The sequence below is a fragment of the Nonomuraea sp. NPDC004354 genome, from assembly GCF_053602555.1.
Genome location: NZ_JBSGDV010000020.1, coordinates 114,966 through 164,578 on the forward strand (window position 1 = coordinate 114,966; position 49,613 = coordinate 164,578).

General features: G+C 72.7%; 48 protein-coding genes, 1 pseudogene and 1 riboswitch (1 of these 50 only partly in view). Of the genes and pseudogenes, 30 read left to right on the forward strand and 19 right to left on the reverse strand.

Annotation, left to right across the window (positions count from 1 at the left end; genetic code table 11):
- The 6 genes from ACWENQ_RS37920 to ACWENQ_RS37945 form a co-directional block, all read left to right on the forward strand.
- On the forward strand, window positions 1–829 hold the 3' portion of the coding sequence (locus ACWENQ_RS37920; RefSeq protein WP_452418555.1) for a hypothetical protein. 623 nt of this gene lie to the left of the window's left edge; 829 of the gene's 1,452 nt are visible here — the last part of the coding sequence; its start codon lies beyond the left edge, outside the window; its stop codon occupies window positions 827–829.
- A gap of 22 nt (window positions 830–851) precedes the next feature.
- Window positions 852–1,841 carry a MinD/ParA family ATP-binding protein gene (locus ACWENQ_RS37925; protein ID WP_354911897.1) on the forward strand — a complete coding sequence of 330 codons (990 nt, stop codon included), beginning with the start codon at window positions 852–854 and terminating at the stop codon, window positions 1,839–1,841.
- A gap of 11 nt (window positions 1,842–1,852) precedes the next feature.
- Entirely contained in the window at window positions 1,853–2,551 is a 699-nt protein-coding gene (locus ACWENQ_RS37930; RefSeq protein WP_452418556.1) for a hypothetical protein, read from the forward strand.
- A 19-nt stretch (window positions 2,552–2,570) separates the two neighbouring features.
- The gene (locus ACWENQ_RS37935; protein WP_452418558.1) at window positions 2,571–4,046 is read left to right on the forward strand and encodes a hypothetical protein; all 1,476 of its coding nucleotides are present in this window, start codon (window positions 2,571–2,573) and stop codon (window positions 4,044–4,046) included.
- Entirely contained in the window at window positions 4,043–4,783 is a 741-nt protein-coding gene (locus ACWENQ_RS37940) for a glycoside hydrolase family 16 protein (RefSeq protein ID WP_449929681.1), read from the forward strand. Before ACWENQ_RS37935 ends, ACWENQ_RS37940 begins: the two co-directional genes overlap by 4 nt.
- A gap of 375 nt (window positions 4,784–5,158) precedes the next feature.
- Window positions 5,159–5,962: an SAM-dependent methyltransferase gene (locus tag ACWENQ_RS37945; RefSeq protein ID WP_449929683.1), complete on the forward strand. Its 804-nt coding sequence runs from the start codon at window positions 5,159–5,161 to the stop codon at window positions 5,960–5,962.
- 177 nt (window positions 5,963–6,139) lie between these two features.
- On the opposite strand, the gene ACWENQ_RS37950 is transcribed toward ACWENQ_RS37945, so the two are convergent.
- The gene (locus ACWENQ_RS37950; protein WP_452418560.1) at window positions 6,140–8,452 is read right to left on the reverse strand and encodes an ATP-binding cassette domain-containing protein; all 2,313 of its coding nucleotides are present in this window, start codon (window positions 8,450–8,452) and stop codon (window positions 6,140–6,142) included.
- A 230-nt stretch (window positions 8,453–8,682) separates the two neighbouring features.
- Here ACWENQ_RS37950 and ACWENQ_RS37955 point away from each other — a divergent pair, with 230 nt between their 5' ends.
- The 5 genes from ACWENQ_RS37955 to ACWENQ_RS37975 all read left to right on the forward strand — a co-directional run bounded on the left by ACWENQ_RS37955 (window position 8,683) and on the right by ACWENQ_RS37975 (window position 14,524).
- Window positions 8,683–9,447: a MerR family transcriptional regulator gene (locus ACWENQ_RS37955; protein ID WP_449929687.1), complete on the forward strand. Its 765-nt coding sequence runs from the start codon at window positions 8,683–8,685 to the stop codon at window positions 9,445–9,447.
- A 173-nt stretch (window positions 9,448–9,620) separates the two neighbouring features.
- Window positions 9,621–11,240 carry a hypothetical protein gene (locus tag ACWENQ_RS37960; protein WP_452418562.1) on the forward strand — a complete coding sequence of 540 codons (1,620 nt, stop codon included), beginning with the start codon at window positions 9,621–9,623 and terminating at the stop codon, window positions 11,238–11,240.
- Window positions 11,241–11,825: 585 nt separating this feature from the next.
- Window positions 11,826–13,100, forward strand: a complete 1,275-nt coding sequence (locus tag ACWENQ_RS37965) for an outer membrane protein assembly factor BamB family protein (RefSeq protein WP_452418563.1) — start codon at window positions 11,826–11,828, stop codon at window positions 13,098–13,100.
- A 105-nt stretch (window positions 13,101–13,205) separates the two neighbouring features.
- Window positions 13,206–13,688, forward strand: a complete 483-nt coding sequence (locus ACWENQ_RS37970) for a metallophosphoesterase family protein (RefSeq protein ID WP_452418565.1) — start codon at window positions 13,206–13,208, stop codon at window positions 13,686–13,688.
- A gap of 77 nt (window positions 13,689–13,765) precedes the next feature.
- Window positions 13,766–14,524, forward strand: a complete 759-nt coding sequence (locus ACWENQ_RS37975; RefSeq protein ID WP_452418566.1) for an IclR family transcriptional regulator — start codon at window positions 13,766–13,768, stop codon at window positions 14,522–14,524.
- Between the two features lie 75 nt (window positions 14,525–14,599).
- Here ACWENQ_RS37975 and ACWENQ_RS37980 read toward each other — a convergent pair whose 3' ends face one another.
- Genes ACWENQ_RS37980 through melA form a run of 4 tightly spaced genes read right to left on the reverse strand, consistent with a single transcriptional unit; the run spans window position 14,600 to window position 18,925 of the window.
- Window positions 14,600–15,418, reverse strand: a complete 819-nt coding sequence (locus ACWENQ_RS37980; protein WP_452418568.1) for a carbohydrate ABC transporter permease — start codon at window positions 15,416–15,418, stop codon at window positions 14,600–14,602.
- Window positions 15,415–16,344, reverse strand: coding sequence for a carbohydrate ABC transporter permease (locus ACWENQ_RS37985; protein WP_452418569.1), 930 nt, complete (start codon window positions 16,342–16,344; stop codon window positions 15,415–15,417). Before ACWENQ_RS37985 ends, ACWENQ_RS37980 begins: the two co-directional genes overlap by 4 nt.
- Complete coding sequence (locus tag ACWENQ_RS37990) at window positions 16,341–17,639, reverse strand: ABC transporter substrate-binding protein (RefSeq protein WP_452418570.1); 1,299 nt, start codon at window positions 17,637–17,639, stop codon at window positions 16,341–16,343. Before ACWENQ_RS37990 ends, ACWENQ_RS37985 begins: the two co-directional genes overlap by 4 nt.
- A complete protein-coding gene (gene melA / locus ACWENQ_RS37995; RefSeq protein WP_452418571.1) occupies window positions 17,636–18,925 on the reverse strand; it encodes an alpha-galactosidase in 1,290 nt (429 codons plus the stop codon). The genes ACWENQ_RS37990 and melA overlap by 4 nt, the downstream gene beginning before the upstream one ends.
- Before the next feature lie 247 nt (window positions 18,926–19,172).
- On the opposite strand from melA, the gene ACWENQ_RS38000 reads away from it, so the two are divergent.
- Window positions 19,173–20,258: an endo alpha-1,4 polygalactosaminidase gene (locus ACWENQ_RS38000; protein ID WP_452418572.1), complete on the forward strand. Its 1,086-nt coding sequence runs from the start codon at window positions 19,173–19,175 to the stop codon at window positions 20,256–20,258.
- Window positions 20,259–20,296: 38 nt separating this feature from the next.
- Here ACWENQ_RS38000 and ACWENQ_RS38005 read toward each other — a convergent pair whose 3' ends face one another.
- The 3 genes from ACWENQ_RS38005 to ACWENQ_RS38015 are packed head-to-tail and all read right to left on the reverse strand — an operon-like array spanning window position 20,297 to window position 22,314.
- Complete coding sequence (locus tag ACWENQ_RS38005; RefSeq protein ID WP_452418573.1) at window positions 20,297–20,509, reverse strand: hypothetical protein; 213 nt, start codon at window positions 20,507–20,509, stop codon at window positions 20,297–20,299.
- A gap of 36 nt (window positions 20,510–20,545) precedes the next feature.
- Window positions 20,546–21,481: a zinc-dependent alcohol dehydrogenase gene (locus ACWENQ_RS38010; protein ID WP_452418574.1), complete on the reverse strand. Its 936-nt coding sequence runs from the start codon at window positions 21,479–21,481 to the stop codon at window positions 20,546–20,548.
- A complete protein-coding gene (locus tag ACWENQ_RS38015) occupies window positions 21,478–22,314 on the reverse strand; it encodes a fumarylacetoacetate hydrolase family protein (protein ID WP_452418575.1) in 837 nt (278 codons plus the stop codon). Before ACWENQ_RS38015 ends, ACWENQ_RS38010 begins: the two co-directional genes overlap by 4 nt.
- A gap of 175 nt (window positions 22,315–22,489) precedes the next feature.
- Here ACWENQ_RS38015 and ACWENQ_RS38020 point away from each other — a divergent pair.
- The 4 genes and pseudogenes from ACWENQ_RS38020 to ACWENQ_RS38035 form a co-directional block, all read left to right on the forward strand.
- A pseudogene (locus tag ACWENQ_RS38020) lies at window positions 22,490–22,699 on the forward strand (alanine racemase); the annotation flags it as partial.
- A gap of 38 nt (window positions 22,700–22,737) precedes the next feature.
- Entirely contained in the window at window positions 22,738–23,400 is a 663-nt protein-coding gene (locus tag ACWENQ_RS38025) for an alanine racemase (protein WP_452418612.1), read from the forward strand.
- 13 nt (window positions 23,401–23,413) lie between these two features.
- A complete protein-coding gene (locus ACWENQ_RS38030; RefSeq protein ID WP_452418577.1) occupies window positions 23,414–24,118 on the forward strand; it encodes an SDR family NAD(P)-dependent oxidoreductase in 705 nt (234 codons plus the stop codon).
- A gap of 67 nt (window positions 24,119–24,185) precedes the next feature.
- Window positions 24,186–25,955 (forward strand): cytochrome P450, encoded by a 1,770-nt coding sequence (locus ACWENQ_RS38035; RefSeq protein ID WP_452418578.1) that lies wholly within the window; start codon window positions 24,186–24,188, stop codon window positions 25,953–25,955.
- 129 nt (window positions 25,956–26,084) lie between these two features.
- Here ACWENQ_RS38035 and ACWENQ_RS38040 read toward each other — a convergent pair whose 3' ends face one another.
- Complete coding sequence (locus ACWENQ_RS38040; protein WP_452418580.1) at window positions 26,085–26,882, reverse strand: phytanoyl-CoA dioxygenase family protein; 798 nt, start codon at window positions 26,880–26,882, stop codon at window positions 26,085–26,087.
- Window positions 26,883–26,962: 80 nt separating this feature from the next.
- On the opposite strand from ACWENQ_RS38040, the gene ACWENQ_RS38045 reads away from it, so the two are divergent.
- The 3 genes from ACWENQ_RS38045 (at window position 26,963) to ACWENQ_RS38055 (ending at window position 29,789) form a co-directional block, all read left to right on the forward strand.
- Window positions 26,963–27,832, forward strand: a complete 870-nt coding sequence (locus ACWENQ_RS38045) for a helix-turn-helix domain-containing protein (RefSeq protein WP_452418581.1) — start codon at window positions 26,963–26,965, stop codon at window positions 27,830–27,832.
- A gap of 141 nt (window positions 27,833–27,973) precedes the next feature.
- Entirely contained in the window at window positions 27,974–28,768 is a 795-nt protein-coding gene (locus ACWENQ_RS38050; protein ID WP_452418583.1) for a maleylpyruvate isomerase family mycothiol-dependent enzyme, read from the forward strand.
- A 157-nt stretch (window positions 28,769–28,925) separates the two neighbouring features.
- Window positions 28,926–29,789, forward strand: coding sequence for an SDR family oxidoreductase (locus ACWENQ_RS38055; RefSeq protein WP_452418584.1), 864 nt, complete (start codon window positions 28,926–28,928; stop codon window positions 29,787–29,789).
- A 27-nt stretch (window positions 29,790–29,816) separates the two neighbouring features.
- Here the strand turns inward: ACWENQ_RS38055 and ACWENQ_RS38060 are convergent, their stop codons facing one another.
- Window positions 29,817–30,263: a helix-turn-helix domain-containing protein gene (locus ACWENQ_RS38060; protein ID WP_354911944.1), complete on the reverse strand. Its 447-nt coding sequence runs from the start codon at window positions 30,261–30,263 to the stop codon at window positions 29,817–29,819.
- Between the two features lie 28 nt (window positions 30,264–30,291).
- On the opposite strand from ACWENQ_RS38060, the gene ACWENQ_RS38065 reads away from it, so the two are divergent.
- From ACWENQ_RS38065 to ACWENQ_RS38100, 8 genes are all read left to right on the forward strand, one after another.
- Complete coding sequence (locus ACWENQ_RS38065) at window positions 30,292–31,233, forward strand: NAD(P)/FAD-dependent oxidoreductase (protein ID WP_452418585.1); 942 nt, start codon at window positions 30,292–30,294, stop codon at window positions 31,231–31,233.
- 5 nt (window positions 31,234–31,238) lie between these two features.
- Window positions 31,239–32,615 (forward strand): DHA2 family efflux MFS transporter permease subunit, encoded by a 1,377-nt coding sequence (locus ACWENQ_RS38070; protein ID WP_452418587.1) that lies wholly within the window; start codon window positions 31,239–31,241, stop codon window positions 32,613–32,615.
- A 62-nt stretch (window positions 32,616–32,677) separates the two neighbouring features.
- Window positions 32,678–33,043, forward strand: coding sequence for a cupin domain-containing protein (locus tag ACWENQ_RS38075; RefSeq protein WP_452418588.1), 366 nt, complete (start codon window positions 32,678–32,680; stop codon window positions 33,041–33,043).
- 155 nt (window positions 33,044–33,198) lie between these two features.
- A complete protein-coding gene (locus tag ACWENQ_RS38080; RefSeq protein WP_449929735.1) occupies window positions 33,199–33,807 on the forward strand; it encodes a hypothetical protein in 609 nt (202 codons plus the stop codon).
- A gap of 66 nt (window positions 33,808–33,873) precedes the next feature.
- A complete protein-coding gene (locus ACWENQ_RS38085) occupies window positions 33,874–34,443 on the forward strand; it encodes a mycothiol-dependent nitroreductase Rv2466c family protein (RefSeq protein WP_452418589.1) in 570 nt (189 codons plus the stop codon).
- Window positions 34,444–34,519: 76 nt separating this feature from the next.
- Window positions 34,520–35,086 (forward strand): CGNR zinc finger domain-containing protein, encoded by a 567-nt coding sequence (locus ACWENQ_RS38090; RefSeq protein WP_452418591.1) that lies wholly within the window; start codon window positions 34,520–34,522, stop codon window positions 35,084–35,086.
- An 84-nt stretch (window positions 35,087–35,170) separates the two neighbouring features.
- Window positions 35,171–35,617 (forward strand): VOC family protein, encoded by a 447-nt coding sequence (locus tag ACWENQ_RS38095; protein ID WP_452418614.1) that lies wholly within the window; start codon window positions 35,171–35,173, stop codon window positions 35,615–35,617.
- Window positions 35,618–35,620: 3 nt separating this feature from the next.
- On the forward strand, window positions 35,621–36,490 hold the full coding sequence (locus ACWENQ_RS38100; RefSeq protein WP_452418593.1) for a pyridoxamine 5'-phosphate oxidase family protein: 870 nt from the start codon (window positions 35,621–35,623) through the stop codon (window positions 36,488–36,490).
- 14 nt (window positions 36,491–36,504) lie between these two features.
- On the opposite strand, the gene ACWENQ_RS38105 is transcribed toward ACWENQ_RS38100, so the two are convergent.
- The 4 genes from ACWENQ_RS38105 to ACWENQ_RS38120 form a co-directional block, all read right to left on the reverse strand.
- Entirely contained in the window at window positions 36,505–37,209 is a 705-nt protein-coding gene (locus ACWENQ_RS38105; protein WP_452418594.1) for a copper resistance CopC family protein, read from the reverse strand.
- The gene (locus ACWENQ_RS38110) at window positions 37,206–38,414 is read right to left on the reverse strand and encodes a Dyp-type peroxidase (protein ID WP_452418596.1); all 1,209 of its coding nucleotides are present in this window, start codon (window positions 38,412–38,414) and stop codon (window positions 37,206–37,208) included. The genes ACWENQ_RS38105 and ACWENQ_RS38110 overlap by 4 nt, the downstream gene beginning before the upstream one ends.
- Entirely contained in the window at window positions 38,407–38,967 is a 561-nt protein-coding gene (locus tag ACWENQ_RS38115) for a copper chaperone PCu(A)C (protein WP_452418597.1), read from the reverse strand. The genes ACWENQ_RS38110 and ACWENQ_RS38115 overlap by 8 nt, the downstream gene beginning before the upstream one ends.
- A gap of 132 nt (window positions 38,968–39,099) precedes the next feature.
- Entirely contained in the window at window positions 39,100–39,648 is a 549-nt protein-coding gene (locus tag ACWENQ_RS38120; protein WP_452418599.1) for an MFS transporter, read from the reverse strand.
- Window positions 39,649–39,827: 179 nt separating this feature from the next.
- Between ACWENQ_RS38120 and ACWENQ_RS38125 the strand changes: the two genes are divergently transcribed.
- Both ACWENQ_RS38125 and bluB read left to right on the forward strand, forming a co-directional pair.
- Entirely contained in the window at window positions 39,828–40,349 is a 522-nt protein-coding gene (locus tag ACWENQ_RS38125) for a hypothetical protein (protein ID WP_452418600.1), read from the forward strand.
- A 169-nt stretch (window positions 40,350–40,518) separates the two neighbouring features.
- Window positions 40,519–40,713: riboswitch (cobalamin riboswitch) on the forward strand.
- Window positions 40,714–40,743: 30 nt separating this feature from the next.
- Window positions 40,744–41,376, forward strand: coding sequence for a 5,6-dimethylbenzimidazole synthase (bluB, locus tag ACWENQ_RS38130; protein ID WP_452418602.1), 633 nt, complete (start codon window positions 40,744–40,746; stop codon window positions 41,374–41,376).
- 79 nt (window positions 41,377–41,455) lie between these two features.
- On the opposite strand, the gene ACWENQ_RS38135 is transcribed toward bluB, so the two are convergent.
- From ACWENQ_RS38135 to ACWENQ_RS38150, 4 genes are all read right to left on the reverse strand, one after another.
- A complete protein-coding gene (locus ACWENQ_RS38135; RefSeq protein ID WP_452418604.1) occupies window positions 41,456–44,218 on the reverse strand; it encodes a hypothetical protein in 2,763 nt (920 codons plus the stop codon).
- On the reverse strand, window positions 44,215–45,555 hold the full coding sequence (locus ACWENQ_RS38140) for an SWIM zinc finger family protein (protein WP_452418605.1): 1,341 nt from the start codon (window positions 45,553–45,555) through the stop codon (window positions 44,215–44,217). Before ACWENQ_RS38140 ends, ACWENQ_RS38135 begins: the two co-directional genes overlap by 4 nt.
- A gap of 130 nt (window positions 45,556–45,685) precedes the next feature.
- A complete protein-coding gene (locus ACWENQ_RS38145) occupies window positions 45,686–47,170 on the reverse strand; it encodes an MFS transporter (RefSeq protein WP_449929759.1) in 1,485 nt (494 codons plus the stop codon).
- Between the two features lie 45 nt (window positions 47,171–47,215).
- Window positions 47,216–47,710, reverse strand: coding sequence for a hypothetical protein (locus tag ACWENQ_RS38150; protein ID WP_452418607.1), 495 nt, complete (start codon window positions 47,708–47,710; stop codon window positions 47,216–47,218).
- Window positions 47,711–47,840: 130 nt separating this feature from the next.
- On the opposite strand from ACWENQ_RS38150, the gene ACWENQ_RS38155 reads away from it, so the two are divergent.
- Window positions 47,841–48,482, forward strand: coding sequence for a response regulator transcription factor (locus ACWENQ_RS38155; RefSeq protein ID WP_354911991.1), 642 nt, complete (start codon window positions 47,841–47,843; stop codon window positions 48,480–48,482).
- Between the two features lie 34 nt (window positions 48,483–48,516).
- Here the strand turns inward: ACWENQ_RS38155 and ACWENQ_RS38160 are convergent.
- Window positions 48,517–49,613, reverse strand: a 1,097-nt coding sequence (locus ACWENQ_RS38160) for a sensor histidine kinase (RefSeq protein WP_452418609.1), incomplete at its 5' end; no start/stop codon positions are given.

The following is a 49,613-nucleotide window of genomic DNA, read 5'->3' on the forward strand; positions in this document are numbered from 1 at the left end:
CCCGCAGATGATCGACCAGGTGCCGGTGGCCCCGCTGAGCGCCGCGCGGCGGGAGGAGGTGCTGGGCCTGCTGCCCGCCGTGCCCGACCCCTCGCCGCCGGCCGTTCCGCGCCAGGCCACGCCCGCCGAGCCCGGGGCCGATCTCGACGTGCGGCCGCCCGCCATCCCGACCCCCGGCCAGGACACGCCGCTGTTCAACGCGCTGGCGTCGGTGGTGTGGGCGCGCGAGGTGCTCTCCCCCACCGACCAGGCGAGCGCGCCGCCCGCCCATCCGGTCCAGGACCGGCCGGGCGAGACGGCGCCGTCGCCCACCGAGTCCCCGCCATCGCCGCGTCCTTCCCTGCGGCCGTCGCTGCGGCCGCGCTCGCGGCTGCCGGAAGCGCTGGCCGCCGCCGGGGCGCGCACCCGCCGTACCGCGGTCAAGGTCGCCATCATGCTCGTCGCGGGTACGGCCGGCATGGTCACCGGCCTGCAGATCCTCGGGCCCGCCCCGGAACCGCCGCGGGAGACCACGTTCACCCCCTCGTCGGGCAGCGACGCGCTCGTGGGGCGGCTGACCCTTCCCGCTTCGGTCACGCTGGACGAGTTCGGCAGGGGCACGATCACGCTGAATCTTCCCGGCGAGCCGGTGAGCTGGCGGATCATCGCACCCGGCCTCGCCGTAACGCCGTCGAGCGGCACCTCGGGAGACGGCGACCCGGCGGTGATCCACGTGCGGGCCGTGCGCTTCCGGCACTGGTGCGGCGACCCGTCGCCGGTCGAGATCGTGCTGACCGTGCAGGGACCCGCCGACTCGCTCACCACCCGCGTTCGCTGGAACACCTGCTGACCCCTGTGAAAGGACGCTTGCCATGACGGAGACCCCTTCCAAACTGCAGAAGCCGGCCACACAGGCGGAGCAGTTCGACCAGACCATCCCGCTCACCGCCGAACGCCTGCTGACCAACCGGCGGCCCGAACCTGCCTCCGGCTGGCGGCGCCTGGTGTGGCAGCTGTCGGGTCGCCGGTACATCCCCGCCGAGTCGACGGCCGAGGTTGAGCGCCGCAAGCTGATCGCCCAGGCGCAGACCCCGGTGGCCAGCGGGCACCACAGGATCGCGGTCATGAGCCTGAAGGGGGGCGTCGGCAAGACCACCACCACGGCCGCGCTGGGCAACACGCTCGCGTCGCTGCGGGGTGACAGGGTCATCGCCATCGACGCCAACCCCGACAGGGGGACGCTGGGGCTGAAGGTGAAGTCGGAGACCGCCGCGACCATCCGCACGCTGCTGGCCGAGGCCGAGCACATCGTCAGGTACGCCGACGCGCGGGCCTTCACCTCACAGTCGCCCGCGCGCCTGGAGGTGCTCGCCTCCGACACCGATCCCGCGGTGAGCGACGCGTTCGACGCCGACGACTACCGTACGGTGGCCGGGCTGATCGAGCGCTACTACTCCATCTGCATCACCGACTGCGGCACCGGGCTGCTGCACGGCGCGATGGGCGCGACCCTGGACCTGGCCGACCAGATCGTCCTGGTCAGCCTGGTGGCCGTGGACGGCGCCAACTCGGCGGCGGCCACGCTCGACTGGCTCACCGCGCACGGGCACGCCGACCTGGTCAAGAACGCGATCGTGGTGCTGAACGCCGTCGAGGAGCGCTGCGACGTCGATGTGGACCTGCTGGAGCAGCACTTCGCGGCCCGCTGCAGGACCGTCATCCGCGTGCCGTTCGACCCGCACCTGAAGGAGGGCGCCGAGGTCGACCTGCTGCGGCTGCGGCCGACCACGGCGGGCGCCTACCTGCGTCTGGCCGCCGCCGCCGGGCAGGCCTTCAGCCTGCGTCCCGATCGGGGCCGCTAGTGCCGCCGGTGATGGAGGACCCGGCCCTGCGCTGGGATCTGGGTCCGGTACGGCGCCGCCACCGCGCACGCCGGGTGGCGATCGCGGTGGTCGCGGTCCTCGCGCTGGCCGTGGCCGCCTGGACGCTGCTGCGTCCAGGAGCGGACGACGGGCCCGTCACCCTGGCCGAGCCCGCCGGGTACCACGGCGCGGCGGGTTTCCCCATCGGTTTCCCGCACACGGAGCTGGGCGCCGCCTCGGCCGCCGCCGCGACGTTGGAGGCGGCCTGGTCGCTCGACGACGTGCAGGCGACGGCCGCCGCGCAGCTGTACGCGCCGCCGGAGCAGCAGGAGGCGGCCCGCGCGGGCGCCGTGAGCGCGACCAAGGGCTGGCGGCGCACCCTCGGCCTGCCCGAGGTGGGGTCGCTGCCCGCGGGAGCGGCGATGCGGTCGAGCACGATCGGCATCCGCTGGCAGGAGCGCGCCGAGGACCAGATCCTCGTCTCGGTCCTCGTCCAGGTGACGGCCACCAAGGGCGACTCGGGCCCGGTCTACTCCAGCCCCTACGCCATGAACCTGCTCATGACCTGGCACCCGACGCTGCGCGGCGGGGACTGGGTCAACACCCCCGACACCCGGCCCGCCGCGGCGCCGCCCGCGGCCGCGCCGGGCACCCCCCAGTTCACCGCGGCGGGCTGGCGGCCCATCGCCCGTACCCAGCCCACCTCGTGACTCCAGGAGACAGCCGCTCATGACCCCCAGCCGCCCCTCCCGGCGCCTTTCCTTAGCCTCCGGCCTGCTGCTGGCCTGCGTGTCCGTCGTGGGTGGCGGAGCGCTCGCCCAGCCGTGGACCTCGCACGCCGACGTCGACCCGTCCTCTCCTGAGGGAGGTCCCGCGGGGACGATCGCGCCCGAGCCGGCTCCCGAGCCCGCCCCTGAGCCGGCTCCCGAGCCCGCCCCTGAGCCGACGGAGGAGCCGACCTCGAAACCGACCTCGGAACCGACGTCGGAACCGACATCGGAACCCTCCGGGGAACCGACCGGACGATCGACGGCGGAGCCGAGCGAGGAGCCGACCGACACGCCCACGGCATCCGGCAGCCCCACGGCGACGAAGGCCCCCAAGGCCACGCACTCGCCCGAGAGGAAGAAGCCCGACCCTCCTGCCACCGCTAAGCCGGCGCCCAAGCAGGAGGAGCCGAAGCCGCTGCCGTCCGATCGACCCGCGCCGGTCGAGTGGCCGCCCGCCAAGATGGAGTTCCCCCTCCCGCTGCCCGGCAAGGGCAGCACGGCCAAGCCGACCGTGCCGAGCGTCCCCAAGCCCGCCGCCACGAACAGCGCCGCGCCCAAGCCGACGGCCAGCACCGCGCCGAAACCGACGGCAAGCACAGCGCCCAAACCCACGCCCGTCAAGGTCACGCCCACCGGGGCCGCGACGAGTGCCCCCAAGAGCACCGCCGAGCCCGGCGCCCGCCCGACGCCCGCCGGTCAACCGCCCGCGGTCAAACAGCCCCCCGTCAAGCAGCCCGCCGTCACGACGGGACCGGTCCGGGCGTCGACCCCGGCCCGCGAACCCGCCCGCCAGCCGCCGGTGCCGGCGGAGGCGAGCCCCCCGCCTTCCGTCCCGCCCTCGGTGCCTCCCTCGGTGCCCGCCTCGGCGCCTCCTCCGGTGGCGCTTCCCTCCGCGCCGCCCGCTTCCGTGAGCGCCCCCACCGCCCAGCCCGCCCCGAGCACCGGACAGGCCGCGCCCCGCGCGCTCGCCCTCAACCCGCTCAACGTCCTCACCGCCCGGACCGTCCTGCCGCTGCCCGCGCTCGCTCCGCCGGCCACCGCCACCGGGCAGACCTGCCTCGCCCAGGACAGCGCCGCCTGCTGGGGCCTGTCGCCGTGGCACGGCACGGCCGGCACCGGGACGGGCGTGCAGGCGCCGGCACCCGGGTGGGCCTTCGTCCCGCCCGCCGCCGCCCAGCCGTTCACCACCGGCGCCCAGCCGTTGACCACCGGTGCCCAGCCGTTCGCCGCCGGCGACCGGCCGTTCACCACGGACGGCAGGCAGCCCGGCGCCCGCGCGATCGGTGACCTGGCCGGTGCACCCGCGGCCCAGCCGCCGGCCGTGTCCGGTGACCCGGCCGGAACCGGCGCCGCCCAAGCGACCCTCGGTCCTACGATGTGCTGGGTGTTCGGGCCCGCGGCCGGCTGCGCCAGGGCGGAAGGGGGTGCGCCGTGAGGTCGACCACGCGATCCCGCCTCGCCGTCATCGGGGTGGTGGCGGCGCTGTACTGGAGCACACCGGGGTTCGTCGGCGTCGCCACGGCCGCCCCCTGCGCGCAGCTTCCCGACCAGCGCGGCTGGGGGCAGCCGGTGTGGTGCGCCGAGTTCGACGACTATCTCGACCCCAATGAGTGGGCCGTCTACGACTCCGCCGGCCACGCCGGCAACGGCCGTCGCTCGCCCGGCCAGCTGTACCTGGGCGACGGCTCACTGTTCCTGTACGGCGCGGCCGACGGCACCACCGCCGGGCTCGCGGCCAGGTACACCCAGCTGTACGGGCGGTGGGAGGCGCGCATCCGGCTGTATCCCGGCGCGGGCTCCTACCATCCGGTCGCGCTGCTGTGGCCGGCCGGCGGAGGAGGCGGCGTGGTGCCCAACGGCGGTCAGGAGATCGACTTCCTCGAGGTCATCGACGATCCGGAACGGCAGCGCCCGAACTTCTTCATGCACAGCCCCTCGGGACGGCAGGAGGCGCACGCCGACCTCGACATGACCACCTGGCACACCTACGCGGTGGAGAACTCCCCCGAGGGCGTGGTCGGCTACATCGACGGCCAGGAGTGGTTCAGGTCCTCGATCGCGGCGACCACCCCGATGTCGGCGTGCCTGCAGCTGGACTGGTTCCCCGGCGAGGGCAGTGCGGGTGATGCCTGGATGGAGGTCGACTACCTGCGCATCTACGCCCTGACGTGACGCCCCGGCCGCCCGGCCGCCGAGTCCGGAACGTCCTCGCGACCACAGGAGGAGTGAGACGTCCTCGCGGCCGTGGAAGGGGTGGCCCGCACGGGGTCGGCGAGGGCAGCGGCGGTCCCGGGCGGTCTCGCCCCGAGCAGGCGGCGGGGATCATGCGCAGGCTCGGCCAGGGCGCCCGCGTGGATGGCAGCGCCATCCCCCGGCGAGGAGAGAGGCGTGCCCGATGGGGTCAGGTCCCGATCGGGCACGTCTTTCCCGGGCCGACGGGCGGCGGGGTCTGCCAGGCGGAACGAAAGCGACAGTCTCTGCCGAATCGCGCTCTGGCCGCCGTACCGGGGCCCTATGATGATCTTCACTGCCCGTGAGGAGGAACCTGTGGCCGACCAGCAGCCCGAGTGGAACAACGCCATCGACACGACCAGGCCGAGCATCGCGAGGGCCTACGACGTCGTCCTCAACGGCAAGGACAACTTCGAGGTCGACCGAGAGTTCGTCGCCGAGATCGTGAAGGTCGTCCCCGAGATCTACGACGTGGCCACCTACAACCGGCAGGTCCTCGGCCGTGGCGTGCGGTTCATGGTCGAGCAGGGCATCACCCAGTTCGTCGACCTCGGCTCCGGGCTGCCGACGGTCGAGAACACCCATCAGGTGGCCCAGCGCGCGAACCCCGCGGCGCACGTCATCTACGTCGACAACGACCCGATGGTGCTGGCCCACGGCAGGGCGCTGCTTGCGGAGAACGAGCGCACCGCGGTCGTCACCTCCGACCTGCGCGACCCGCAGGCCATCCTCAAGGACGCGGCCGTCCAGCGGCTGATCGACTTCGACCGCCCGGTGGGCGTGATGCTGGTGGGCATCCTGCACCACCTGCACGACGACGAGGACCCTCGCGGGATCGTCGAGGCCTACATGAACGCGGTCCCGTCGGGCAGCCACCTGTTCATCACGCACTTCTGCGACTCCAGCCAGGACTCGCGCGACGCGGAGAAGAAGTTCCTCGCGCTGCTCGGGACCGGCCGCTTCCGCACCGCCGCGGAGATCACCGCGTTCTTCGACGGGTTCGAGCTGGTCGAGCCGGGCGTGGTGCCGCTGCCGCTGTGGCGCCCCGAGCAGGACGTCCCCGCCAAGCTGACGGTGGGGCAGCGGCTGATGTACGGCGGGATCGCCCGCAAGCCGTAGCGCACCCCGCCGCCCGTCGGCGGTCAGGACGCGCACGACCACGTCGGCTCGTGAATCGGCCTGCCCGTACGGCAGGCACCCCACCCCCTGCCTGACACGCGACGCCGTCGCCGGCGCGTCCCCCGGAACACCGGGCGACGGGTGGGGTGCCCCCGGCAACCGGGAGCACCCCGTCGCTCAGCCGACGTACCGGCGCAGGTGCTGGGCGGTCAGCGAGGTCCCGGTGTCGACCAGGTCGGCCGGCGGCCCGGCGAACACGACCTGCCCGCCGTCGTGGCCGGCTCCAGGCCCGAGGTCGATGATCCAGTCCGCGCGGGCCATGACCGCCTGGTGGTGCTCGATCACGATGACGGTGTTCCCGTCGTCGACGAGCCGGTCGAGCAGGTCCAGCAACTGGTCGACGTCGGCCAGGTGCAGCCCGGTGGTCGGCTCGTCCAGCACGTAGGTCGTGCCGTTCTTCGCCATGTGGATCGCCAGCTTGAGCCGCTGCCGTTCGCCTCCGGACAGCGTGGTGAGCGGCTGGCCGAGACCGAGGTAGCCGAGTCCGACCGACGTCAGCCGGTCGAGGATGGTCCTGGCCTGGCCGGTGGTGAAGAACTCGCGCGCCTCGGACACCGACATGCCGAGGACCTCGCTGATGTTCTTGCCGCGCAGCCGGTAGGTCAGCACCTCGGGGGTGAAGCGCCGGCCCTCGCATTCCTCGCACACCGTCGCCACCTCGGCCATCATCGCCAGGTCGGTGTAGATGAGGCCGATGCCCTTGCAGGCGGGGCACGCGCCTTCGGAGTTGGCGCTGAACAGGCCGGGCTTGACGCCGTTGGCCTTGGCGAAGGCCGCCCTGATCGGGTCGAGGAGCCCGGTGTAGGTGGCCGGGTTGCTGCGGCGGGAGCCGCGGATGGCCGACTGGTCGGCGACGATCACGCCGTCGCGCCCGGCGACGTAGCCGTGGATCAGCGAGCTCTTGCCCGATCCGGCGACGCCGGTGACGACGGTGAGCACGCCGAGGGGGATGTCGACGGCGACGTCCCTGAGGTTGTGCAGCGAGGCGCCCCGGATCGGCAACTGCCCGGCCGGCGTGCGGACCTTCTCGCGCAGGCTGACCCGGTGGTCGAGGTAGCGCCCGGTCAGGGTGCCGGAGGCGCGCAGGCCGTCCAGGTCTCCGGCGTAGCAGACGCGGCCGCCCGCCGTGCCGGCGCCGGGGCCGAGGTCGACCACGTGGTCGGCGATCGCGATCGTCTCCGGCTTGTGCTCGACGACCAGGACCGTGTTGCCCTTGTCGCGCAGCCTGAGCAGCAGGCCGTTCATGCGCTGGATGTCGTGCGGGTGCAGCCCCGCGGTGGGCTCGTCGAAGACGTAGGTGACGTCGGTCAGGCTCGAGGTGAGGTGGCGCACCATCCGCACGCGCTGCGCCTCGCCGCCGGACAGCGTGCCGGACTCCCGGTCGAGGCTGAGATAGCCGAGGCCGATCTCGACCAGCGCGTCGAGGGTTTCGAGCAGGGCGGCCAGCAGCGGCGCCACGGAGGCGTCGTCGATGTCGCGGACGAACGCGGCCAGGTCGTTGATCTGCATGGCCGAGCATTCGGCGATGCCGCGGCCGTTGATCAGGGCGGACCTGGCGGCGGCGTTCAGCCGGGTGCCGCCGCAGGCGGGACAGCCGGTGAGCTTGACCGCCCGGTCGGCGAACGCGCGGGCTCCCGGCTGCATGGACTCGCGGTCCTTGGCCAGGTAGAGCCGCCTGACCTTGATGACGAGTCCCTCGTAGGTGAGGTTGTTCGAGCCGATCTTGATCTTGGTGGCGGGCTTGTGGAGGAAGTCCTCCCACTGCTCGGGGGTGAAGTCCTGCAGCTTCAGGTCGGGGTCGAACAGGCCCGAGTGCGCCATGAGCTGCCAGTACCAGGTGTCGACCGCGAACCCGGGGACCTTGATCGCCCCCTCGTTCAGCGACCGCTCCCTGTCGACCAGCTCGTCGATGTCGATGTCGGTGACCTTGCCCAGCCCCTCGCACTCCGGGCACATACCCTCGGCCCTGTTGAAGCTGAAGGCGAAGGGCGGGCCGACGTGCGGGAGGCCGATCCGGCTGAACATGATCCGCAGCATCGTGTGGGCGTCGGTGGCGGTGCCCACCGTGGATCGCGCGTTGGCGCCCATCCGCTCCTGGTCGACGATGATCGCCGCGCTGAGGTTGCGCAGCGCGTCGACGTCCGGACGGTTGAGACTCGGCATGAAGTTCTGGACGAAGGCCGTGTAGGTCTCGTTGATCAGCCGCCGCGACTCGGCGGCGATCGTGTCGAAGACGAGCGAGGACTTGCCGGATCCGGAGACCCCGGTGAACACGCTGAGCCGTCGCTTCGGGATGTCGAGCGACACCCCGGTCAGGTTGTTCTCCCTGGCGCCACGCACCTGGATGAGATCGTGGCCGTCCGCGGCGGTGTGCTGCGATCCGCGGACGCTGTCATGACGAAGGTTGTCTGCCTGCTGGCTGGAAACCACGGAAACCTTTCCATACTCGTGTGATGGTCACTGCGGCCGAGAGGTCAGGCGGATGCCCGTGCGTGCCCGGAAAGAGGGAGCGAGCCGGTGATCGGGCGGCCGTCGCCGCCGCCGGCATCCGCGCTTCAAGTGTCTCATTGAAGTGTTCGTGAAGACTTTTTCCGAAGATCCGCCGCTCTCGCTGAGGCTGGGTACCGATAACCTTCAACCACGACGTAAGGGGAAAGGCGATGAGCCCACAGCGGACGGCGCTGCGTCCGATCGATCTGGCGCGCATGGCCGGCATATCCACCCAGCAGATCCGCAACTACGCCGACACCGGCATCCTGCCCCCCAGCCCCCGGACGGCCGCCGGATACCGCCGATTCGACGAGGGGCACCGCGCCGCGCTGGTGACCTACCGGACGCTCGCCAGGGGATACGGGTGGGACACCGCGCGCTCGGTCATGCAGGCCGTTCACGCGGGCGACCTGCCCGAGGCGCTCACCCTCGTGAACGCGGGGCACGCGGCGCTGCACGAGCAGCGGCTGTCCCTCCAGGCGGTGGGCGAGGCGCTGGAGGCGGTCGCCGAGCAGGCACCGGACGACTCGGCGCTGCCCCGTGCGGGCATGCGCATCGGCGAGGTGGCCGCCTACCTCGGCGTGCGCACCTCGGCGCTGCGGGTGTGGGAGTCGGCGGGCCTGCTGTCCCCCAGGCGCGAGCCCGGCACGCGGTACCGCGTCTTCGGCCCCGCCGACGTGCGCGACGCCCGGATGATCAGCATGCTCAGGCGGGGCCGCTACCTGTTCCCGCAGATCCACGTCATCCTGGACGGCCTGCGCCGCACGGGCAGCAGCGACGCGCTGCGCGCGGCCATCGCCCAGCGCCAGGCGGAGCTGGTCGAGCGGGCCACGGCCATGCTGGAGGGCTCAGGCCACCTCCACCACTACCTCACCCACCTGGGCGGCCGCCCGCCCGCCCCGCCGGACGGAACGTCAGGGAGCTGCCATGACTGAGGTCCTCCTTCGCGGCGGCCGCCCGTGGGGAGCGCGGACTGCTGACCGCTCCAGGCGCCGCAGGGCACGCCGGTGATGAAGGATGGCCTGATCCCCTGACCCTGCATGACCGTCTCTGTGACCGCTGATACGATTTTGGCCTTTCGTGACCTACGAGCTCTAACGGGGCAATTGTGACGACGGGGCCCGGTTTTCAGCAGCAGTACCCGGCGCAGTCTCCGCCGTGGCAGCAGGGGCAGCAGGCGCAGGAGCCGTATCAGGCGCAGTGGCCGCAGGCGCAGGGACAGCAGCAGTACCAGGCGCCGTGGCAGCAGGGGCAGCAAGGGCAGTGGCAGGAGGGGCAGCAGGCGCAGTGGCAGCAGCCACCGCCTCCCCCGCCCCCGCCGCCGTCACCCAGGCGCAGGACCGGGCTGTGGGTGACGCTCGGCGTCCTGTCCTTGGTCCTGGTGATCGGCGTCGGCGCGGGCGTGGGACTGGCGCTGAGGGGCGGGAGCTCGGCGAGCGCCCTCGACCCGGCCCCGACCGGAGCGGCCGAGAAGGGACAGAACGGCAAGGGGCAGGATCCCGCCGCCGTCGTGGTCACCGACCAGGAGATCGACGCGCTGCTGAAGTCGCACGGCGCCGCGCTGACCGCGGGCGACGCCAAGGCGTTCACCTCGATCTTCGATCCGGGGAACGCGGCTTTGGTCCGTGGCCAGGCCAGGCTCTTCGCCAACCTGCGCAAGATGCCGCTGAGCGAGATGTCCTACCAGACGCTGCGCCGCAACGGCCGGGCGGAGGACAGCTTCGGGCGCGGCGTGACCTTCACCCAGGACGTCGCGTTCGTCCACCGTTTCACCCGCATCGACCTGAAGCCGGTCTCGGAGTGGTACCGCTGGACGATCAAGAAGGCGTCGGCCGACGCCCCGCTGGTCGTCACCAAGGTCGGCGGCGCGCCGCCGCCGATCACGGGCGGTGAGGGCTCCAAGACCGTGTACTACCCCGGCCCCTGGGACATCTGGCCCGGCGTGGCCGTGGTGAAGGCGGGCCCCAGCCTCGTGCTGGCCAGACCGGAGGACGCCGGCCTGGCCAGGCGCATCGCGCCGACCGTCGCCCAGGCCACCGCCGACGACCTGGGCTACTGGCGGCGCAACGGGCCGCCGGACGCCACCGTGCCGAGCGGGTTCGTGGTCGCGTTGACCAAGGGCCAGGCACAGCTGGGCAACCTGTTCCGCAAGGAGAAGGCGCACGAGGCGGGCGTGTCGATCCCGATGCTGAGCTGGCGCCCCGGCGACGACGTCAAGATCGGCGGTAGCCGGATCGTGCTCGACACCACCTCACCCTTCTTCTCCGACACCGCGGGCATCAAGGAGGTCAGCCAGCACGAGATCGCCCACTCGCTGGTCGCGAGCCTCGACAGCGCCGAGATGTCCCTGTTCGGCAAGCCCAACTGGATCGTCGAGGGCTTCGCCGACTACGTCGCCACGCGGCACCAGAGCGTCGCCCAGGTGCGCCGGTACCCGGATGGCAGGGCCTACGTGGCGGGACGGATGGCCAGGCCCTTCGACGGCCGGCTGCCCGACAACGTGTTCTGGGACTACAAGAACATGGTCAACACCAACTACTTCATGGGCAACCTCGCCATGCGCTTCATCGCGACGAAGTTCGGCGAGCGCAAGCTGGCCGAAGGCGTGGTCGCGGCCTACCGGGCGAAGGGCGACGAGAGCGAGGCGGCGCTGTTCGAGGTGCTCGGCGTGAGCAAGGCGGAGTTCGAGCGGCAGTGGGCGGCCTACGTTCGCCGCCAGCTGGCGTAAGGGGGGGCGGGGATGACCGATCAGCACAACGGCCACCAGTACGGCGGGCAGCCCGGGTACGGCGGGCAGCCCGGGTACGGTTCCCCGACCGGGGGCCACCCGGCCTACGGGCCCCCTCACCAGGGCCAGCCTGGCTACGGCGCCCCTGAGGCCCAGCCCGGCTATGGGCCTCCTGAGAGCCAGCCGGGCTATGGACCTCCTCAGGGCCAGCCGAGCTATGGCCCTCCTCAGGGCCAGCCGAGCTATGGCCCTCCTCAAAGCCAGCCGGGCTATGGAGCTCCCCAGGGTCAGCCGTCCTACGGGCCGCCGAGCCAGGCGCACCCCGCTCAGCCGGCGCCGCCGAACCACGACCACGGGCAGCCCGGCTACGGGCCACCGAACCAGGCGCAGCCTCCCTACGGTCCGCCGCCCCAGGCCCAGCCCTCCTTCAGGCCGCCCGGCGGGCCCTCCTACGGCCCGCCCTCGGGGCCCGGCCCGCAGGCCGAGTCGTGGAACCAGCAGGCGCCGTACCCGACCGGCCCGGCCGGGGCGCAGCAGCCGCCGCGGCAGGCGCAGGGGAGCAAGGGCCGCACCGCGCTGTTCGTCGTGCTCGGCCTCGTGGTGTTGCTGGCCGTGGGCACCGGCACCGCGTGGTTCGTGGCCACCTCGGGCTCCGGACCGCAGGGGACGACCGCGAGGAGCAGCGACGGCGAGGCGCTCGGCCAGTGGGCGGTGCCGCTGACGAACGCCGACAGCACCGACTTCACCGCGGGCATGGCCTTCGCGGCATGGCTCACCGACACCACGATCGTCCGCGCCCAGAAGGACGGCCTGCTCGCCTACGACCTCAAGAACGGCAAGCGAGCGTGGGGCGTGCCCTCCCCCGGCGAGCAGCTCTGCGGTGGCACCGGCCAGCTGGCGGCGGGCAAGGGCGCCGTCGCGTACGGCAGCGCCAGCCTGTGCGACCACCTGGCGGGGGTCGACGCGGCCAAGGGCCGGCTCACCTGGAAGATCAAGATTCCGGCGGAGAAGTCCAGCCTGGCCAACATGATCACCGCGCCGCAGCTGATGAGCGCGGGCGACATGGTGGTGCTGTCGGTGAAGGAGACGGTGTACGGCCACCGGCTGTCCGACGGCGCGAAGCGGTGGACCGTCGCGCCGCCCGAGGGCTGCCACCTGGAGGACGTCGACGCGGCCGCCGCCCGCGTGGTCGTGATCTACGACTGCTCGTTCGCCGGCACCCCGAACCGTGTGGAGGTGCTGGACCCGCACAGCGGCAAGGCCGTCAAGCGCTATCCGCTGGGCGAGACGGGCCTCGGCCCCTCCGTCCTGTCGGCCGACCCTGTCATCGTCCAGGTGGAACGCGGTGGCGAGGAGATCTTCCTCGCCTTCGACGCGGGGGGCCGCGAGGTCGACATCAAGCCCGGCCACGTGGACATGCTGAGCATGAACAAGGTCGCGACGTTCGACGGCATGGCGGAGAAGTACCGCTACGCCGTCCACGGCGACCGGTTGTACCTGGCGACCTTCCCCGAGAACGTGCCGAACGAGCTCCGCTCCAGCAACAAGGCGCTGGCCTTCGATCTCAAGACGGGCAGGCGGCTGTGGGAGTCGTCGGGCACCAACGCCACCAAGCTCACCTACGTCCGCGCCGACGACAAGGGGCTGCTGGCGCTTGAGGTGGGTGACCGGCGGGACCTGGCCCCCAGACTGGTACAGCTCGACGCCGCGTCGGGCAAGGCGACGCCGGTGGCGACGTTGCCGCAGGAGTTCGGCACCGAGGGCGACAACGCCATGGTGTTCGAGCGGAACGGCGGCGTCGTCATCGTGCCGTGGACGTCGGTGGCGACCAAGAACGCGGTCACCTATTTCGGCGGTTGATCGGTCTCGTCGGTCGATCGGTCTCGGCGGTTCATCGGGTTTCGGCGGTTCATCAGGTTTTCGGCGGTTCATCGGGTTTCGGCGGTTGACGGGTAGGGACAGCCCATGAACGTCGTGGTGCTGTCCGACACGCACGCGCCGCGCCGCTGGAGGTCGTGCCCGCCGAGGGTGGCCGAGCATCTGCGCGGCGCCGACGCGATCCTGCACGCGGGGGACGTCTGCGTGCCGTCCGTGCTGGCGGAGCTGGCCGCGTTCGCGCCGGTTCATGTGGTGAAGGGCAACAACGACGGCCCCGAGCTGGCGGCGCCCGAGACGCTGGAGCTGACGCTCGACGGTCTGCGGGTGGGCATGGTCCACGACAGCGGCCCCGCCAGGGGCAGGCTCGCGCGGATGCGCCGGTTGTTCCCCGGGGCTGACCTGGTCGTGTTCGGCCACTCGCACATCCCGCTGGACGAGTCGGGCGAGGGGTTGCGCATCTTCAACCCCGGTTCGCCCACGGACCGGCGCCGCCAGCCGTACGGGACGCTGGGGGTGCTGACGATCGAGCACGGGGTGCTGGCGGAGGCGCGGATCGTCCCGGTGACGTGAACCCGCGGCTCGCGAAGCGCGCCAAGTTCCGTATCACGCGCTAGCATTCCACAAAGCGGAACTTGGAGGAGAGTGCAGTGGCTGAGGTCCAGTCCCCCGTCGGCAGCGTCGATCGCGCCCTGCTCATCCTGCAGGAGATCGGAAAACACAGCAGGGGCGTTACGCTCGACGAGCTGGCCACCAGGCTCGGCCTCCCCAAGAGCTCGCTCCACCGCCTGCTGGGCGCGCTGAAGCACCGCGGGTTCGCCGCCCAGCCCGAGCCGAGCGGCCCCTACTTCCTCGGCACCGAGATGCTGGCGACCGCGTTCAGGTTCTACGAGACGATGGACCTGCGCACGCTGGTGCGTCCCCTGCTGCTGCGGCTGAGCGAGGAGTTCACCGAGACGGTGCACATGGCCATGCTCGACGGCGGCGAGGTCGTCTACCTCGACAAGGTCGAGGCGGTGCGGTCGATCACGATGACCTCGGTCGTGGGCGGCCGCAACGCCGCCCACTGCACCGGCGTCGGCAAGGCGCTGCTGGCCTGGACGTACCCGACCGACGAGGCGATCAAGGCGTGGGCCGACAGGTACGGCCCGCTGACGGCCAGGACCCGCAACACGATCACCAACCCGGCGAAGCTGGCCACGCATCTCGACCAGGTACGGCAGCGCGGTTACGCGCTCGACCTGGAGGAGAACGAGCCGGGCGTGCGGTGTGTGGCCGCCCCCGTCTTCATGGGCAGGACGGCGCCCGTGGCGGCGGTGAGCGTGACGGCGATCAAGGACCGCATGTCCACGGCCAGGATGGAAGAGGTGGGCAACGTGCTCAAGCGGGCGGTCGCCGAGCAGGTCTGAACGTCCCGGCGGGGAGCGCGCAGGTCTGCCCGCCGGGACGTCGGCTGACGGCGCCGGTGGGTGCGGTATGCGCCGTCAGCCTTTCACCGCGCCGGTCAGCGCCTGGACGAAGCGGCGCTGGCCGGCGAGGAACACCGCGAGCACCGGCACCGTCGTCAGCACCGTGCCCGCCATGATCGCCGGCCAGTCGGCGCGGTGCCGGCCCTGGAAGGTCGTCAACCCGACCTGCACCGTGTAGTTGTCCTCCGAGTTGATCGCCACCAGCGGCCAGAACAGGTCGTTCCACGCCGTGATGAACGTGATGACGGCCAGCGCGGCCAGGGCGGGCCTGGCCACCGGCAGCACCACCCGGTAGAACACCGCGACGCGCGAGCAGCCGTCGATGCGCGCCGCCTCCTCCAGTTCCTTCGGGAAGGACTGGAAGAAGGAGGTCATCAGGTAGATGCCGACCGCCGAGCTGAGCTGGGGCAGGATCAGCGCGCCCAGCGTGTCGGTGAGCCCGGCCTGGTTGAAGATCAGGAAGGTGGGGATCACCGTGAGCTGGAACGGGATCAGCGCGGTGGCGATGACCAGGACCAGGACCACCTTGGCGCCGGCGAACCTGATCCTGGCGAAGGCGTAGCCGGCCATGCTGCACAGCACGACCTGGGCCGCCACGATCGCCCCCGAGACGATGACGCTGTTGAGGAACCAGCGCGGGAAGTTCGAGCGCTCGACGACCGTGCGGTAGCCGCCCAGGTCGATGCCCTCGGGCCAGATGGCCGGAGGGAACCTGTTGAGCTCGGCCTGGGTCATCACCGAGCTGAGCAGCAGCCAGACGAACGGCAGCACGACCACCGCCGAGATCGGCACCAGCACCAGGTGCCACTTGCCGGGCAGGCGCAGGCGTCTCATGTCATGGCTCCCCTCCGCCGCGCGACCAGCAGGCCCGCGACGATCAGCAGGAGGGTGCCGGCGAACAGGACGTAGGCCACGGCGGCGCCGTACCCGGCGGTGGAGAAGGAGAAGGCCAGCTGCCAGACGTAGTAGACGATGGTCACCGTCGCGTTGGCCGGGCCGCCCTTCGTCGTGGTCATGACCAGGTCGAAGAACTGCAGCGCGTCGATCACGCCCCAGACCGCGAGGAAGATCGTCATCGGGCGCACCGAAGGCACGATGATGTGCCTGAAGGTGGTCCACCGCCCGGCGCCGTCGATCGCGGCGGCCTCCATCACCTCCTTGCTGATCTCCTGGATGGCGGCCAGGTAGATCACCACGGAGAAGCCGAAGCGGGTCCAGAAGAAGATCAGCGTGAGGACGGACATCGCCTGGGAGGGGCTGCTGAGCAGCCCCTGGACGGGCAGCCCGAGCTGCACGAGCAGCCCGTTCACCAGGCCGAAGTCGCGGTCGAAGACGAAGCCCATGAGCAGGCCCGTCGCGGTGGCCGAGACGACGTAGGGCACCAGGAAGCACGTCCGGTAGAACCCGATCCCGCGCACCTTCCTGTTCAGCAGCACCGCCACGAGCAGCCCGGCGACCAGCGACGCGGGGATGTAGAGCACCAGCAGTAGCCCGGTGTTCCGCAGCGCCTGGAAGAAGACCGGATCCTCGAGCAGCGCCCGGTAGTTGTCGAGCCCGACGTTGCGTCCCGGCGACATCAGGTCGGAGTCGGTGAACGACAGCGCCAGCGCCCACGCCATCGGCACCAGCGAGAAGCCGAGGATGACCAGCGTCGCCGGCCCGGCGAAGGACCAGCCGGCGACGGTGTCGCCGAGCTTCCTGCGGTCCCTCGGCCGCCCGTGCCGCGTGGCGGCCGCGCCGACCGCGGTGGTGCTGCTCATGATCCCGGTACGGCCAGCGCCGCGTCGGCCTTGGTGGCCGCCTCGTCGAGGGCCGTCCTGGCGTCGCTCCTGCCCAGCAGCGCCTGCGCGATGGCCTCGGCCACGAAGGCGGACACCCGGGGGTATCTGGTGGTCGGCGGCCTGACCCGCCTGGCGTTGGCCAGGTTGTCCGAGATCACCTCGATGCCCTGGTACTTGTCGAGGTAGCCCTGGTAGCCGGGCAGCTTGGTGATCGACTCCCTGATCGGCAGCGAGCCGGTGTCGGTCATCCACTCCAGTTGCTGCTCGGCCGCGGTCAGCCAGGTCAGGAACGTGGCCGCGGCCTTGACCCGGCGTTCGTCGTGCTCGAAGACCACCCAGTTGTCGGGCCCGGAGACCGTCTCGTGGTTGCCGTCGGTGCCCGGCAGCGGCGAGACGCCGTAGTCGACCTTGGCCGCCTGCAGGTCGGGCAGCACCCACGGCCCCGACAGGAACATGCCGAGCCGGCCGGACTCGAACAGCTTCTGCCCCTTCTCCGCGGGGCTGGAGTCGAGGTAGACGGACTTGTCGTCGACCGCCATGGCGCGCAGCCTGCCCAGCGCTTGCTGGCCCGCGGCGCTGTTGAAGACGGCCTTCTTGTGGTCGGGTGTGAGGATCTCACCGCCTGCCTGCCAGATCATCGGCCACAGGCCCCAGACCGCCTCCTCGCCGCCGCTGATCGGCCAGGTGGTGCCGAAGACGCCGGAATCGGCGTCGGTGGCCCGTTTGGCCATGGTCCTGAAGTCGTCCCACGTCCAGTCCGGACCGGGCGGCTCGACGCCCGCCTTGGCCAGCACCTTCTTGTTGTAGAGGACGACCATGTTGTCGACCACGGCGGGGAAGCCGATGACCTTGCCCTGGACGGTGACGGCCTCGCGCTCGTTGTCCCAGAAGTCCTGCCAGCGCACGGCCGGGTCCTTGACGAACTCCGTGAGGTCGGCCGTCTTCGGGTTCCTGGCGATGTTGGGCGCCCACGAGCCGTAGAGGTAGGCGATGTCGGGGTAGGCGTCGGAGGTGAGCGCGGCGGTGATCTTGGGCAGCAGGCCGTCGGCCGTGGCCCCGCCGGACTCGGTGTTGACCTTGATGTCCCGCCGGCTCTGGTTGAACCGCGCCACCAGCTTCTCGATCGACTTGGCGGAGGCGTCCTCCTGGCCGTGCCAGATGGTGATCTCGACGGGGCCGCCGGCCGCCTGCTCCGGCCCGCCGCCGCCGCACGCCGCGGCGGTCAGCAGGACGACCAGCCCGACGAGCGCGGCGGCGGCCGGCGCCCGCCTCATCGGACGCCCTCCGGCAGCAGCTCGCCGTGGGCGGCGATCATCTCGTCCACGAGGTCGTGGATCTGCTGGAGGGTCAGCGTCGCCGACGCGTTGGGATCGAGCATGGCCGCGTGGTAGACGTGGTCGCGGCGGCCTTCGAGGGCCGCCCGCACGGTCAGCTCCCCCACGTTGAGGAAGGTGCTGTTCAGCGCGGCGAGCTGGGGCGGCAGCTCGCCGATCCGGGTGGGGCGCATCCCGGCCCTGTCCACCAGGCACGGCACCTCGACGCACGCGTCGGCGGGCAGGTTGGCGATCAGGCCCCCGTTGCGCACGTTGCCGTGGACGACCCTGGGGGTGCCCGTCTCGATGGAGTGGATGACCTCCGAGGCCAGCTCCATGGCCGGCTCGATCTCGACGCCCTCCCCCGCCGCCAGCCGCCGCCTGGTCTCCTCGTAGGTGTCGAGGTTGTCCTCCGACCAGCGCAGGTAGATCTCGACGGGGATGCGGAAGTGCTCGACCTGGTCGTCGTGGCGTAGGAACCAGGGCAGGTACTCCGAGCCGTGCTCGCTGGACTCGGTCGGGAAGCGGCCGAAGCGGCGGTACATCTCCACCCGCACGGTCCTGCGCAGCTCCGGGTCGCGCGCGATGACCTCGTCGAGCACCGGGTACAGGTCGTGGCCCTGGTGCTCGAACGTCAGCACGAACGCCTGGTGGTTGGCGCCGGCCGTGACGAAGGAGATCTCCTCCACCGGCAGGCCCACCAGCGCGGCCAGCCTGGCCTGGGTGTCGCGGACGGAGTGGCAGAGACCCACCACGTTCGTGAAGGGCGTGCCCTGGTAGACGGCGCGCGGGATCATCGCCATCGGGTTGGTGTAGTTGAGCAGCAGCGCGTGCGGCGCCAGCTCGGCCAGGTCGTTGCCCAGCCCGACCATCACCGGAATCGTGCGGAGTGCCCGGAAGATGCCCCCGATGCCGAGGGTGTCGGCTATCGTCTGGCGCAGTCCGTAGCGACGGGGGATCTCGAAGTCGACGCGGGTGGCGGCGTGTCCGCCGACGGCGATCTCGTTGATCACGTAGTCGGCGCCGTCAACGGCGGCACGGCGGTCGAGGTGCGCCTCCACCTTGGCGCCCAGGCCGAGCCTGGTGACCATCCAGCCGGCCATGGCCTCGGCCGTGGCCAGCCGTTCGGGGTCGATGTCGTGCAGGACCAGAGTGGACTCCCCGAGCTCTGGAAAGGTCAGGATGTCGGAGAGGACGTTCTTGGTGAACTCGACGCTGCCGGCGCCGATGAAGACGATGCGTGCCATGGGGTTCCCTCCACAGAGCACGCGGCGGGCGTGAGGGCCCACTGCGTGCGGCGAGTATAGCCATCCATCCGCGATACAGACCAGAGTTCCGTCATGCGGAACGATCTGGACAGCCTCGGAGAACTGGCGGCGTTCATCCTTTTTGCGGACTTCTCGACATCGAGAGGAAGGTTGACAACCTCCGATCAAGGCCGATTTCCTTGGTGGCGGAATATCGTTCCGCTATATGGAATAGAAGGTGAGTGGATTGACCACGCTCCGATCGATCTCGACCCGGTTGACCGCGGTCACGGCCTTACTGCCGCTCGCCGTCACCGGCCTGTACGCCTCCGCCGAGGCCGCCACGACGGCGGCGCCCGGGACCACCGGTGTCACCGTCACCGCCGGCGCCGCCACGGCAGGCCCGGCGGGTGGCACGGCGTCGGGCGGCGCGGCGAGCGCCGTCACGGGCGCCGCCACGAGCGGCGGGCGGTCGGGCGCAAGCGCGGCGATCTGGCGCCCGCCGGTGCAGAGCCGCTGGCAGTACCAGCTCCAGGGCACCAAGGCCTTCGCCGCGACCGGCGGCATCAACGTCGGCATCTGCGAGACGCCGCAGAGCGGCGGGGCCTGCGTACGGCCCAGCGTCTTCGACATCGACCTGTACGCGGACGCCGAGATCGCCGGCAACAACACCACGCTCAACACCGCGGCCGTCAAGGCCATCCACGCCAGGGGCGCCAAGGCCGTCTGCTACGTCGACGCCGGCTCCATCGAGGACTTCCGGCCGGACTACCAGGAGTTCGTCGACTGGCACGAGAGCCACGGCAAGTCCCTGCTGGGCAAGCCGTTCAGCGACGAGTTCCCGAACGAGCGGTGGGCCAACATCAACAACGACAAGGGCCAGCGCGACTTCCTGCTGAAGATGATGGAGGCCCGCGTCGACAAGTGCGTGCAGGCCGGCTTCGACGGCGTCGAGTTCGACGTCGTCCACGCCCACGAGGAGGGCAGGTCGGTCACCGGCTGGGACATCAGCCCGCAGACCCAGCTGGTCTACAACAAGGCGCTGGCCGACATGGCGCACCGCAAGGGCCTGTCCGTGGCGCTGAAGAACGACCTCAGCCAGATCGACGAGCTGGTGTCGGTCTTCGACTACGCCGTCAACGAGGAGTGCTTCCAGTGGCAGGAGTGCTCCGCCCTGTCGGCCTTCGTCAGGGCCGGCAAGCCGGTCTTCCAGGTGGAGTACAAGACCTCGCCCGGCGGCTACTGTGCCAAGGCGAACCAGCTGAAGTTCAACTCCATCAAGAAGGCCACCGACTACTCGCTGTACGACAAGCCGTACAAGCCGTGTAGGTGAGCCCGCGCCGCGGCCCGGCCGGGCGCGGGGCCGCCCGCTCATGCCAGCCTCGGCACGAGCTTGAGCGCGTTGCCGGCGTAGACCTGCCCGAGCGCCTCTTCGGGCAGGTCGAGCCCGCTGATGGTCCACCGCCCCATCAGCGGCGGGTCCTCCAGCGAGTGGGCGAAGGCCTCGTCGGCGGTCTCCATGAAGCGGAAGTGGATGCGGTGGACGTCGGGGTGCGGCGGGATCTCGTCGGTCCCGAACAGCACCCGTCCGGGGTGACGCAGCAGCAGCGCTGCCTCGCTTCATGGCGTGAGCAGGGCCTTGACGGGAACGGTGGCACCGTTCATCAGGGCGGTGAAGACCTCGGCGCCCTCGCTCAGCGGGAAGGTGTCGACCCAGCCGAGATCCCAGCCGCCGACCAGCTCGGCGGCCGTGGCGAAGTCCGTGTCGGTGTAGGCGAAGGAGCCGAGCACCCGCTTCTCCCCGCGCACGAGGGCGGCGGCGTCGAAGCCCGCGACAGGATCGGCCAGGCCCAGCCACACCGCGACCCCGCCGGGCCGCAGCAGGGCGAGCGACCGCTCGTGGGTGGCGGCGGCGCCGACCGCGTCGAAGATCACGTCGTACTCGCCGGTCAGCTCGGCGACGGCCGCGTCCGCGCCGAGGCGTCCCGCGATCGAGCGGCGGCTTTCCGCGCGGTCGGCGACCTCGATGCGGGCGGCCTTGCGGGACAGGGCGACCTGCAGGCAGGCCAGCCCGATCGCGCCCGCGCCGATGATCCCCACGCGGGCTCCCGCCGCGGGCGCGGCCAGCGACCAGGCGTGCACGGCGTTCGCGGCCGGCTCCACGACGCCCGCCGCCGTCCAGTCCAGCTCCCTGGGCAGGGTGGTGACGGCCGTCGCGGGCACGGCCACGCGCTCGGCGAAGCCTCCGGGCCGGTGCACGCCGACGATCTGGCGTCGCCTGCACACGTTCCGCAGCCCCAGCGCGCACACGTCGCAGTCGCCGCACGACAGGATGGGGTTGACGATCACCTGCCGCCCGTCGTCCGTACGGCCGGCGAACTCGTGCCCCATCACCAGCGGCGGCACCCGGAAGCCCGGCGTCCTGACCCCGTGCAGCTCGCTCCCGCAGATGCCGGAGGCGACCACGTGGACCAGCACCTCGCCCTCGCCGACCGAGGGTTCGGGCACCTCGCGCATCTCGACGGCGCCGGGCCCGGTGAACACCAGCGCCTTCACCTGGCGCCTCCCGCCACGGGGTTGGTCAGCGTGCCGATCCCCTCGACGCCCACCTCGACCGTGTCGCCCGGCCGCAGGCTGCGGCGCGGGTCCATGAACTCGCCGCAGCCCCACGGGGTGCCGGTCAGCACGACGTCGCCGGGTTCGAGGGTGAAGGCGCGCGAGCAGAAGGCGAGCAGGTCGGCGACGCCGAAGAGCATCTCGGCGGTGCTGGAGTCCTGCACGGTCTCGCCGTTGACCGCCGTCCACAGCCGCAGCGCCTGGGGGTCGCCGAGCTCGTCGGGGGTCACGATGACCGGCCCGAGCGGGCAGAAGGTGTCCAGGCTCTTGCCGCGCGTCCACTGGCCGTCGGCGAACTGCAGGTCGCGGGCGGAGACGTCGTTGGCCACGGTGTAGCCGGCCACTCCCGCCAGCGCCTGCGCGGGGGACGCGTGCCGCAGCGGCGTGCCGACGACCACCGCCAGCTCGACCTCCCAGTCCACCCGCTCGGTGAGGCCGGCGTCGATCACGATGGGCTCGCCGGGCCCGATCACGCTCGAGGGGAACTTGGCGAACATCAGCGGCCGCTCGGGCTTGTCCATCCCCGCCTCGCGGATGTGGTCGAGGTAGTTCAGGCCGATGGCCACGATCTTGCCCGGCCGCAGCGGCGCCACAGGCGTCGCCCCCGTGAGGGGCCTGGCCGCCGAGACCGCCAGGCGGGCGACCTCCTCGGGTCCATCGACCAGGACCGTTCCCATGGGGGTGCCGGGGGGGACGTCCAGCGCGTACCAGAGTCCCTCGCGTTCCGTGGCGGCGAAACGGGCCCCGCCGACCCGTACCGTGCCCAGCCTCATAGTGCTCCATTCCGTATTGCAGAATGCTGTTCCGAATCAGCGCAAGGACACCAGCATGCGGGGCGGCTGTCAAGGGTCATCCGCAGGCGAGCTGCTGTTCCGTCATACAGAATGCTGGTGCACGATACGGAATGAATGCTACGTTCTGGAGACCTTCGAGAGGGGAGGTCCACCGATGTACCCCGCGATCGACACCCCCGCGCTGGTCATCGACCTCGACGTGGTCGGCGCCAACATCACCGAGATGGCCAAGGTGGCGGCACGCAACGGCGTCAGGCTGCGACCGCACGTCAAGACCCACAAGATGCCCGAGCTGGCCAGGATGCAGCTCGAGGCCGGAGCCACCGGCATCACCTGCGCCAAGCTGGGCGAGGCGGAGATCATGGCCGAGGCAGGCATCGACGCCAACTGCTGGCCTTTCCGATCTGGGGCGAGCCGAAGCTGCGCCGCCTGGCCGCGCTCCGTGAGCGGGTCAGGGTACGGGTCAGCCTCGACTCGCCCGAGGTCGCCGCGGGGCTCGGCCGCCTCGGCGGGCCGCCCGTGGAGGTGCTGGTGGAGGTCGACACCGGCCAGCACCGCCTGGGCCGCCCACCCGGCCGGCCCACCGCCGACCTGGTCGCCGAGATCGCCGCGGTCCCCGGCGTCGAGGTGGTGGGCCTGCTCACGCTGGCCGGTCACGCCTACCACGCGCGCACCGCCGAGGAACTGGCCACGACCGCCCGCCGCGAGGGCGAGGACCTGGTGGCCACCGCCGCGCTGTGCGCCCGTGACGGGATCGAGCTGCGCGAGATCAGCGTCGGCTCCACCCCCCACCGCCCGGACGCGGGGGTGACGGGCGTGACCGAGATCAGGCCGGGCACCTACATCTTCAACGACGCCTCGATGGTGCGCCTGGGCGTGGCGACCGAGGCGACCACGGCCGCCCGCGTGCTGGCCACCGTCATCGCCAGGCCCACCCCGGAGCGGGTGGTGTTCGTCCCCGGCCACGCCTGCTCCGTCGTCAACCTCTTCGACGTCGCCCACGGCGTCGAGGATGGACACGTCATCACCGAACTACGCGTCGCCGCTCGCGGCGCGGTGCGTTGAAGGAAGGCATGCCATGCGCGGACTGGCCGGCAAGCGGGTGCTGATCAGCGGCGGCAGCAGCGGGATCGGCGCCGCCACGGCCCGCAGGTTTCTGGAGGAGGGTGCCAGGGTCGTGCTCGGCGGGCTCGACCGGGCCGAGGTCGAGGCGACCGTGGCCGAGCTGTCCTGCCTGGGCGAGGTGCGCGGGCTGGCGGGCGACGTGCGCGCGGAGGCCGACGTCACCCGCCTGGTGGAGGGGGCGATCGCGGCGACGGGCGGCATCGACGTCCTGGTCAACAACGCCGGTACGGCATGGCGCGAGCCGTTCCTGGAGATCACCCCCGAGCACTGGGACCGGATCATCGCGGTGAACCTGCGCGGCATGTTCCTGGTCGCCCAGGCCGTGGCCCGGCACCTGGTCGAGCGGGGCGAGGGCGGCGTCATCCTCAACATGTCCTCGACCAACGGGCTGGGCGGTGAGGCCGACTACGCCCACTACAACGCCTCCAAGGGCGGCGTGCTGCTGCTCACCAGGACCATGGCGGTCGAGCTCGGCAAGCACGGCGTCAGGGTGAACGCCCTGTGCCCCGGCTACATCAGGACCCCGCTCAACGCCGCCATCTCGGCCGGGCTCGCCGCGGAGGTCGCGGCCGGCTACGCCTTCCTGGCCTCCGACGACGCGGCCTTCATCCACGGCACCGAGCTGGTCATCGACGGCGGCCAGCTGGCGGTCATGTAGGGAAACCATGGCGGGAGCTGACAGGGGGCACGGTGTCATCGCCACGGCACGGGGTAGCCGTTCCTGCATGTCGACGATCACCCGAGTCGCGCACTTCCGGCAGGGACGAGCCCTCCACACCGTGGGCGAGCTCTTCACCGGCACGCTCGAGATCGACGAGCACCCGCCGCTGGGCGTGCCCGCGCTGGACCGCGGGCCGCGGCCGGTGCGGGCACGGCTGTCCAAGGGCCTGTCGCTGCCGGGCTCGCTGCCCGACGTGCTCGGCCTCGCCATCAAGATCCTGAGCCCGGACGGGGACCTGGACCTGCTGCTGTCCTGCCTTCCCGGCACCCGGCACTACTCGACGATCCTGTCCTACCGGCACGACGGGGGACGGGTCCGCTTCACCGCCGAACCGCTCGGCGAGCAGCCGCCCGCCGACCCCGTGCGCGCGCATCCGCCGCTCGCCTTCGCGCTCAAGGCCAACGGGCGCAGGATCGCGATCCTGCGCCTGACCGGACACGCCGAGGGCGAGGCCGACTTCGACCCGATCGTCAACCACCACCCCGCGCTGCGGCCCGCCGGCTGGGTGCAGCGCCTGCGCGGCAGGGCCTACGCGCGTTCCCGGCTCGGCCGCGCCGGTCTGCCGCGCGCCTCGGTGCTGGAGAGCGCGCGCCTGGGCGTGGGCGTGTTGCTGCCCGCGCTTGCCCAGGGCGTCGTCCTCCGCCGGCCCCTCGGCGTACGGCTGGCCGCCCTCCTCGACGCCGACCGGCGCGGCGCGCGCCTTCTCGAACGGCTCAGGGCCAGGCACGGCGAGGGCCCGCTGCTGGTCCGGATCCCGGTGCGGGGCCCGGCGCTGATCCCGCTGGCCGCCGCCGACGTGCGCCGGGTACTGGAGGATCACGCCTTCACCCCCGCCAACCTGGAGAAGCGCGCAGCCCTCGGCCACTTCCAGCCGCACGGGGTGCTCATCACCCTGGACCCCGGCCTGCGCGAGCGCCGCCGCCGGCTCAACGAGCAGATACTGGAGCCCGGCCGGCCGCGCCACAGCCTCGCCGGCCCGTTCACCGCGGTGATCGAGGAGGAGGTGGCCGCGCTGCCGAGCGAGGGCGAGCTGACCTGGCCGGTGTTCACCGCCGCGCACGGGCGGATCGCCCGCCGCCTGGTGCTGGGCGACGGCGCCCGCGGCGACGAGCGGCTGACCCTGCTGCTGAACCGGCTGCGGGCCGACGCCAACTGGTTCTACCTGAGGCGGCGCCACAACCAGGCGCGGGCGGCCTTCCAACGCCGCCTCGACGTCCACCTCCGGCGGGCCGAACCCGGCAGCCTCGCCCCCCTCCTGATGGCGGCCCACGCCGATCCCGACGTGCACGCCGAAGGGCAGGCCCCGCACTGGCTGTTCGCCTTCGACGCCGCGGGCATCGCCGCCTACCGGGCGCTGGCGCTGGTCGCCGCCCACCCGGGCACCGAGGACCTGCGTGCCGCGGTGGAGGAGTCGGTCCGGCTCTGGCCGACGACGCTGGCCGTGCTCAGGGACACGACCGAACCGATCGAGTGGCGGGGCGAGATCCTGCCGGAGGGCACGATGGTGGCGATCTTCAGCCCGTACGCCAACCGTGACCCGCACGCGATCGACGACCCCGACGCCTTCGTCTCCGGGCGCACGGGCTGGACCGGCATCCCGTTCGGCGCGGGCTTCGCCCGGTGCCCCGGCCGGGACCTCGTGCTGTTCACCGCCGAGACCGTGCTCGCCGCGCTGCTGCGCACCAGGCGGGTGCGGCCCGTGACCGCGCTGCCCACGCCGCTGCCGGGGACGCTCGACCACTTCAGGCTCCGCTTCGCCGTACGGCCCGCCTAGAAGCTCCGCCGCACGGCCCGCCTGGACGCTCCGCCGCACGGGCCGCCTTCGCCGTACGGCCCGCCTTCGCTGTACGGCCCGCCTGGACATGGCGGCGCCAGCGTGCGGGGGCCGGCCGGCGGTGGCGGGCTAGTGCGGTCCCCCGGCGTCGGTGCCGCACGGGCCGCCGCCCGCCGCCTCCGCGAAGAACACCCGTTGCCCGTCCAGCGTGAGCGTGGGGTAGTAGGAGGAGATCCGCTCGGTCGAACGGCCGACGTAGTGGCAGATGAAGCTGCGGCGGAAGCGGTCGGCGGTCGTGTTCGGCTCGGAGCCGTGGACCAGGTTGCCGTTGAAGAACAGCACGTCGCCGGGGTCCATGTCGACCGGCACCCGCGCCAGCCCCGGCGGGGGCGGGACGTACTCCCGGGTGAAGGACAGGCCGGGGTCGGCCTCCTCCGGGCAGAACAGGTCCATGCGGTGGGTGCCGGGCACCACCTCGAGGCCGCCGTTGTCGCGGTCGATCCGGTCGAGGGCGATCCAGACGGCCACGCACGTGCCCGGCTCGACCCTCAGGTAGAAGTTGTCCTGGTGCAGCGCCTGGCCGCGGGCGCCGGGCGGCTTGAAGTAGAACATGCTCTGGGCTGCCACCGGCTCCTCGCCGAGCATCCGGCCGACGATCGCGGTGATCCGGCCGTCGAGCAGGTAGCGCAGGGCGAGGTCGTTGATCTGGTGCGGGTGCATGACCCGGGGGTAGTCGCGAAGGATGTCATAGGGGGCGCCGGGATCCTGCGGTCTGGGCGTGAAGTGCCCGGGCACCGGTCCGGCCGCGTGCAGGGCCATGAACTCCTCCCGCAGCGCGGCGGCCTCACCGGCGGTCAGCAGCCCGCGCACGAGCGCGAACCCCTCGTCGTGGAAGGTCTTCAGCTGCGGTTCGTCGAAGGTCAGCACGATACGTTCACTCCTTGTTCGGCTGATTCCCACGCTAGGAGGGCCAACCGGTGAAAGGTATGCCTGCGACGGCTGAGGACATGTCCGTTCCTGCCGCCGACCTGGTGATCGTCGGACACTTCGACCGGACGCCGGGCTACGCCGTGCGCCGCGGCACGGGCGCGCCCAGCTGGCTGCTGATGTGGACGCAGGCCGGGGCGGGTCATGTGGAGCAGGGCGAGGTGGCCTGCACGGTCGGCCCCGGAGACCTGGTCGTGCTGGGCTCCATGACCGGCCACCACTACCGGGTCGCGCCCGGGGCCGCCCGCTGGGCGTTCTGGTGGGTCCACTTCCAGCCCCGCCCGTCCTGGCTGACCTGGCTGCGCCCGTACGCGCGGGGTTCGCGCTGCCATCTGCTGTGCGGGGTGCCGGAGGCGGTGCACGGGCGTCTGGACCGCGCCTTCCGCCGGGCCGACGCCGACGCCCGCCGGCCGGGGCAGGGCGCACCGCCCGCGCCGGCGCGACGGCCGCCCAGCCCGGCCGTCGCCGCGGCGCCGCTGGCGCGCGAGCTGGTGCTCAACGCCGTCGAGGAGGTGATCATGCTGGCCTGCGCCGCGACGGCGGGGCCCGAGGAGGGCGGCGACCCGCGTGTCCGGCAGGCCGAGGCGCTCATCGCGGCCGAGCCCGACGCCCGCCACAGTGTCGCGTCGCTGGCGGCGTCGGTGGCGCTGTCACCGTCGCGGTTCGCGCACCTGTTCTCGGCGCAGACCGGCAGGTCGCCGATGCAGGCCGTACGGGAGGCCCGGGTACGGCACGCGGCCCGGCTGCTGGAGGTGACCGACATGGATGTCGGGCAGGTCGCCACGGCCTGCGGCTTCGCCAGCCCGTTCCATTTCAGCAGGACGTTCCGCGCGGCCTACGGCCTGTCGCCCCGCCAGTACCGCTCCCGGCTGCGGGATTCCGGCTCGTGAGCCGCCCGTGTGTCCCGTGGCCCCGCGCGTCTGCCGGAAGCAGCTCGAGATCGTGGGTTGTTACTACTCGCTCGACACCGGCCAGGTCACCCGGCTGGTCTAGCCTGGAAAGTCTCCGCGGCCGGATGACACAGTGGAGGCATGGACCTCCTTCCCCACTTCCGTCGCGAGATCCTCGCCTTCGAGACCGCCGCCCGCACCGCGGCCAAGGCCACCACGGCGCCCGTCGTGCCGTCGTGCCCCGAATGGTCGATGTCAGATCTGGTGGGACACCTGGGCTGGGTGCACCGGTTCGTGGCCCGCATCATCACCGAGCGCCTGCGGCAGCCGCCGGAGGCGCTCGACCCCGACCTGATGGGGCTGCCGGAGGACCTTCGCGGCTGGCAGGGCCCCGGGCACGAACCGACGACCGGACCGGTCCCGCCGAGCCTGATCGAGTGGTTCGGCGAGGGCGCCTTCGCGCTGGAGTCGGTGTTCAGGAAGACCCCGCTGGACGAGCGCGTGTGGACGTGGGCGCCCGAGCAGACCGCCGGGTTCTGGCTGCGGATGCAGACCATCGAGGCGGCCGTGCACCGCTGGGACGCCGAGGGCGCGGTCGGGACCGCCCAGCCGGTCGCGGCCGAGCTGGCCGCGGACGCCGTCGAGCAGACCTTCACCGTCATGGCGCCGGCCCGCCGGATGGTGCGGCAGGCCCCGCCCGGGGCCGGCGAGCGGTTCAGGTTCCGGCAGAGCGACGGCCTGGGCGACTGGACGGTCCGCTTCGACGGCGACGAGGTCGTGCTGACCCGTGACGGCACGCCGGGCGACGTCGAGGTGAGCGGCACGGCGTCGGATCTGATGCTGTTCCTGTGGGGGCGGATCCCGGCCGGACGGCTGCAGGTCACGGGCGAGCGGGACCGGCTCGACCGCTACTTCGCCCTGGTGCCGCCGCTATGACCCGCGAAGGCCCCCGCAGGCTGGGGCCGGGCGCGAGGCTCGCCAGGGGGTAGTGACCCGTCGCGGCACGGTACGATCGCGCGCCGTGCCGCTTCGCCGTTAGAGGGGCGCGGACCTTTCGCCGTTAGAGGGGCGCGGACCTGGGCAATCGCACGTCATGCCAGAAGAACCGAATGCCACACCGCCCGCCCAGCGCCAGCAGTACCCGGGCACGACCGGCCAGATGTCGCCGGAGCCGCGCGACGAGATGCGCGGCTACGCGGGCCGTGACCTGCTGCGCGGCAAGAAAGCACTGATCACCGGGGGTGACTCGGGGATCGGCAGGGCCGTCGCCGTCGCGTTCGCCAAGGAGGGCGCCGACGTGGCCATCGCCTATCTGAGCGAGCACGAGGACGCCAACCACACCAGGAAAGTGGTGGAGGCCGAGGGCCGGCGGTGCGTGCTGCTGCCGGGCGACCTGGCCGACCCCGACCACTGCATCGCGGTGGTCGAGCAGGCGGTGGCCGAGCTGGGCGGGCTGGACATCGTCGTGAACAACGTCGCCTACCAGAAGCCGGTCGACGCGTTGGAGGAGCTGACCGACGAGCAGTGGGAGCACACGTTCGCGGTCAACATCCACAGCTACTTCCGCGTGACCAAGGCGGCGCTGCCGCACCTGCGCGAGGGCAGCGCGATCATCAACACCTCCTCCATCAACGGCCTGCGCGGCAACAAGTCGCTCATCGACTACGCCGCCACCAAGGGCGCGATCAACGCTTTCACCTACTCCATGGCGCAGACCCTGATCGAACGGCACATCCGGGTCAACGCGGTCGCTCCGGGTCCGGTCTGGACGCCGCTGATCCCGGCCACGTTCCCGCAGGAGAAGGTGGAGCAGTTCGGCAAGCAGGCCCCGATGCAGCGGGCGGCCGACCCCGACGAGATCGCGCCCTCGTACGTGTTCTTCGCCGCCGAACGGCTGTCGTCCTACTACACCGGCGAGATCCTGGCCCCGGTCGGCGGCGAGACCCTGCCCGGCTGACGCCCTGCCCGCCGGCTCAGGGCCTGGTCACGCGGGCGGATCCGCCCTGACCACGCAGGTGGCCTGGCCGGGGTCGGTCAGGCCCGCCGCGCTCTCGGCCACGCGCAGGTAGCCGGGGCAGCGGGTGAAGTCGTCGGCCGTGCACTGCATGATGTGCTCGATCAGCGCCTTGGACGCGGCGATCTCGCGCAGCCGCCGCTCCAGCTCGGCGTGGTGCCGCTCGAGGATCGCCGTGCGCTCGGCGTGGCCGGCCGAGTTGAGGACCTCCCCCACCTGCTCCAGGCTCATCCCCGCCGCCTTCGCCCGGATGATCGTCAGCACCCTGACGACATGGTCGCGGGTGTAGAGGCGCCTGCCGTTCACCCTGGTGGCAGGGGTCAGCAGGCCCATCGCCTCCCAGTGGCGCAGCACGTGCGGCGCCAGATCGAACCGCTCGGCCAGCTCCCCGATGCGCATCGAGCCACTTGACTTCATGTTGACATTAACTTGCAGACTTGCGCGCATGTCAAACATCTTCGATGTCGCGGTCGTCGGCGGCGGTCCCGCCGGCATGGCCGCGGCCCTGACCCTGGGCCGGATGCGCCGCAGCGTGCTCCTCCTCGACGCCGGCCACGGCCGCAACGCCCCCGCCGAGGCCGTGCACAACTTCCTGACCAGGGACGGCACGCCGCCCTCCCGGCTGCGAGAGCTCGGCAGGCAGGAGCTGTCGGCCTACGCCACCGTCGAGGTCCGCGAGGAGACCGTGACCGGCGTACGGGCCGGCTTCCGCCTCCAGCTGTCCGGCGGCGGCACGGCACAGGCCAGGCGGCTGCTGCTGGCCACCGGACTGGCCGACGACCTGCCCGGCCCGCGCGGCGTCGGCCCGCTGTGGGGCCGCTCGGCCTTCCACTGCCCCTACTGCCACGGCTACGAGTGCACCGGCAGGACCGTCGCGGTCCTCGGCGCCGAGCCGGCACGGGTACGGCTGGCGCTGCAGCTCACCCGCCTGGCCGCCGACGTCACGCTGTGCACCGACGGCCGGCCGCTCGACCCCGCCCAGCGGGCCACGCTGGAGGCGAACGGCGTCGCGGTACGCTGCGAGGCCGTCGCCAGGCTGGAGGGGAGCGGCGACCGGCTCGACCAGATCGTGTTCGAGAGCGGACCGCCGCTGGCCAGGGAGGCGGTGTTCGTCGTCAACGCGCCGCGCCAGCGCTCCGACCTGGCCGCCCGACTCGGCTGCGCGACCTTCGCCGACGGGTGCATCGAGGTCGACGAGTTCGCCCGGTCCAGCGTGCACGGCGTCTACGCGGCCGGCGACATGGCACGGCGGGCCACCGTACCCGTGCCGCTGGCCGCGGTCGTGGCCGCCGCGGCCAGCGGCGCCGTCGCCGGGGCCGCGTTGGACCAGGACCTGCTCGGCGACGACTTCGGCCTGCCCGGCCCGTTCGCCGGCGCGAAGGGATGAGCGCCGTGAGCACCACCCACCTCGCCAGGAGCACGCCCGCGCGCGTGGCGCCGGCCACCGCCGGACTGCTCATCGGCATGCTGCTGTCGGTCCTGGACCAGACGGTGGTCGCCATCGCGCTGCCGGACATCGCCGCCGACCTCGGCGGCACGGACGCGATCGGCTGGATCGTCACCTCCTACGTGCTGGCCTCGACCACCACCGGCGCGCTCTACGGGCGCGTCAGCGACCGGTTCGGGCGCCGCGCCGTCTTCGTCACCGCGGTGGCCGTCTTCCTGGCCGGCTCGATGCTGTGCGGCCTGGCGCGGACCCTGCCCGAGCTGGTGGCCGCCAGAACCGTCCAGGGCATCGGCGCGGGCGCGCTGTTCGTGCTGCCGACGATCGCGCTGTCGGAGCTGTACCCCCAGCGCCTGCGCGGCAGGGTCCAGGGCCTGACCGGCGGGGTCTTCGCGCTGGCCAGCATCGGCGGCCCGCTGGCCGGCGGCGCGATCACCGACCTCGCTGGCTGGCGCTGGATCTTTTTCGTCAACCTCCCGCTGGGCCTGCTCAGCATCGCGCTCGTCGGCCTCGCCCTGCGGCTGCCCACACCCGGCGGCGGCAGGATCGACGTCGCGGGCGGGGTGCTGCTCGCGGGCGCGACGGTGAGCCTGCTGCTGGTGGCCGAATGGGGCGGGCGGGTCCACGCGTGGACCTCCGGCGCGGTCCTCACGCCGGCCGCGACCTGCGCGGCGCTGCTGGCGCTGTTCGTGTGGCGGCAGCGCCGCGCGGACAACCCGCTGCTGCCGCCGCGGCTGTTCGCCGTCCCGGCGCTGCGCGTCACGCTGGCGGCCACCGCCCTGCTCGGCGCGCTGCTCGGCGGCTCGATCGTGTACCTGCCCGGCTACCTGCAGGCCACCTACGGCATGGGCGCCATGCAGGCGGGCCTGGCGCTCACGCCGTACGTCATCACGTTCATGGCGGTCGCCTCGGTGTCGGGGGCGCGCGTCGCCGGCCGTCCCCAGCCTTACCTGGTCGCCGGGGCGGTGATCGTGGTGGCGGGCTTCGCGCTGCTGAGCCGGCTCGAGCCCGGCACCCCGTACGCGCTGGTGGCCGTGGAGTTCGGCGTGCTCGGCCTCGGGTTCGGGCTGCTGATGCAGAACCTGGTGGTCGTCGCGCAGAACGCCGCCGTCCCCGCGGACCTGGCCGCCGTCACGTCGGCCGCGCTGTCGGCACGCGGGCTTGGCCTGTCGCTCGGCGTCGCGCTCTTCGGCAGCCTGCTCGCCCGGCAGTCGCACGGCCGGGGCGTCGGCGCGGCGATCCCCGAGGTGCTCGCCTGGGGCGTGCCGGTGGCGATCGTCCTGGTGGCGCTGATGGCCGCGCTGCCGCGGCCGGCCGACGCCTGAGCGGGCAGGTTGTTGGGCCCATGGCCCGGTGCGAGACTGGAGCCGACGGAAGGGGGGACGTCATGATCGAGGTCAAGAGCATCGACAAGCCGGACGAGCGTCGCGACTTCCCGAACGGTCACCTGGAGGTATGCCACCTGACCGGCCTGGCTTTCGGCGTGGCCACGTTCGAGCCCGGGTGGCGCTGGTCGGAGTCGGTCAGACCCATCGCGGGCACCGACTCGTGCGAGGTCCACCACAACGGCTTCGTCGTCTCCGGCAGGCTCCGCATCCGCATGAACGACGGCGCCGAGGCCGAGATGGGGCCCGGCGACGTCTTCGTCTGCCCGCCCGGCCACGACGCGTGGGTGGTCGGCGACCAGCAGTGCGTGGTGTACGACTTCTCGGGTGGCGCCGCCGAGTACGCCACGCCGTCGAGCCGGCCGTAGCGCTCCCGGCTCGGCGGGGCCCGCCTCCCCACCGGGCCGGCCGCCTCCACGCGTTTGCCATTGCTTGTCCCAACCCTGCATCGGCGCGGCTCGACCGGGCGGTGCGGCCACCGTAGCCTCGGAGATCGGGAGGGGCGGGGAAGGCGGAGGTCATCATGTTCATCCAGGTCATCAAGGGCCGCACCGGCGACCCCGGCCAGCTGCGCGCCGCGCTCGACCGGTGGGTCGAGGAGCTGTCCTCCGGCGCGCCGGGATGGCTCGGCACGACCGCGGGCGTCACCGACGACGGGACCTTCGTCAACCTGGCCCGCTTCGAGTCCGAGGACGCCGCCCGCGCCAACAGCGGGCGCTCCGAGCAGCACCAGTGGTGGATGGAGACCTCCAAGCTGCTCAGCGGCGACATCGTCTTCCACGACTCCGCCGAGGTCGTGCCGTTCCTCGGCGGCGGCTCGGACGAGGCGGGCTTCGTGCAGGTGATCGAGGGCAGGGTGCGCGACGTGCGGCGGCTGCGCGAGCTCAACGAGCTGTACGAGGCGCAGTTCAGCAACTTCCGCCCCGACGTCCTGGGCGGCATCGCGGCCCTGTACGACGACGGCTCGTTCACCCAGGCCATCTACTTCACCTCCGAGTCGGCGGCCAGGGAGGGCGAGCGCAAGCAGCCTCCCGCCGATCTGAAGGAGCTCTTCGACGAGGAGATGGCGCTGTACGAGAGCGAGCTGGTCTTCTACGACCTGCGCGACCCCTGGCTGCTCTCCCGTCGCTGACCTCCTCTCGAGCCCGGTGGTGCGACTTTCCTGAAGCGGGCGCGGCCGAGTCGGTACTTTCGTGCTGTGATCACTGACTTCTGGTTCGACCCGACGTGTCCGTACACCTGGGTGACCTCGCGATGGCTGGCCGAGGCCGCCCGGGTGCGCCCGATCGAGATCCGCTGGCGGCTGCTCAGCCTGTCCGCGCTCAACGAGCACCTCGAGGTGAACCCGGAAGGCGACACCGAGGGCTACCTCTGGTACCCGGCACGGGTGTGCGCGGCTGTCGAGCTCCGGTACGGCACGGCGGCGCTCGGCCGCTTCTACGAGACCCTGCACGATCTCGGCGGCTGGGACCTCGCCCCCGCGCTGGCCGCCGCCGGCCTGCCCGAGGAGCTGGCCGAGGCCGCCACCACGACGTCGTACGACGACCACCTGCGGGCCTCGACCGCCGACGGTGTGAGCCGGGTCGGCAACCACGTCGGCACCCCGATCATCGCGACGGGTGACGTCGCCTTCTTCGGTCCGGTGATGTCCCGCATTCCCAGAGGGGAGGCCGCCGGCCGGCTCTGGGACGCCACCCTGCTGGTCGCGGCGACCCCGGGTTTCCACGAGCTCAAGGGCGGGCCGCACGCCGAGCCCTGTCTCGACTAGCGCGGCCGGGCGCCGGAGCAGCCGGACCCTGCTCCGCCTAACGGGGAGACCGCATATCACCCATTAGCCTGGAGGGATGCTCGCCCTCGACTTCGTCAGCACGATCCGCGCGACGCGCAGCGGTCTCCTCGACGCCCTGTCCGATCCCGACGCGCTCACCGCGTGGGCCCGCTCGCGCGCCGGCGAGCTGGACCTGGATCCTGGCTTCACCGCCATGTCCGAGCAGTGGCGCCAGGTCGTCGAGCTGCGGCTGGCCGTCAGGGCGCTGTTCGCCAGGGCCGTCGCGCCGAGGCCGCCCAGCGCGGCCGACGCCGCCCGGCTGCCCGCCTTCGACCTGGCGCTCGCCCAGGTGAACGCGGCGGCGCTCGCCGTACCGTCAGCGCCTCAGCTGGCCTGGGACGAGGACGGGCCGGCGCTGTCGCTCGTGCCCGTCGGACCTCCGTCGGCGTTCCTGGCCGCGCGCCTCGCACAGGCCGCCCTGCGGTTCCTGGCCGGTCCCGAGGTCGCGGAGCTGCGCACCTGCCCCGCTCCTCGGTGCGTGCTGTATTTCGTCAAGGAGCACCCGCGCCAGGAATGGTGCTCGACGGCGTGCGGCAACCGGGCCAGGGCCGCGCGCCACTACCGCGCCCACAAGGGGGATTGAGTGACGCACGCCACAAACTTCTAATGGGATAACGCGTCAAACTCCGTTATATTCGTGGGTATCGAATCGACGGAGGAGTTCTCGATGTCCACCTTCCAGACCGGCCACATCGGCCTCAACGTCACCGACCTCGACCGCTCGGCCGACTTCTACCAGCGTGTCTTCGGCTTCGAGGTGAGCGGCAGGTCCGACCAGGACGGCAAGGAGTTCGCCTTCCTCGCCCAGGACGGCGCCCTGAGGCTCACCCTGTGGCGGCAGAGCGAGGGCCGCTTCCCCACCGCGCAGCCCGGGCTGCACCACCTGTCGTTCCAGGTCGCGAGCCTGCACGAGGTCCAGCAGGCCGAGGCGGTGCTGCGCGAGATCGGCGCGACCATCCACCACGGCGGCATCGTTCCGCACCGCGAGGGCGCCTCCTCCGGCGGCCTGTTCTTCGAGGACCCCGACGGCATCCGCCTGGAGATCTACGCCCCCGACGCCGCGGGCGACCGCCCGGCCCCCAGCGGCTCCGCCCCCACGTGCGGGTTCTTCTAGGCCATGGAGCACCCCGGAGAGGCCGCCGTCCAGCGCCGGGCGGGAGTGCCCAGGGCGGGGACGTGGGGATCGGCCCGGGCCCGGCCGGAGATCCCCGAGGTGGCCGCCGACTTCCTGAGCCGGCAGCGCCTGCTCGTCGTCGCCGCCGCCGACACCCACGGCCGGATGTGGGCCGGCGCGCTGACCGGCCCTGAAGGCTTCGCCCAGGCGCTGGACGAGCGGCGCATCATGGTGGGCGCCCTGCCGGGGCCCGGCGACCCGCTGGCCGGGGCGTTCGCCAGCGAACACGAGATCGGCATGATCGCCATCGAACCCGCCACCCGGCGCAGGATGCGGGTCAACGGCACCGCGCACGCGGCCGGCGCCGGCCTGCTCGTGCACACCGAACAGGTCTACAGCAACTGCCCCAAGTACATCCAGGCCAGAACGATCATCCCAGGACCGGCCGTCACCTCCCCCGCCGCCCGTACCTCGAACACGCTCAGCGGGCGGCAGCAGGAGTGGATCTCCGAGGCGGACACCTTCTTCGTGGCCACCCACGCCGAAGGGCTCGGCGCCGACGCCTCGCATCGCGGCGGCAACCCCGGATTCGTCACGGTGCTGGACGAACGGCACCTGGCCTGGCCCGACTACGTGGGCAACTCGATGTACATGACGCTGGGCAACCTGGAGCTCGACCCTGCCTGCGGCCTGCTGTTCCCCGACTGGGACACCGGCGACGCCCTGCACGTCACGGGGCGGGCGCGCGTCGAATGGGGCGCCGAGCGCACGGTCCGTTTCGAGGTGGACGGCGTGGTGGAGGTGACGGCGGCCTCGCCGCTGCGCTGGGAGTTCGGCGGGTACTCCAGGCACAACCCGCCGATCCCCACCTGAAGCGTCCGCCCGGGTCACTCCTCCTCGTCGGGCTCCTCCCGGCGGCGCCTGAGCAGCAGCAGGGCGCCGCCGGCCACCGCCAGGACGCCGGCCGTCGCCCACAACCACACCGGCACGCCATCGGCTGCCGGATTCGCGGCCGGGGTGGCGGCCACCGCGTCCGGCGCCCCCGGAGAGGACCCGGTCACCGCGGGCGCGGGCACCGCCGAGGAATCCGGCGCGGCTTCCGCCGACGATCCCGGCGTGGCCTCTCCAGAGACGGCGGGCGTGGCTTCCGCCGATGCGGCGGTCGCGGGGTCCCCCGAGGAGGACGGTGCGGCCGAGGCGGCCGGCGTCGGGGTGGCCGAGGGGCCGCCCTTCACCGAGAACGGGATCTCCCCCTCGATCGGGTGCCCGTCGGTGGAGACCACGCGCCACCCGATGACGTACCGCCCGGCAGGCAGCGGCTCCGGCACCGCCACGGTGACGATCTTGTCATCCACCTTCGGCTTCCTGAGGGTGACGGCCGAGCCGTCACTGTCGTGCAGCACGATCGCGGGCAGCCGTACCGAGGAGGTGAACTCCAGCTCGATCTCCTCCACGGACGCCACCGTGGCGTTCCTGGCCGGCGAGCTGCTCTTGAGCCGGTCGTGCGCCAGCGCCGGCGTGGCACCGAGCACCACCAGCAACCAGCAGGCGGCCACCAGCACGAGGCCCCTGCGAACCGATCCCTTGCTCATGACAGCAGCCCCTCTCCGATCCAGCCGTCAGGGCCGCAGCCCGGCGGTATGGCGAAAACCGCCGAACCGATCGGCGTGGTCCATTCGTTCAGCAGGTCCGCCTCGGCCAGCCGTTCCTGCACGGGCACGAACTGGCGGGCGATGTCGGCCTGGTAGGAGGCGAACAGCAACCCGGTGTCGGCGCGGCCGTCGGCCGCGACGCCCTCGTCGTAGTTGTAGACCCGGCGCAGCATCCGCAGGTTCGGGTCGGCGACGTGGGCCCGGCGGATGTGCGCGTACTCGGAAATGACGGGGAATCCGGCGGGGGTGAGCTTGGCGTAGTCGGGCGCGTCGTGCTCGCGCCCGCCGGTCAGCGGGGCGCCGTCGGCCAGGCGGCGGCCCACCGTGAACTCCTTGGCCACGGTGTCGGCGGCGTCCCACGTCTCCATCTCGGCCCTGATCCGCCGCAGCACCAGGGTGGTGCCTCCCTGCAGCCGGCCGCCCTCCGCCGGGATCCAGACCGCCCGCTCGAACTCCGGCGTGCCGGAAACCGGGTTGACCGTCCCGTCGAGCTGCCCCATGACGTTGCGCTGGGTCAGCCCGCTCGGCTGCGTGTGCGCGGCCCGCCTGAACCCGCGCTGGGTCCAGCGCACCTTCGCGAACGCCCTGGCGTCCTTGACCACCATCCGCAGCGTGTGGGCGACGGTGAGCGGATCGTCGGCGCAGATCTGGACGAGCAGGTCCCCTCCGCTCCAGCGCTTCTCCAACTTGTCGATCTTGAAGGCGGGCAGCGGGGCCACCGACGCGGGCCGCCGCCCGGACTGCCCGGCCGCGGCGAACAGGCCGGGGCCGAACCCGAACGTGACGGTCAGCCTGGACGGCAGCGCCGCCAGCTCAGGCTCGGTGTCGGCGAGCGCGGGCCGTCCCTGGGTCAGCCGCCGGGCGTCGTCGGTCAGCAGCCGCATCATCCTGGACACCTCCTCGCGGCCGATGCCCTTGCGCAGGTCGAGCCCGACGAACACGGCGTGCGCCTGTGGCGCGGTCGCCACGCCCGCCTGGTGCAGGCCGTGGAACGGCTCGACCGCCCTGCCGTCGGCGACCACCGGGGGTGCCGTGACCGTGCCCGCCCCCGCGGCGGGGGCGGAGCCGGCGACGGCGGCCACCGCCGCCACGGCCCCGCCCGCCAGCAACCGGCGGCGATTCACCGCGAGCCCGAGCTCAGCCATGGTCGCCACTCATGTCCATGCCGGGCTGGTAGTCCTCCTTGCCCCCGGCGAAGTCCTTGCCCATGGCGGTGAAGGCGAACGTGCCGCCGCCCTCGAGGACGAGCGTGAACGGAACCTCCGCGCCCGGCTTCACCTCCTCGGTGACCCCCATGAGCATGATGTGGTCGCCACCGGGCTTCAGCACGTGGGAGCTCTTGGCGGGGATGACGAAGCCGCCCTTCTTCGGCTGCATCACCATCTTCCCGCCGGACTCCACCACCTCGTGCAGCTCCACCTTCGGCGACAGGGGGCTGCTGCCCGCCACGACGGTGACGGCCGTACCGGAGTTGTTGACGAGCGTGCCGAAGGCGGCGGTCATCCCCTTCTTCGTGGTCTTGATCCACGGGTCGGTGATGGTGAGCGCGGAAGCGGCAGCCGACTGCCCGGACGATCCGGACGGCCCGGACGGCGAGGCCACGGCGACCTGCTTCGGAACGGAGTCGGCCGCCTCCTGGACGCCACAGGCGGCCAGACTGGCCACGCCGATGACAACGACGATGACGCGCGAGAACATGGAAAGCCCTTCTTCCGGCTGAGCCGGCACTGGTGTCATGGCACTGATGTCGACCCGGCGCCCGTCACGACAGGGACGCCGGGGAGCACCCCTTTCCCGGGGTGGCCCGCATCGGCCTCCTCGAACGGGAGGTCAGGCGGGAACGGTGCGCATGACGCCAGGAGGGCCGCGCCGGCCCATCTCGTGGCCGAGCAGGATGGAACGCAGGATCACCGGCCGCTCGGCCGGCGCGGGGACGGCCGTGCGGGCCGCCGGATCGACGAACGCCAGCACCGCGACGAGCAGCCGTACGGCCAGCCGCCGCAGCAGCGCCCACAGGGCCGCCTCGCCGTGCGACATCCACAGCGCCGTCAGCCCGATCGCCCATCCGTGCATGACCAGCATGCCGAGGCCCGGCACCAGCCAGGACTGGCCGTGCGCGTGCCCCGCGACCACCGGCTCGACGGCATGGGCGCCGGCGAACAGCACGTGCAGCACCAGCTGCGTGGCGGCCAGGGTCACGGCGATCACGGCCGCCGACCGCTCCCGCCCGGCCAGCGCCTGGGCCGGCAGGAACGACACCAGCAGCGCCACCACCACCGACGGCGCCGACACCGACCCGCCGGCGAACACATGGGCGGCGATGCCGAGCATGACCGAGACCGCGGCGAAGGCGGCGGCTCGCAGAGCTCGAAGCGGCATCGTGGCTGACATGGCCCGGCCATCATCCCACGCTTACCCGCCGCCTCCCAAAGCGGATTCTTCGCCGCACAACCGACCTCGAGCACCACCTCCTGCGCCGAACGGGTGGACGGAGCGTGGCGCCTGACCCAGGGTGGGAGAACGGCCGCCGACCCGACCCACCGTAGGAAGAGAGGACCATGCCGCTCGCAGTCGCCACCCTCGCGCTTCTCGCCGCGACCCTCACCGCAGGCACCACCGCCCCTCCGCCCCCCATCACCGCAGGCGCGACCGCCCCTCCGCCCCCCATCACCGCAGGCGCGACCGCACCCCTGCCCGCCGCCCCCGCGGCCGCCACCCGTCGCCTTTCGACCGCCCCCGCGCTGGTGACCGCCGCGCCCCCGGTCAGCACCGCGTCCCGGTCCGCCGCGTCCCCGGTCACCGGCCTCTCCCCCGCGCCCAACCTGCGCGCCTGCTACGACGGCGCGTGCAGGCTCTCCCTCAGCCGGGCGGTGTCCTTCCGCGTCAGCTCGCGCTTCGGCATCACCAGGCTGGCCGTCACCTTCACCGGCGACCAGGTGAAGGTGAAGGGCACCGGTCCAGGCGTCAGCTCGCAGGCGCGACTGGGCGCGGGCACCACCGGATCGGTCAACGGCATCGGCGTCCAGGTGCTGTCCCTGTCCGCCGACCGGGTCGTCCTGCGGCTGTCCCCCCGGCGGTGACAGCCGTCCAGGCACGGCAGACGTCGCGGCGCACGCGTCCGCCCCCTCGCGCGAGGAAGCCTGGACGAGCCCGCACCGGCCGTGGTGACACTACCGCGGGCAGGGCGACGGAGTCCCGGCCGACCTCGCCGACCGGGCGGGTGAAGTGATCGGCTACCGTACTGCCCGGCGAACTGTTGCGAGGTGCCCCGCGTTCGCGGGGAGAATCGGGAAGCCGGTGAGAGTCCGGCACGGGCCCGCCGCGGTTACCGGGGAGCCTCCGCCCACGCGCGCGAGCGCAGTCACTGGCCCGACAGGGCTGGGAAGGCCGGCGGGCAGGCGTTGATCCGGGAGTCCGAAGACCGGCCTCGCGTTCACCGCCCCCACGGGGGCGCGAGTCAGCGGGAGCCTGCCCATGATCAGCCAGCTGTACGACGTCATCCACCGCCGCCGCGACGTGCGCGGCGAGTTCACCGGCGCGCCGGTGCCCGACGAGGTGCTGCACCGCGTGCTGTCGGCCGCGCACGCGGCGCCCAGCGTCGGCCTGTCCCAGCCGTGGGACTTCATCCTGGTGCGCGACCGCGCCGTCCGCGCCGCCTTCCACGATCACGTACGGCAGGAGCGGGACACGTTCGCGGCCACCCTCGACGGCGAGGCCGCCCGGCGGTTCGCCCGGATCAAGATCGACGGGGTGCTCGAGTCGACGCTGTCCGTCGTGGTCACCTACGACCCTGGCCGGGGCGGGCCCGCGGTGCTCGGCCGCCACGCCATCGCCGATGCCGGGCTCTACTCGGTGTGCCTGGCCATCCAGAACCTGTGGCTGGCCGCCACCGCCGAAGGGCTCGGCGTCGGCTGGGTGTCGTTCTACCGCGAGTCCTTTCTGCGGGACCTGCTGGGCGTCCCCGGCGTGGTGCGACCGGTCGCGTGGCTGTGCGTGGGCCCCGTCTCCCACCTGGAGGAGGTCCCTGACCGGGAACGGCACGGCTGGCGACGGCGCCGCCCGCTGGACGCCGCCGTCCACCACGACCGCTGGACCGGCGACCGGTGACCTGCGCCCGGCCGCCGGGTGGGAATGCCCGCGCGAAGCCCATCCGGGAGAGCCCCTCCTACGGGCGGGCCTTCCGCGGTCAGCGGAGCCGGTCGCGCAGGCGGGCGCACTCGTGGGCGAAGCGGGTGCCGCGCCCGCTGTCCGCGTGAGCGGACACGCACGGGATCTCGCCTCGGGCGCCGGTCCACGCCGCCACGTCGGTGGCCAGCGCCACCGCCGCGGTGTGGCCGGCGGTCGGCCGCTCCCCCCGGCCCGGCAGCAGCACCGGCAGCATCCCCCTGAGGATGTCCCAGACCTGCTCGTGCGCGCCCCGGCGGGCGGCGCCGGCGAGGGAGTCCAGCACCGGAGGGATCGGGTATCCGGCGCGGCGGATCAGGAACGCCAGCTGGCGGCCGACCGCCTCGGCGGGCAGGCTGTCCCGGGCCGCCATCCGCAGCAGCAGCGGCACCGCCTTCGGTTCGCCCTTGGCGAGGAAGTAGGCGAGCATGACCGCGATGGCGTCACCGGCCGGGCCGTCGGCGTCGGCGAGTATCGCCAGGTGCGGCGGGTAGATCCCGGGGCGGGTCCACCGGTACAGCAGGTAGGGCAGGTAGTTGACGGCGACGACCTCGCGGTGCGACGGCAGGACCGCCGCCCACCAGGCCATGGAGTTGCTGTGGTCGTCCCAGTGCCAGGACGACGGCTCGCTCAGCAGCTCGTCGACCAGGTCGTGCCCGGTCGGCTCGGCGCGCAGCACCGGCACCAGCTCGACCTGCGTGGCGTCTTCGGGCGTGCGCTCCTCGAAGAGATGGCGGGTGCCGCCCTCGACGTAGGCCCACGCCACGCCGGTCTCCGGGTCGGGCGGGCCGCCCGCGGACAGCCAGGCGGCGGCCTGGACGGCTCCCCGCGAGCCCACGCGTGCGGCCCGCTCGGCGGCGGCGGGGTGGGCTCCGCGCGGCAGCCGCAGCAGCGCCTGCCCCAGGTCGGCGGCCAGCGGCTCGACACCGGCGGCGGCGCACGCCTCGAGCCGGTCCACCAGCGTCGCGGGGTCCAGGTGCCCGGTCATCAGGGTGGGCGTGGCCAGCAGGACGGGCGGCAGCGTTCCCTCCCGCAGGGCCACGTAGATCTCGCTCAGCCGGCGCAGCAGGAACAGGTGCGGCGGCGAGGCCCGCCCCGGGTCGGGCAGTCGCTGCCGCCTGCGCAGCTCCGCCGCGGGGTCGGGCTCCTGTTCGTGACCGGTCAACGGGTGCGGCCCCGCTGTCGGCATCCACCGGTCGGCGGGCTCGGCGGCGGGCACACCCGGATCGGCGCCCGGCGTGATCACCTCCCTGACCAGGGCGGCGATCCAGTCGCCGGTCTCTGTCCAGCGCTCCTTGGCGTACAGCTGAGCGGGGTCGTCCAGCTGAGCGGGGTCGTCGAAGGCGCGCTTCAGCTTCGCGCGCAGGGCCGGACGGTCGCCCGCGGCCGCCACGAAGGCGGACAGCCACCGCTCGTCCTGCATCCATCCGCGCCGGTACCGCTGCCACGCGTCGAGCGCGGGCGCGGGGAACCGGCCGGGGCCCGGCAGGACGGGCAGCGGCGCTGGGGTGAACGGCTCCGGTGCCTCCTCGGCCGCGAGGTCGCCGCCGAACACCGCCGCCACCTGCGCGCCGAGGTCGGCGGGCAGGGCGGGGACGGCCTCGGCGATCAGCGGAGCGGCCGGGCCGAACGCGGTGGCGTGCTTGACCGCGAGGGCGGCCGCGCGCCGCCGCACCTCGTAGGAGGTGTGGGAGAACGCCGTGACGAGCGCGGGCGCCAGGTCGGCGGCGCGCGCGGGCGCCTGCCGTACTTCCTCCTCCAGCCAGGTCAGGCCGGCGCGGGCCAGCTTGGCCTCGGGACGGAAGGTCAGCGCGTCGACCGCGTCGACGACGTCGGCGGCGTCGTGGGGTCCGGTGCGGCGCAGCTGGGCCATCGCCAGCTCGGCGACCGTGCCGGGGGCGGCGGGCAGCAGCCGCAGATAGTCGCGGGCCCGCCCGGCCGACTCGTGCGGCCGCGGGTCGACCAGCTCGTGCAGGCGGACGAAGAAGCGCAGGTCGATGGCGTCGCCGCCGCGCAGGAACCGGCTCACGCAGCCGTCGAGGATCTCCTCGCGCGACACCGTGCCCGCCGCCAGGAGCTGCCCGAACAGGGCGAGCCAGCGGGTGGGTCCTGGCTTCGGCCGTTCGTCCCTGAGGGCCCGGCCGGCGCCCTCCGCGTGGAAGATCCTCGGCAGCAGCGGGCCGACCAGCGGGTCGTCGTCCACGGGAGGGGCCGACAGCCAGGCGACCACGAGCGGGTCGTGCTCGGGCGGCTCGGCGCCCGAGGCCCGCAGCGCCCCGAGGGCCAGCGGGACGACGCGGTCGCGCGGCCTGCGGATCTTCGCCGCCAGCCGTGCGGCCACATCGGCCTGGAAGGCGACGGGGCGCGCGGCCAGCGCGCGGAACACCTCGTCCAGCTCGTCCGGTTCTTCACGCCACGGGTCCGGGGCCGGCACCAGGTCACGGCGGGTCAGCCAGGCGGCCGTGGCCGCGGGGGCGGAGAGCGTGCCCGCGCCGGCGACCAGAAGCGGCGGCCCGAACGCGCTGACCGCGTCGGCCACCGCCCAGCGCACCTCCAGCCGCATCCACTCGGGGTCGTCGTCCTCGGCGGCGTCGTCCTCGGCACCCCCGCCCCGCCGGCTCTCCCTGGCCATCCGCGTCGCGGTCTCGCGCAACTCCTTGAGGAAGCCCGGCAGCCGGCGGCCCGCCTCGGCCCGCTCGGCCTCGGTCAGCGTGGTCACCAGGTCGGCGAGCGCCACGGTCTTGCGCTCGGTGACGAGGTCACGCACCTCCTGCCAGACGCTCATCGCACGGCCGCCACGTCGGCGCGGGCGGCGATCCTGACCGCCAGCACGTGCTTGCACGGTCCGCGCGAGCCGCGGTGGTCCCACCACCACGGGCAGGTGCACGAGCCGTCGCTCACCCTCACCTCGCGCACCCCGCCGCCGGTCCGCACCCGCGCCGTGTCCCCCTCGATCCGTACGGCACCGGCCGCCACCAGCGCCTTCGCGGCGGCCAGGCGGGGATTGAGGTTCTGCACGTGCTCCCTGTCGTAGGGCAGCTCGCGGTGGAAGTGCGCGGCGTCGGACAGGTCGTAGCCGACGCGGCCCGCCGTACCCAGCTGGGTGAGCGCGGCCCGGACCCGGGCGGTGGGCAGGCCCGCCCGGTCGGCCAGCAGGCCGATCTCCACCTCGGGCTCGAAGTTGAGCAGCATGCCGACCACGTCGGCGTCGCCCTCGGCCTCCTCGGACGACAGGTCCTCCAGCACCGCGCCCTCCCCCGAGAAACCGCGCCAGCGCTCCGGCGACAGGGCGAGGGTGTAGCGCATGCCGGGCAGTTCCAGCTCCCAGGCGCTCGACGCCGCGCCGCCGGCGCCGCCGGCCGGGCCGTACACCCGCAGGCTTCTGGCGAAGCGCAGCAGCGGCAGGAGCGTCGCCAGGCGGCCCACGCCGGACAGGCACACCGCGCCCGCGCCGGGCCGGTCGCCCACCCGCAGCTCGCGGCCCACGGGAGTGACCCACAGGTCGGCCGTGGCCCGCTTGGGCAGCGACCGCAGGAACCGCACCGCGTTCATCCCCGGCAGCTCGGCCTTCAGATCCATGCCCGCCGCGATCACCTGCACCTCGGCGAAGCCCCTCAGCCAGCGCTCGGGCAGCGGCACCTTCTTCTCCACGACCGCGCCGTCGAGGGTCGTCACGGTCAGCTCGTCGGCGCCGACGCCGAGGTGGAGCGGGTCGCGCGGGCCGACCCTGGCCAGCGCCTCGCGCAGCGGGCCGTTGACGTCGACGTTGGTGGTGCCCCGGTCGAACACCTCGCCGTCCAGGGCGCCGTCGAGCAGGTCGAGGCGGGCGTAGACGCCGCCGCAGGCGGAGAACGACTCGAACCTGAGCCGGTCGCCGCCGCACGTGACGACCGGGTCGCGGGTCCAGCCCGGACGGGGCTGGTGGTAGCGGGTCAGGGCCACGTCGGCCACGCCGAGCAGCGCCGCGGCCGCGGGCGCGGCCTGCGTCACCACCCCGCTGAAGAACCGGGGCGCGAGGGCGGGGCCGCTGAGCGCGGTGCCGCCGGACGTCGACAGTCCGAGGCGGCCGTCCACCAGAGTCGAGGGCGCGGCGTAGCTGTACGCCTGCGTCGCAGATGTCATGCGCGGGACAGTAGAGATCACTACTGACAGAATCCGGCTACCAGGCGACGCCTGGACGAGAGGATCCAGCAGACCGGGGGCGCGCACCGCGCCGGCCTGCTGGATCGACGGTCCGGCCGTCCTGAGGGGTTTACGCGGTGACCTCGCTGTCCTCCCTGGCGGGGGCCGGGGCGGGCGCCGGCGCCGTACGGCGCAGCACGGCCATCGCCAGGGCCGCGGCCGCCAGGCTGCAGGCCACGCCCACCCACGAGCCGAGCGACATCGCCGCGCCGAAGGCGTCGCGCGCGGCGGCGAGCACGGCGGGATCACCCAGCACGACCGCCTGTCCGATCGACTCGCGGGCCGCCGCGGGCGCGGAGTGCGGCATCCGGGCGGTGTAGACCCCGGCCAGCACGCTGCCGAGGACGGCGATGCTGAGCGCCATGCCCACCTGCTGGACGGTGTCGTTCAGCGCGGAGCCGGCACCGGCCCGCTCCACGGGCACCGCGCCCATCAGCGTCGTGTAGGCGGCCGGCCCCGCCAGGCCGCCACCGGCCCCCATGACCAGCATGGAGGCGAACATCGACCAGTAGCCGCCGGTCATGGCCAGGCCCGCGAAGGAGACGGCCATCACGGCCAGTCCGACGGCGACCAGCGTCCGGTTGGAGACCTTCTGGCCGAGCGCCACGCCGACGTAGTTGAAGACCGTGGCCGCCAGCGCGTACGGCAGCAGCCCCAGGCCCGCCTGCGTGGCCCCGTAGCCGAGCACGAACTGCAGGTACTGGGTGAGCATCAGCATCACCGCGCCGATGCCGAACGACATCAGCAGGATCGAGAACGAGGCCCCGGTGAAGTCGCGGCTGCGGAACAGCTCCAGCGGCAGCATCGGGTGCGGCGTCCTGCGCTCCCAGAGCGCGAAGCCGCCGAGGGCGACGGCGGCGATGACGGCCACCGGCAGGTTCACGCCCTGCTGGGGCGCCTCGATCACCACGTAGACGAGCGCGGTCAGCCCGACGGTGGACAGCAGCACGCCGAGCGGGTCGAGGCTGCGCTCGGGGCCGCGCCGTTCGGGCATCAGCGCGTACGCGGCCACGATCGCGATCACCGCGACGGGGACGTTGAGCAGGAACACCGAGTTCCACGAGAAGCGCTCGATCAGGAACCCGCCGAGGGTGGGCCCGCCGATCACGCCGACCGTCGCCACGACGCTCCAGGCGGCCATGGCCTTGCGCCGCTCGTCGTCGTCGAACGTGGTGATCAGGATGGACAGCGTGGATGGCATCAACATGGCGCCACCGACGCCCATCAGGGCGCGGGCGGAGATCAGATGCCACGGCTGCGTCGCCAGCGTGGCCAGCAGGGAGGCGCCGCCGAACACGGCCAGGCCGAGGACGAGCAGGCGGCGCCTGCCGTACCGGTCGGACAGGTTGCCCGTGGTGAGCAGCAGACCGGCGTAGACCAGCACGTAGGCGTTGATGATCCACTGGATGTCGGAGGGGGTGGCGCCGAGATCGGTCATCAGTGACGGGATGGCGACGTTGAGCACGGTGGTGTCGATGACCAGCACCATCAGGCTCAGGCAGAGGACGACGAGGACCCACCAGCGGCGGGGGTCTCGGCCGGTGTGTTCGGACACGTTCAGGCCCTTTCGGGGGAGTCGGGGAGGAAGAACGGGCGGCTTTCAGCGCACCCAGCCGGTGTGCCGCCGCCCGCCGTCGCGGTCGAGCGCGGCGCCGGCCGCTCGGACGAGCCAGGCGTTGACCGACAGCCCTTCACCGCCGGCGGCCGTCTCGATGCGGTGCTTGAGCGGGTCGGGGACGCGCAGGGAGATCCGCGAGGTGCCGCTCTCCTCGCCGTCGGCGGGCGGGGCAGCGGGCGGGAAGGCCGAGGAGAGGGCGGACGGGTGGGAGGCGGGCGGTACGGCGGGGCCGCCCGGCGGCGGCGTCACGACGAAGCAGGGATCCCGGCCGCGCAGGCGCAGCTCGACCGAGCCCGGCGCGAGATCGCGGGTGATCTCGACGGCGGCCGTCGAGAGCGCCTCGAGGAGGACGAGCCTGGCGGTGGAGTCGAGCGGGACGACGAGCCGCTCGGCGAGCGCGCGGGCGTCCTCGCCGGCCGCCTCCGCGGAGGCGGCGAGCTCGTGGTGGAGGCGGTCGACATACGGCGCGAGGTGCATGGCATCACTATGGCGCCATCATGGCGTCATTGCAACCCGTCGATCTGATGCCTGTGGCGCCACCGCCCACCGAAGTGTCCGGGACTTTGGTCCCTACCAGCGCCCATGCCGAATGGATAGCGTCGGCATCATGATTCGCGTGTTCCTCCTCGACGATCACGAGGTGGTACGACGGGGCGTCGCCGCCCTGCTGGAGTCCGAGGACGACATCGAGGTGGTCGGCGAGGCGGGCACCGCGTCCTCGGCCCTGGCTCGTATCCCCGCGCTCCGGCCCGACGTGGCGGTCCTCGACGTACGCCTGCCGGACGGCGACGGCGTCGACGTCTGCCGCGAGGTCCGCTCGCAGATGCCCGAACTGCAGTGCCTGATGCTGACCTCCTATGCCGACGACGACGCGCTGTTCGAGGCCGTCATGGCGGGCGCCGCGGGGTACGTGCTCAAGCAGATCCACGGCTCCGACCTGGTCGGCGCGGTGCGCACGGTGGCGAAGGGGCAGTCGCTGCTCGATCCGCAGACGACCGCGACGATGCTGCAGCGGCTGCGCGAGCAGGCCGACCGGACCGACCCGCTCAAGGCGCTGTCGGAGCAGGAGCGCCACATCCTGGAGCTGATCGGCGAGGGCCTCACCAACCGGCAGATCGGTCAGCGGCTGCACCTGGCCGAGAAGACCGTCAAGAACTACGTCTCCAACCTGCTGGGCAAGCTCAACCTGCAGCGCCGTACTCAGGTCGCGGCCATGGCCGCCAGGTTGAAGGCCGACCGCGGGCGCTGACGCGCGCCGCGGCGGGAGGCGCCGGGCGGAGGGTTCAGAGCGGGACCCGCCAGCAGATCCGCGTGCCGCCGCCGGCCGGCTCCTCGACCTCCAGCAGGCCGTTGAGCTGGGCGGCGCGGTCCTCCAGGTTGCGCAGGCCGCTGCGGTGACCGCCGTCGCCCATCCCCACGCCGTCGTCCTGCACCACGAGCGTGAGCGTGCCGTCGGCGATCTCGACCGACACCTCCGCCCTGGAGGCCTTGGCATGGCGGACGACGTTGGACAGCGCTTCGCGCAGCACCGCCAGCAGGTGGGCGGCGACCTCCTCGGGCACCTGGTGGTCGAGCGGGCCCTCCATGCGCAGGCCGGGCATGAACCCGAGGTGACCGCGCGCGTTCTCGACGAGGTCGACGACGCGGGCCCGCAGGCTGGGCGAGCCGGAATCGCGCGGCACCTGCAAGGCGAAGATGGTCGAGCGGATCTGCCTGATGGTCTCGTCGAGCTCGTCGATCGCGTGCTGCACGCGGTCGGCCGCCTCAGGGTGCTCGACCAGCCGTACCGCGCCCATCAGCGTCATGGCGACGGCGAACAGCCGCTGGATGACCACGTCGTGCAGGTCCTTGGCGATGCGGTCGCGGTCCTCCAGCAGGCCGAGCCGTTCGGCGTCCTTGCGCGCCTCGGCCAGTTCGAAGGCCAGCGCGGCCTGCGCGGCGAAGGAGCCGAGCATCTCCACGTTCGCGCCGGTGAACGGCATCCGGCCGGGCTGCTTGACCAGGGCCAGCACGCCGCGCACCGGGAGCGCCGTGCCCAGCGGCACCAGCAGGCCGGGCGCGTCAGGGCCGGAGGAGTCGTACATGCTCTTCTCGAGCCTGGACTCCCCGTTGGTGTAGACGGCGCCGACGGCGCTTCCCTTCAGCGGGAAGCCGGTGCCGAGCAGGTCCTCGGCGTCCTCGCCCTCGGCGACGGCCACCGACAGTCCCTCCCCTGGCGCCTCGGGCAGCAGGACCATGACCGCGTCGGCGCCGGTCATCCTGCGGGCGCTGGCGGCGAGCATGCGGAGCACGTCGTGCGAGGCGGCTCCCGACAGCAGGCTGGTGGTGATCTCCGAGGAGGCCTGCAACCACGTCTCCCTGCGCCGCGTCTCCTCGTACA

Coding starts and splice junctions, on each gene's coding strand:
- ACWENQ_RS38115 (WP_452418597.1), bottom strand. CDS start 38,967: ATGTTCTCGCGCGTCATCGTCGTTGTCATCGGCGTGGCCAGTCTGGCC.
- ACWENQ_RS38060 (WP_354911944.1), bottom strand. CDS start 30,263: ATGAAGTCAAGTGGCTCGATGCGCATCGGGGAGCTGGCCGAGCGGTTC.
- ACWENQ_RS37925 (WP_354911897.1), top strand. CDS start 852: ATGACGGAGACCCCTTCCAAACTGCAGAAGCCGGCCACACAGGCGGAG.
- ACWENQ_RS38140 (WP_452418605.1), bottom strand. CDS start 45,555: ATGACATCTGCGACGCAGGCGTACAGCTACGCCGCGCCCTCGACTCTG.
- ACWENQ_RS38080 (WP_449929735.1), top strand. CDS start 33,199: ATGTTCATCCAGGTCATCAAGGGCCGCACCGGCGACCCCGGCCAGCTG.
- ACWENQ_RS37930 (WP_452418556.1), top strand. CDS start 1,853: ATGGAGGACCCGGCCCTGCGCTGGGATCTGGGTCCGGTACGGCGCCGC.
- ACWENQ_RS38135 (WP_452418604.1), bottom strand. CDS start 44,218: ATGAGCGTCTGGCAGGAGGTGCGTGACCTCGTCACCGAGCGCAAGACC.
- ACWENQ_RS38035 (WP_452418578.1), top strand. CDS start 24,186: ATGTCGACGATCACCCGAGTCGCGCACTTCCGGCAGGGACGAGCCCTC.
- ACWENQ_RS38125 (WP_452418600.1), top strand. CDS start 39,828: ATGCCGCTCGCAGTCGCCACCCTCGCGCTTCTCGCCGCGACCCTCACC.
- ACWENQ_RS38055 (WP_452418584.1), top strand. CDS start 28,926: ATGCCAGAAGAACCGAATGCCACACCGCCCGCCCAGCGCCAGCAGTAC.
- ACWENQ_RS38150 (WP_452418607.1), bottom strand. CDS start 47,710: ATGCACCTCGCGCCGTATGTCGACCGCCTCCACCACGAGCTCGCCGCC.
- ACWENQ_RS38120 (WP_452418599.1), bottom strand. CDS start 39,648: ATGCCGCTTCGAGCTCTGCGAGCCGCCGCCTTCGCCGCGGTCTCGGTC.
- ACWENQ_RS38050 (WP_452418583.1), top strand. CDS start 27,974: ATGGACCTCCTTCCCCACTTCCGTCGCGAGATCCTCGCCTTCGAGACC.
- ACWENQ_RS38095 (WP_452418614.1), top strand. CDS start 35,171: ATGTCCACCTTCCAGACCGGCCACATCGGCCTCAACGTCACCGACCTC.
- ACWENQ_RS37935 (WP_452418558.1), top strand. CDS start 2,571: ATGACCCCCAGCCGCCCCTCCCGGCGCCTTTCCTTAGCCTCCGGCCTG.
- ACWENQ_RS37955 (WP_449929687.1), top strand. CDS start 8,683: ATGAGCCCACAGCGGACGGCGCTGCGTCCGATCGATCTGGCGCGCATG.
- bluB (WP_452418602.1), top strand. CDS start 40,744: ATGATCAGCCAGCTGTACGACGTCATCCACCGCCGCCGCGACGTGCGC.
- melA (WP_452418571.1), bottom strand. CDS start 18,925: ATGGCACGCATCGTCTTCATCGGCGCCGGCAGCGTCGAGTTCACCAAG.
- ACWENQ_RS38090 (WP_452418591.1), top strand. CDS start 34,520: ATGCTCGCCCTCGACTTCGTCAGCACGATCCGCGCGACGCGCAGCGGT.
- ACWENQ_RS38105 (WP_452418594.1), bottom strand. CDS start 37,209: ATGAGCAAGGGATCGGTTCGCAGGGGCCTCGTGCTGGTGGCCGCCTGC.
- ACWENQ_RS37980 (WP_452418568.1), bottom strand. CDS start 15,418: ATGAGACGCCTGCGCCTGCCCGGCAAGTGGCACCTGGTGCTGGTGCCG.
- ACWENQ_RS37985 (WP_452418569.1), bottom strand. CDS start 16,344: ATGAGCAGCACCACCGCGGTCGGCGCGGCCGCCACGCGGCACGGGCGG.
- ACWENQ_RS38065 (WP_452418585.1), top strand. CDS start 30,292: ATGTCAAACATCTTCGATGTCGCGGTCGTCGGCGGCGGTCCCGCCGGC.
- ACWENQ_RS38100 (WP_452418593.1), top strand. CDS start 35,621: ATGGAGCACCCCGGAGAGGCCGCCGTCCAGCGCCGGGCGGGAGTGCCC.
- ACWENQ_RS37990 (WP_452418570.1), bottom strand. CDS start 17,639: ATGAGGCGGGCGCCGGCCGCCGCCGCGCTCGTCGGGCTGGTCGTCCTG.
- ACWENQ_RS38110 (WP_452418596.1), bottom strand. CDS start 38,414: ATGGCTGAGCTCGGGCTCGCGGTGAATCGCCGCCGGTTGCTGGCGGGC.
- ACWENQ_RS38075 (WP_452418588.1), top strand. CDS start 32,678: ATGATCGAGGTCAAGAGCATCGACAAGCCGGACGAGCGTCGCGACTTC.
- ACWENQ_RS38045 (WP_452418581.1), top strand. CDS start 26,963: ATGTCCGTTCCTGCCGCCGACCTGGTGATCGTCGGACACTTCGACCGG.
- ACWENQ_RS38155 (WP_354911991.1), top strand. CDS start 47,841: ATGATTCGCGTGTTCCTCCTCGACGATCACGAGGTGGTACGACGGGGC.
- ACWENQ_RS37970 (WP_452418565.1), top strand. CDS start 13,206: ATGAACGTCGTGGTGCTGTCCGACACGCACGCGCCGCGCCGCTGGAGG.
- ACWENQ_RS38015 (WP_452418575.1), bottom strand. CDS start 22,314: ATGAGGCTGGGCACGGTACGGGTCGGCGGGGCCCGTTTCGCCGCCACG.
- ACWENQ_RS38030 (WP_452418577.1), top strand. CDS start 23,414: ATGCGCGGACTGGCCGGCAAGCGGGTGCTGATCAGCGGCGGCAGCAGC.